The following is a 54,958-nucleotide window of genomic DNA, read 5'->3' as shown; positions in this document are numbered from 1 at the left end:
ACTCGGGGTCTTTGCGGAACGCATCCATGTACTGGCGGTAGACGGGGTCCATCTTCATCGCCATGTCCGCGTCGGTCATGATCGGGTTATGGCGGATGGACGGGTCCGTGGCGTCGACCGGCTTGTCCTCCTCCTGCATATCCACCGGCTCCCACTGCCAGGCCCCGGCCGGGCTCTTCTTGAGCTCCCATTCGTGGTCGAGCAGGGCCTCGAAGTACCCCATGTCGAACTGCGTCGGGTTCTTGGTCCAGGCCCCCTCGATGCCGGAGGTGATGGCGTTGGCGGCCTTGCCCTGCATGTTGGGGTTCTTCCAGCCGAAGCCCTGTTCCTCGACATCGGCCCCTTCGGGTTCCGGCCCCAGCGCGCCGGCATCGCCGTTGCCGTGGCACTTGCCCACGGTGTGGCCACCGGCGGTCAGCGCCGCGGTCTCTTCGTCGTTCATCGCCATGCGGGCGAAGGTCTCGCGCACCTGCTCACCGGTCTTCAGCGGATCGGGCTTGCCGTTGACGCCTTCCGGGTTCACGTAGATCAGGCCCATCTGGACGGCGGCCAGCGGGTTCTCCATCGTGTCGGGCTTGTCGACGTCGCCGTAGCGCTCGTCGGAAGGTGCCAGCCACTCCTTCTCGGCCCCCCAGTAGGTGTCCTTCTCGGGGTGCCAGATGTCCTCGCGGCCAAAGGAGAAGCCGAAGGTCTTCAGACCCATGTTCTCGTAGGCCACGTTGCCGGCCAGAATGATCAGATCCGCCCAGCTGATCTTGTTGCCGTATTTCTTCTTGATTGGCCACAGCAGGCGGCGTGCCTTGTCCAGGCTGGCGTTGTCCGGCCAGCTGTTGATCGGCGCGAAGCGCTGGTTGCCGGTGCCGCCGCCACCGCGGCCATCGGCAATCCGGTAGGTACCCGCCGCGTGCCAGGACATGCGGATCATCAGCCCGCCGTAATGACCCCAGTCGGCCGGCCACCACGCCTGGCTCTCGGTCAGCAGCGCGTGCATGTCCTTCTTCAGCGCTTCGAAGTCGAGCTTCTTCACCTCTTCCCGATAGTTGAAGTCCTCACCCATCGGGTTCGTCTTGCGGTCATGCTGGTGCAGGATGTCCATGTTGAGCGACTCCGGCCACCAGTCCATCACCGAGTGACCCGCGGCCGTCTCGCCGCCGTGCATGACCGGGCACTTGCCCATGTTCTGATGCTCACCCATATCGTTCTCCATGCTCGCTGCGCAGAGCGTATTCGTGTTCGGGAAGCCGCCATCCTTTCTGGGTCGCCGGCTTCCGCAGGGGACCGCACGTCGTTTTCGTCTCGGCCCGGCTGCGACCGGAGAACGGCGTGCTGTTTACGTATTTCTGAAGGTAGGCTGCCAGAGTCATTGGTGCCAGTTGAGATTCACCATAATCGCGATAGTCCGACACTATCCCTCCACGGGCGAGTGCACGGCGCGGCGGCTACAGGATGCCCTCGATCGCACGGCGCAACTCGGCGGAGCCGGGGCCTGCCTGGCTGGGGAAATGCGCGACCACCCGACCCTCCCGATCCACCACGTACTTGTAGAAGTTCCAGCGCGGGGCATCGGCCTGGCGCGCCAGCTCGCGGAAGATCGGATGGGCATCCGCGCCACGCACGCCAATCGGCCTGAACATGTCGAAGGTGACGCCAAAGTTCTCGAAGCACACCCGGGCGGTCTCGGCCTCGTCGTCGGCCTCCTGGTTGAAGTCATGGGAAGGGAAGCCGACCACCTTCAACCCCCGGTCCCGGTAGTCCTGGTGCAACTGTTCCAGACCGCCGAACTGGTCGGTGTAACCGCAATGGCTGGCCGTGTTGATGATCAGCAGCGGATGCCCCTGGAAACGCTCCTGCAGGTTCACGACCTCCGAGGAATGCAGCCGCCCCAGCTCGTGCTGGAACAAGGCCGCCCGGTCCGGTTCGCCGGCGCTCGCGACGGCCACCGGCAGCACCAGCAAGAGGGAAACAAACAAACGCGCAAAACGGAACATGGCGGATCTCCACACGGGCGTGAGCTTCTGACCACTACCACAGCGCGGGGTTCTTTCTTCGTTCGGCCACGACGGATGCGCCCGCCCCCGCCGGGATCGCCCCGATCTGGCGGGGTTCAGCCCCGGAATGCCGCGCCCTGGCCTGGCGACTGCGTGACGCGTACCCTCGTGCCCGAATGCCAAGAAGGTCTTCTCCGATGCTTGCTCGTACCCGCCCCCTCCTGCTGCTCGCACTGATCCTGCCGCTGGCAACCGGCTGCACCGCCGTGAAGGTGGCGGGTGCCACCGGAAGCGCCGCCGTCAGCGCCACCACCGGAACCATGAAGGCAACCGGCAAGGCCGTGGGCGCGGCGGGGCGCGCCGTCACCCCCGGCGGCAAGCAGGATGACGACGCCGAATAAGTCAGGAACCGTCACCCGCGGACGACGACGATCGGACGTAACAGGCAGCGGGTAACCAGAAAGGCGCAGCCGCCAGGGCAACCCGGTTGTCGGATGCCGGTCCGCCTGCCAGGCCCGCATACGGCGGCCGAGGAACCCCGCCCCCGGCTTCTTGCGCCGCCCCGCCTACCCGGCCCCGTACGTACGGGAGGCATCCTCGCGCCTTCAACCGTCGGCACCGCTGCTGCCGTGCGCGCACGGCAGGCCCGCCCGCCACCAGGCCAGCATCCCACCACGAAGCTGAAGGGCCTCGTAGCCGTGGGCGCGCAGTTTGCGTACGGCGGGGATGCTGCGGTGTGCACTGAGACAGATCGCCACCACAGGGCGATCACGATCCAGTTCCAGGTCGGACAACGCCGCCTCGGAGAGCCGAGTGATCGGGAGGTGCCGGGCGCCCGGGATGCGACTCCTGCTGTGCTCGACCCCGGTGCGCACGTCCAGCACTTGCACCTCGGCCTTCTCCAGCGCCCGCGCCAGATCCTCCGGACGGATCTCCGGCACGCGCCCGAACGGCCACCACGGGTTCCAGCCCATCGCGATCACCTCCTGCCCGGCTGCCTGTACCCACCCCGAGGATACCGCCACCCACACCCGCGAAACGCCTTGGCCCCATCCCGCGAAAGCCGAAAAGGCAGAGTCCACCCCTTTGTAGCAGCCTGCTCGCAGGCGAAGCCCCCGCCAAGACTGGCCGCAGTCCGGGACCGGTCGTCACCCCGACGCCGGGGGTTCGCACGACCGATCGGGGTGTTGGCGGGAACGGGTCTGCAGCCTGTCGCGAGCCGCCTGCAGCGGGTCGATATCGAGCTTGCGGGCCAGCAGCAGGAGATAGATCTGGACGTCGGCGATCTCCTGGCACACCGCCTCGTGACTGTCGGAGGACAGGTGGCTGGACTGTTCCTGGGTCAGCCACTGGAAGTGTTCGATCAGCTCACCGACCTCGCCCGCCAGCGCCATGGAAAGATTCTTGGGCGAATTGAACCGTACTCGGTCGCGCGCCTCGACGAACGCTTCCAGTTGCCGGGCGAGTTGATCCAGTCCCTGTGCGCCATCCGATTCTCGTGTCATCGCGCCCCCTTGTTATTGATCACCGCCCGGCTCGCATCGTACCCGCAACCAACGCCAGGCGTGCCGCCCCCTACAGCGGTGGCCCCGCGATTCCAGGCGTTGTTCACGAGCGCTCGCCGGCTACCGGCATAATCGGCCTTCAGCAACCGGGACTGCCCGCGGAACAAGGAACATCGCCCGATGGCGAGTGTAAAAAGTACCTGTTACGAGTGCGATGCGAACTGCGCAATCGACGTGCACCTCGACACGAATGGCGAGCCGGTGAAGATCGACGGTCCCGACTGTCCGCGCTGTTACGTCCAGCTGGATCGCCGCAACCACCCGGAGCGCCTGCTCTACCCGCTGCGGCGAACGGGCCCGCGCGGCAGCGGCCAGTTCGAGCGCATCTCCTGGGACGAGGCGCTGGACACCATCGCCGAGCGCCTGCACGCCACCCGCGAGGAACACGGGGCCCCGGCGGCGGCCTTCTTCGCCGGCTATACCAAGGAGGCCCGGCCGCAGCTCCAGCGCCTGGCGCATGCCTTCGGCTCGCCCAACTACCTGACCGAGAGCGGCTGCTGCTTCTCCTCCACCAAGGTGGCGGAGGAGGTGACCTTCGGCACAAAGATCAAGACCTCGTCCACCGTGGCCTCGGATGCCACCCGCTGCCTGCTGGTGTGGTCCACCAATCCGCGCGGGTCCATCCCGCCGTTCCATCAGCATGCGCTGGCCGCGGCACGCCCCGGCTGCGCCACCGTGGTGGTGGACCCGCGGGTGACCCCGCTGGCGGAGCAGGCCGAGGTGCACCTGCAGATCCGCCCGGGCACCGATGGCGCGCTGGCGCTGGGCATGCATTACCTGATCTTCGAGAACGGCTGGCAGGACCAGGCCTTCCTCGACGAATGGGGCAACGGGGTGGAGGCCTTTCGTGAATACGTGGCCGGATTCCCGCCGCAGCGGGTGGCGGCGATCTGCGGCATCGAAGAGGCCGACCTGCGGCGCGCCGCCGAGCTCTACGCGACCCGTAGCCCGGCGCAGATCATGCTCTCGCCCACCGCCACGGTGCAGCATTCCAACGGCTTCCAGAATCACCGCGCGGTGACCCTGCTGGCGGCGGTCACCGGCAACATCGACCGCGAGGGCGGCAACCGCTTCTTCAACGACAAGGTCACGCCGAAGCCGATCGACCTGTTCGAGCACTGCAAACAGAACCTGCCGCCACGCATCGGCGACGAGACCTTCCCGGTGTGGACGGCCCACTGGCCGGCGGCACAGAGCATGCTGCTGCCGGACGCGATCCTGGAAGGCCGGCCGCAGCGGGTGCGCGCGCTGCTGGCGATGGGCATCAACACCGCGATGTGGCCGAACTCCAAGCGCATGGAACAGGCGCTGGGCGCGCTGGATTTCTTCGCCGTGTCGGACTTCTTCCACAACCCGGCCACGCGCATGGCGGACATCGTGCTGCCGGCCGCCACCAGTCTGGAGCGCCCGGCGCTGATCGCCTATCCCGGCTGCAACTTCCGCGGCGAGCTGCGCTACCGCCATCAGGCGGTGGCCCCGCGCGGCGAGGCGCGCGCCGACGGTGAGGTGTTCCTGGAGCTGGGCGTGCGCCTCGGGATGGCGGACCAGTTCTGGAACGGCGACCTGGAGGCCAGCTGGGCCGAGGCCGCCGAGGGCATCCCCGAGACCATCCGCGAGCAGGTGTACAACGACCCGGACGGGGTCACCGTGTTCGCGAAGGCGCTGGACGACCTGGTCGAGCACGGCTTCGAGGAGGGCGATCGCCAGTACCGGCTGCATGGCTTCCGCACGGTCAGCGGCAAGGTGGAATTCGACGCCGCCGAGCTGCGCGAGGCCGGGCACGACGGCCTGCCGGTCTGGCGCGAACCCGCCGAGAGCCCGGTCTCCACGCCGGATCTCGCGCGCGACTATCCGCTGGTACTGACCAGCGGCGCGCGCCACAAGCACGCCACCCACTCGCAGCACCAGTACCTGGAGCGCATGCGCCGGGCGATGCCGGAGCCGCTGGTGGAACTGCACCCCGAGGACGCCGCGGCGCGCGGCATCGCCGACGGCGACACCGTGGAGGTGCGCTCGCCACGCGGGCGGGTCGCCTTCGTGGCGAAGGTCACCGACCGCATCAAGCCCGGCGTGGCGCACTGCCAGCACGGCTGGAACCACGCCAACGTGAACGAACTGACCGACGACCGCTCGCTGGACCCGATCAGCGGGTTTCCCGCGTTCAAGTCGCTGCTGTGCGAGGTGGAGCGCCTGGCGGCAGGCCACGCAAAACGCCAAGCGGAGGCCGGGTAGTGCCGTTCGTCGGTGTCCTCCCCGAACGCGAGCATATCTTCCGGCCCGAGCCGTGTCGGGAGGTGGCCGTGTCCGACGCCGCCGCCTGGCGGCTCAATCCGGACCACCGGCATATCTACGACAAACTGCATCTGGCCCTGGATGCCGGGCTGACCGCCGCACCCTGCGGCGTGGCACCCACGGACCTCGGCATCGCGGCGGACGCCGAGGTGTTCGTCAAGCCGATCACCAACCTCGCCGGCATGGGGCTGAACGCACGCACCATCCCGGCCGGCGACGTGCCGGCAGAGCCCGGCAGCTTCTGGTGCCAGCGCCTGCAAGGTACCCACACCAGCACCGACTGCCTGGTGGAGAACGGCGCGGCACGCTGGTTTGCCCACACCCGCGGTTCGGAGGCGAAGGACGCCGCCCGCCCGATCTACTGGGAGATCGGCGCCGCCGCGCCCGAGATCGAGCCCTGGATCGCCGACTGGGTTCGCCGCAACCTGGCCGGCTACAGCGGCCTCTGCAACCTCGAACTGATCGGCGGCCGGCCGATCGAGGCCCACCTGCGCGGCTCCAACGGCTTCTTCGACTTCTACGGCCCGGAGTTCATTTCAGCCTGGGTCGCGCTGGCCGACGGCGAGGCGTTCACCCCGCCCCCGCCCATCCCCGGTGGCTTCGTAATCTCGGTGTTCGGCGAGGCCGACCTGAGCAAGGCCAACCTGCAGGCCGCCGAAGCGGCAGGCGTCGACGTGCAACCCGACCCGTCAACACCGGGCCGCGCCGTCATCCTGCGCTGTCGTGACCGCAAGGCCAGCTTCGACATCTACCGACGACTCACCGGGCACACGCTGTAGCCAAGGTGCACCGCTTCCGGAGCTGGCGCACCAAGATCAAGCGTGACAGGTCTAGACAGAGCAAAGGTTTGGGACCGTCGCCATTCCGCGCCCCCACCTGCGTCATCCCGGACACCGCAAAACAGTGAGCCGGGATCTCCGCCGCCTCTCCAGCCCGAAGATCCCGGTTCTGCGCTCCGGGCCGGCGAGGCAGGAGGCCACACCGGGGCGCTGCCCGGCGGCTGGCTCAGCGCACGGAGAGCCGCATGGTCATGGCGTGGGTTGCGCCCGCGGCAAGCGGGTAGGCATCGTCCAGGACGTTGGCGACTTCGACGCAGACCGCCTTGCGGTACTGGTCGTCGGGCATGTCGGCGAACGACTGGACACCTTCCGGGCCGGGGTTCCAGAGCACGCTGCTGGCGCTGTTCTCGCGTTCGATGACGATCTCGCGCGCGTTGCCCCGATCCTCGATCACGAGCGTGCCCGGGTGGCCGACGAACACCTGCTCCATCGGGGTCATCATGGCGACGTCGCCGGATTGCGTCCCGCGTTCGCCGTCCGCCAGCTTGTCGATCCGCGTGGTCCCGTCCAACCCGCGCACCACCAGGCCCTCGGCCTCGCCCACGCCGAAGTAGGTGTGGAAGGCCTCCGACACACGCCACTCGCGATCGCTGCGGTTCTCGCCCTCCAGCGTCATCTCCAGGGCCTCGCCCAGGGTGACGTGCAGGCGCAGCGAGAACTCCAGCGGCCAGGCCTTGCGGATGTCGTCGTCCGGGGGCAGCACGAACACGACGTGCGTGGCATCGCCGACCGATTCCACGGACTCGACATCCCAGAACGCATAGCGGGCGATCCCGTGACCCTTCTTGTGTTCGTCGCTTGGGTCGGGCCCCAGCGCGGCCGGATCGTACGAGCCGAACCATGGCCAGCAGACGGGGACACCGCCGCGCACCGGTTTCTTGCCGTCGTAGAGTGCAGTATCGCTCACCCACAGCACATCGGCGCCACCCTTCGGGCGATAGCTCAGCAGTGTCGCGCCAAAGGTCGTGATCGTCGCGCTGCCGTGCGCGTTCTCGATATCGATCATCACCAGCGCATCCTGCTGGCGAAACCGCACATCCGGATGCGAAAACTGTTCCGTGAGCGCTTCAACCGTCATCTGATCTCTCCTGTCCGACATGGGCCGAAGCGTAGCAGACCCCGTGACGCACCGAGTGCCTCGCCCATGTGCGGGGGATCCCAGGCGCCGGATCCGGTCCAGGCCTTTGCACCAGCATTGCGACCGCCTGGTGCTTGAGCCCGCTCGACCGATTGCCGCGGCCTCTGCGAGGCCTCGAAATGACCGGTTCGGGTGCGAGTATCAGGCGGGGAGTGGCAGTTGGCCCTGGTAGTGGAACTGGGTCAGGGGGAAGTCGTGCAGGGCGCCGTCGCGGGGCTTGAGGAAGCGGACGTGGTCGGCGGTGAGCTGGCACAGCCAGGGATCGTGGCGTGCGGGATTGTTGCGGGTAAACGGGCGCGCGTTGAAGAGCCCGAGGTTCAGGCCGGCCTCGTGATCGCGGGCGGACGGGTATTCGAACAGGTCGATGCCGGCCTCGCGCAGCGCGGCGCCCAGGGCCTGGGTGGCCTGATAGTCGGCGGGATGACGCAACAGGTCCGCGTGTTCCGCGAACGGGGGCTGATGGAGCTGCAAGCCATTGGGGCTCTGGTAGCGTGCGGCGAACAACGTGTGCTGGGTATCGAGCTTGCGCGGTGGCGGGGTCGCCATGCCATGCCAGAACACGAACCGGTAGTAGGCCGCTTCGGCGAGGACCGTACGCTCGCGCAAGGCGCCGTAGAACAGGCTGGGTTCGTGACGACGGCCGAAGCGCGAGCCGTGGCGCAACGGCGGATAACGAAACGGGGTCGCGAGGAGATCATGCAGCCGTTCCGTGCCCGGAGGCCGGGGCGGCTTGGTCGCCTCCAGCATCGCCTCCAGCACCGCCTGGCGGTCGAGTGAGGAAACGAGCTGGTTGATGGCGACCGGCTCCTGGCTCTCCACCAGACGAAGGACCTCCCCTCTCAGCGTGACGCGCGGCGCGGCATCGACCAGGGCATTCCAGTCCGGCATATCCGTCTCGCTTCACAGCTTGCCGCGGATCGCATCGAGATACTCCAGCACACCCACCAGGCCCTGCACCGTGCGGATCTGCTCGGCGGGCACGCCACGGGTGTGATGATTCTGCGTGTGCATCCAGTGCTTCATGGCCGCAGCATCCCCGCCGGTCAGGACGTACAGGGCGCGATAGCAGCGGATCAACAGCAGCGCCAGTTCACCCGGCTTGCTGGCCGGGTCAACGTTGCCCCGGCTGATGTCCGTACGCCCGCGTCCGATCACCTCGCCCAGCTCCGCCTGGGTCAGGCCCAGCGCCTTGCCGGCATTGACCAGCGCCTCGCGCAGGACATCGGCGCGCTCCGGGGCCAGGGCTTCTGCAGTGCTCATGACGCCTCTCCACAAAGTCCCATATGGAACATCGTACTAACAAATGTGCATAATGAACATTCTTGAAGCATATCGGTTCAGACCATTCCGATGCGGACAAAGCCCCTTTCGCCGGCCCTGAATGGGCACGATGGAATCGCAAGCCGGGGCTGGAGTGCTACGATCGGCCCAGTCCATTGACCCACGGCCCGACTCCTTCGGGCCGATCCCGCCGGAGGGAGCGCCATGCTGATCTCGCTGCTGTTGATGATTGCGTTGCTGCTGGTCGCGGGCGCCCTGCTGATCTGGCAGGTCAGCATCATCTTCAGCATCGAGATCGAGGACGGTCATCCGCGGGTCCGCCGCGGCGATCCGCCGAAGTCGTTCCAGCACACGGTGCGGGATGTGGCACGGCGCTACGCTATCCAGAAGGGCCGTCTGACCGCGGTCCGCCGCCAGAAGGGGCTGCGCCTGCGCGGATCGTCCTCGATCCCGAAGGAGGCCCACGCTGAACTGCAGGCCGCGCTGCAGCGCATCAAGGTAGGCCAGAAGCGCCGCAAAAAACGCCGATGAGCCCGGCCCGCGCGGCACAAGCCGTGGTGCCGAATCCTGCCGCGTCCGGGCCGCGTGACGGGACCTGGTACGTCTATCTGCTGGAATGCCAGGGTGGGCGCATCTATACCGGAATCACGCCGTACCTCGCGGCGCGCATGGCTGCCCACGCCGCCGGGCGCGGGGCCCGGTTCACCCGCATGCACAAGCCCGTACAGCTACTGGCGGCCCGCGGCTTTGCCTCGCGCAATGAGGCCCTGCGCGAGGAACACCGGGTCAAACAGACCTCGCCGCGTGCCAAGCGTTCGCTGGCCCGCCAGTGGGCCCGCGAAGCCGTCGTTGACCGATGCTCCGCCGCGGTCAGTCCGCGGGGCGCCGCCGCGACGCCTGGAACCGGCGCTGCACCGACTCTTTCGGCCCACCCGTCAGCAGGCTGACAACGACGATGGCCACGGTGGCCAGGAGGAATCCGGGCAGGAGTTCGTAGACGTCGAACAGCCCGCCCCCGGCCAGGTTCCCGAGGATTACCGCGGCTGCGCCCACGATCCCGGCCAGCGCGCCGCGGCGCGTCATCCGCGACCAGTACAGCGCCAGAAATAGGATCGCTGTACCCGACCCGGGAGCCTTAGCCTGTCGAAGCGCAGACCCGGACGCAGGGCATCACAGGTGACCGGTCTTCACGTAGATCAGCGTCTCCTCCTCCACCCAGGGATCGTGCTGACTCGAATGCGGGCTGCGGATCCACGTGCCGGCGGGATAGCGCCCGTGCTCGTCAATGAACTCGCCGGACAGCACCAGGATCTCCTCCCCACCCCAGTGCCGGTGGGGCTGGAAGTGTTCGCCCGCCGGCCAGTGCACCAGTGCGGTGTGTTCGGTCCCGAATCTGTGCAGATGCAGCACGCGCAACCCGCCGATGCCCGGCTGGAAGGGCGCCGAGCGGGTATCCACCACCACCTTCTCGCGGTCCTCCGGCGCGAACTGCTCCAGCTTCACGAACAGCGTGCAGCCGGGATCCGAGTGCGGCGTATGGCGGGAACCCGGCGGATTGCGCAGGTAGGTGCCGGCGGGGTAGGCACCAGTTTCGTCGGAGAACACGCCGTCCAGCACCAGGATCTCCTCGCCCAGCGCATGCGTGTGCGGCGGGAAACGGGCTCCGGGCTGGAACTGCACGATGCTGGTGGCGCGGCCCGCTTCCGCCTGCTCGCGTTCCAGCGGCTTGCGCACCACGCCGTCGGCACGGCTGCCGCTCCACGACTGCGCCGCCGTCTCCACGACCACCGGCCGGTTCAGATCCAGGTTCAGGGCTCCCGTCATGCGCGCTCCGATCGTCTTTTCAATCGAACACAGCCCCGGCCGGTTAGTTCCTTGCCGGCAAGGGCACGGGCGTTCAGTGATGGTGACCGTCGTGGCCGTGAGGCTCAGCACCCGGGTGGTTTTCCGCCTCGCCGTGATAACCGCGGGCCTGCCGATAGCGCGCCTTCTGCTCGTCGCTGAGCAACGCATCCATCTTCAGATGGTAGGACAGATGCACGTGGCGCAGGCGGCCACGCAGCTCGCCGATCTCGACCGTGAGCGTCTCGATGGTATCGCTGGAGATCCCGCCCTCCGCGAAGCGCGCGTCCAGTTCCCTTTCGCGCTCCACGATCCGTCGGCCCAGTTCGCGCGCCTGCTCCTGCATGGTCTCGAACAGCCGCTCGGTCTCGCGGTGCTGGTCGGTCGTCAGGTCCAGCTCCCCGGACACCTCCAGCACATGCAGCGGGCCCGGATAGCCGTGCAACTCGGCCGGCAGCGCCATCCCCATGCCGCGTCCTTCCTGGAGGTCTTCGGTCTCCTGCGCGGAGAGCGCCTTGATTTTGCGCTCCTGCAACCCGGAATACGGATTGGCCGCGGCCGATGCGGACATCACCAGCGCAAGGCTCGCGCCCATCCACCCCGAAAAAGCAATAACACGATGCATGAAGGAATCCCCTGGCAAGAAATGGCGTCTGGATTGTAGCGCTCAGACCAGTCACGGGACACCGAACCGCTCACGGACGTCTAGACTCCGGATCGATACTTATAAAAAGGCAAAAGGACGCGACATGCTGATTATCGGCTTGATTGTGGTCGTCGCCGCGCTGGTGTTCGCCACTGCGAAATTGCGCGTGCATCCGTTCCTCGCCCTGCTCATCGCCGCCTTCGCGATGGCACTCATCGGCGGGATCGCGCCGCGCGAGGCGATCAGCGTCATCAATGACGGTTTCGGCAGCACCCTGGGCTACATCGGCATCGTGATCGCCCTGGGCACGATCATCGGGGTCATCCTCGACCGCACCGGAGCGGCCGTGGTGATGGCGGAGGCGATCATCCGCGCGCTGTCCGACCGCTTCCCCACCCTGACGGTCTCGATTATCGGCTACATCGTGTCCATCCCGGTGTTCTGCGACTCCGGCTACGTGATCCTGAACTCGCTGAAGAACGCGCTGGCCAGGACCGCCGGCATCTCGGTGGTCGCCATGAGTGTCGCGCTGGCCACCGGGCTGTTCGCCACGCATAACTTCGTGCCGCCCACCCCCGGACCGATCGCGGCGGCCAGCAACGTCGGCATCGCCGATGCGCTGGGCCTGGTGATCCTGGTCGGGCTGTTCGTCTCCGCGGTGGCGGCCGCCGTGGGCTGGCTGTGGGCCAGCCGCTACACGCATGCCAATGACGAAGAACTGCTGGAACCGGATCCGATCAGCGAGGCCACCGGACAGGAGGTCGAGAAGGAAGAGCTCAAGCTGGAGCACCGCCCGACGACCCTGGGCGCGTTCATGCCGATCCTGGCGCCCATCGTGCTGATCTCCATCGGCTCCGTTGCATCACTGGTAACCCGGGATGCCGACGCCGGCCTGTTCGCCGCCGCGCTGATCTTCCTCGGGACCCCGGTCGTGGCGCTGGCCATTGGCGTCATCTTCGCGCTGCTGCTGATCAAGGGAGCCGGCATCAAGGACCGCTTCCACCAGATGACGGTGGACGCCATCCTGCTCGCGGCCCCGATCATCCTGATCACCGGGGCCGGGGGCGCGTTTGGCAACGTGCTGCGCGAGACGCCGATCGGCGACCAACTGGGAGACCTGCTGAGCGGTCTGGGCCTGGGCCTGCTGGTGCCGTTCCTGATCGCGGCGGCGCTGAAGTCCGCCCAGGGGTCGTCCACCGTGGCGCTGGTCACCGCATCCAGCATGATCGCGCCGATGCTCGCCTCCCTGGGCCTGGATTCCACCATGGGCATGGTGCTGGCCGTGATGGCCGTGGGTGCCGGTGCGATGACCGTCTCGCACGCCAACGACAGCTTCTTCTGGGTGGTCACCCAGTTCAGCCGCATGAAGGTGTCCACCGCGTACAAGGCATTCACCACCGCCACGCTGCTGCAGGGCATCAGCGCGATGATCACCATCTACCTCTTGGGGCTGATCTTTGTCTGAACGATTCCGGGTCGTCGTCTGCCCGGACAGCTACAAGGGAAGCCTGGAGGCCGAGGACGTCGCCGCCGCCATGGCCCGCGGGGTGCACGCCGCGCGACCGGATGGCCGGGTGCGTTCCCTGCCCATGGCGGATGGCGGCGAGGGGACGGCACGGCTGGTCAGCCACACCCTCGGCTGGGCCTGGCACCTGTCGGATGTGACCGGCCCCACCGGCGCCCACCTGAGCGCCGGATGGGGCTGCGATCACCGCGAGCAGCGGGCCGTGATTGATGTCGCCTCCGCCTGCGGGCTGGACCGGATCCCCGGCGACCGGCACGACCCCTGGCAGCTCCACAGCTTCGGCGTCGGCGAACTGATGCGGGCGGCCCTGGACGCCGGCGCCGAACACCTGATGATCGGCCTCGGCGGCAGCGGCACGGTGGATGGCGGCGCGGGCATGCTGGCGGCCCTGGGCGTGCGCTTCCTGGATGCCAAGGGAGACGCGCTTGCGCCCCACCCGGCGGGCCTGGCCGATCTGGCACGGGCCGATTTCGACGCACTGGACCCGCGCCTGGCCCGCATCGACATCACCGTGCTCAACGACGTGGACAACCCCCTGACCGGGCCGCATGGCGCGGCGGCGGTATTCGGCCCGCAAAAAGGCCTGAAGGCGGCCGACATCGCGGCGATGGATGGGCACATGGAGCATCTGGCCCGTTGCATTGATGCCGCCGGGCACCTCCATCGTCCCACCGACACCCCGGGCGCCGGCGCCGCCGGCGGACTGGGCTTCGCGCTGGACTGCGTCCTCGGCGGTAGCGCGCGCATGGGCGCGGGCTACCTGGCCGAACTCATCGGGCTGGATGCCGCGATCCGCGAGGCCGATCTGGTCATCACCGGCGAGGGCCAGCTGGACGGCCAGACCTCGCACGGCAAGGTGGTGGCAGAAGTCGTGCGCCGCGCCCGGGAACTGCAGGTCCCGGTGGTGGCGATCGCCGGTTCCATCGCCTGCAACGAGGCCGAGATCGCCGCCTTCGGCCTGAGCGACGCCCGCGCCCTGTGCGACGGCAGCATTACCCTGGACCAGGCCATGGCCCGCCCGGCACACTACATCGCCGAGCGCAGCCGTGCGCTGATCGAGGCGACCGGGACCTGATCGGATCCTCCGGGTCAACCAGTGTCTGCGTCTCGCCCGGCCGGCAGCGGACCCAGCGACGACCTCACAACGCTACGGCCGGACGTAGGTAAATCCGGCTCGCTGCAACTCGTTGATACGCTCCACCCCGCTGTTGACGATCTTTACGCCTTCGGTCAGGTCCTCCTGCAAGACACCCATGGCGCGCATGGTGTTGGCGCAGGCCGAAAAGTGGATTCCCTGGCTGGCCATTTCTCGCACCCGGGAAGCCTGTTCGGCATCCGCCAGCATCATGCGCAGCCCCGGGCCATACGCGACCACTTCCACGTAGGCGTTGTCGTAACCGTAGGCGGCCATCGTGTTATTGGCGTTGTTCAGCGGCAGATTCAAACTCACGTCGTCGCCACGTGACACCTGGAACACCACGAAATGCTCCGCGAAGGGATCCGTCTGCGGCTTCACCTCTGGCTCCACCACGGTGGGCTCGGGGTGATAGAGATCACTCGATTGTTCGGGCTTGGAGGACTCCGCAGGCGTGTAATCCGGCGTTTGCGCTTGTGCGCCGCCAAGGGCGAGAGCCGTTGCCAGGGTCAGGACCGTCAGGGACGATTTCGTCATCATGTTCATCATGGGACTCCCATGTGATATTCGAGGAAGGCGTATGCCTTCGTGTCGCGGGGCCGCGGCATTGCGTGGAAACCCTGTTAAGAAGGCTACGCCGGGGTGGTCCGCGATCGTCAGGAGCGGCAGCCCACGTTTTATGTCCCATCGTCCGTTTGTCCCGTGGACGAGCGGCCCACGTTGCCCCATTTCCGCAACCGAGGAACGACTCGGTGCCGGTCCGGTCGGAAGGCCGCACGGAACCCAAATATCTACAAGGAACGCACCCCATGACCGATCACGACGACGCGCTTTTTCGCCCTTACACCCTGGGCCCACTGGAGTTGCCGAACCGGGTGCTGATGTCCCCGCTCACTCGCTCGCGCGCCGGACAGCCGGGCGACGTCCCCACCGATCTCAACGCCGAGTACTACGCGCAGCGCGCCGGGGCCGGGCTGATCATCAGCGAGGCGACGCAGGTCTCGCCGCAGGGCAAGGGCTACGCCTTTACGCCAGGGATCCACTCGGCCGAACAGGTGGACGGCTGGCGCAAGGTCACCGAGGCGGTGCATCACGCGGGTGGGCGCATCCAGGCACAGCTGTGGCACGTGGGCCGCATCTCGCGCCCGGAACTGCAGCCCGACGGTCAGAAGCCGGTCGCCCCCTCCCCCATCCAGCCGGAGGGCGCCTACACTTTCATCAGTGCCGAATCCGGCATGGTTGAAGTACAGGAGCCGCGCGCGCTGGAACTCGACGAGTTGCCGGGCATCGTGGAGCAGTATCGCCAGGGCGCGCAGAATGCCAAGGCAGCCGGCTTCGACGGCGTGCAGATCCATGCGGCCAACGGCTACCTGCTGGACCAGTTCATCCGCAGTGGCAGCAACCACCGCACCGACGCCTACGGCGGTTCGGTGGAGAACCGCATCCGCCTGCCGCTGGAGGTGGTGCGCGCGGTGATCGAGATCTGGGGGCCGGAGCGCGTGGGCATCCGCGTGAGCCCGACCGGCAGTTTCAACGGCATGCACGATGATGATCCGCTGGCAACGTACAGCGTCTTCGCCGAAGCCCTGGACGCCACCGGCATCGCCTACATCGAGGTGGTGGAGGACTCCTTTCAGGGCAACCACGAAACCGGCCGCCCGGAATCCATCATCGACGCCATCCGCTCGCGCTTCAGCCGAACCTACATCGGCAACGGCGCCTACACCGCCGACGAGGCCCGCCAGCGCATCGACGCCGGCTGCTGCGACCTGGTCACCTTTGGCCGCCCGTTCATCGCCAACCCGGACCTGCCCGAACGCTTCCGCCGCAGCGCCCCGCTCAACGAGTGGGACGAAGCCACCTTCTACGGCGGCGACGAACACGGCTATACCGACTACCCGGCGATGTCCGGCTGAAACCGCCCCGGAGCGCCGTTTGCACAACCCATGCACGCGTGGCGTCTTGCCCTCGTCCGGGTCCCGGCGTAGATTGCGCTGCCATGCGCACTGCCAACCGTCATACGTGGCTGCACGCCCTGCTGGTCCTGAGCCTGGTGCTGACCATGCCCCTGCTGCAGGGGGCGGGGCTGCACCTCCACGTGGGCGATGCGCACGACGCATCGCCTCATGCGGCGCACGATGCCGGGCACGCCCACCATCACGACGAGGCAGCCGAGGTCGACCTGACTCCGCAGGCCACCGGCAAGCCGGTAGCCGTTATCGATCTGCCCGGCGCGGCGCTGCCAACAACGGCCGGCGACCTGTCCGTGGCGACAACGCGCGCACCTCCTCGCATCGCGGACCGCACCTACCCCCTTCGCGCATCCCCTCCCTGGCTCGCTCCGCCTCTGCGCGGCCCGCCCGCCTGACCCATTGATTCGAACGTAGCGCGCTGACGCCTCCCTGGGGGCACAGCCTGGATCGTCATCAATGGGGAGTGTCTCCCATGCCTTATTCGGTTTTTGCCTGGTCGGTCGCTGGACTGATCGGACTGCTTTGCCTACCCCCTGCGCTCGCGGACACGGGCCGCTGGAGCCTGGACCGGGCGGTTACTCACGGGTTATCGGTGGCCCCCGAGGCCGAGGCCTTCGAACACCGCATTGACGCCCAGCGCGGCGCGCGGGATCAGGCGGGGCGCTGGCCCAACCCGACGCTGGAAGCCGAAGCCTCGGACCGCATGGGGCTGGAAGACCAGCGCGGCGGTTACGCGCTGAGCGGGATCGCCGTGACCCAGCCGCTCCCGCTATGGGGGCAGCTCGGGCATCGGCGTGACGCCGCCGCCGCCCGCCTCGCCGCAACCGAGGCACAGGCCCAGGCCGAGCGCCTGGAACTGGAAGGCCATATCGGCGCGGCGTTTCATGCCTGGCAACAGGCGGAGACAGGGCTTGAACGGGCGCGCGAGCGTCTGGAAGAGGCCCAGCGCCTGGGGCGCATCGCCCGACTGCGACAGGAACGCGGGGACCTGTCCGAGCGCGAGCGTCTGCGCATCGGCCTGTTCCGCTCCGAGGCCGTGCGCCAGTTGGAGGCCGCCGAGGGTGAGCGGACCGAGGCCCGCGCCACCCTGGCCGCCTGGCTCGACCGGCGCCCCACCACGCTGGGCACCGCCCCCGCCTTCGACGAGCCGCCCCCGCAACCCGCCGGGATCGAACCAGAGATGGTGGTGGACCAGCACCCCGCCCTGCGTGCAGCGTCCGAACAGCAACAGGCCGCACAGCTGGACATCGCCCGCGCACGTGCCGAAGGGCGCCCTGATATCGGCGTCCGGCTGTTTCAGGAGCGCGACGTCATCGACGGCCGCCGGGAGACCTCCACGGGCGTGGCGCTGCAGCTCGAACTGCCGCTATGGGATCGCAACCAGGGGCGCGTCCGCGAAGCCGTGGCGGATCACTACACACGCCAGACCGAGGTCCGGGCCCTGCGGCGCGACCTGACCCGCCAGGTCGAGGCCGGCCGCGTGCACCTGGCGCACCTGCTGGACGAACTGGACCGCCACCGCAACGAGACGCTGGTGCCCGCCCGGCGCGTGCGCGACCTGACCTACCGCGGCTACGAGAGCGGCGAGGCCTCTTTGCTGGAAGTGCTCGAGGCCTACAACACCCATTTCAACGCGATCGCGCAGGAACAGGATCTGCTCGCCCAGAGCTGGGCGGAGTGGCGCGAGCTGCGCATCGCAACGGGGCGCGGCCTCGTGGAGGACACCCAATGACATTCCGAATCACCCACCGGATTACGCGCATCGCCACCCTGCTGGCCCTGGCCATGGCGACCAGCCCCATCCTGGCCGAGGACCTCGAGATCACCCATTGGGATGCGGGACTGGAATGGTTCCTGGAGGCCGGGCCCCTAAAGGCCGGAGCCTCGGAGACCTTCCTGGTCCACGCTACCTGGCTGGATGACTTCCGTCCGGTCACCACGGGGGAACTGACCCTGCAGATGCATGACCGTTCCGGGAAGGTATTCAGCGAAGCCACCACCCATCTCGACCGCGAGGGCATCTTCACCGTCACCCTGCAACTGCCCGAAGCCGGGCGCTATTTCCTGACCGGGGTGCATGAAGATGCCGACGGCCTCCGCGAAAGTACCCTTGGGCAGGTGACGATCCCCGGCGGCCACCGCCATGGCCAGGAGGACGACCATGCACACCCTTCCGACGACGGGCATGCCCACGACGAGGAGCACGGGCACGACCATGGCACCGACGAGCAAGGTCATACCCCCGACACGGATGACCATGGGCACGAGCACGGTGACAACGAACACGGACTTGGCGACGAAGAACACGCTCAGGAGGCGGACAACGGGATCACCTTCCTCAAGGAGACGCAGTGGCGCATGCGGTTCGCCACGGCCCCGGCCCGTTACGAGCCGTTCGCCGAACGCATCGAGGTCCCCGGCACGATCCGCGAGGTGCCCGGCCAACGCACCCGACTGGTCGCCCCAGCCGATGGGGTCATTACGGCGGACGGGGACTGGCCGGCACCCGGCCGGGCGGTAAGCGCCGGTGACAGCCTGATGCGCCTGGCGGTGTTACCGGACAGCGGCACCTCCAGCGGCCTGGCCCTGGAACTTGCCCGAGCACAGGAACGCCTGACCGCGGCCGAGGCCGACCTGAAACGCGTGACAGCTCTTGCCGAGGAGGGCGTGATCGCCGACAGCCGGGTGGTGGAAGCCCGTCGCGAGCGCAACACCGCTCGGGCCGAACTGGACGACGCCCGTGACCGCCAGAAACGGCTCGACGGCAACACCGATTCCGGGACGCTCGCCCTGCGCGCCCCGGCTGGCGGCCGGGTGGAATCCCTGGATATCAGTCCCGGGGAGGTTGTACAGGCCGGCCAGCGCCTGGCCAGCGTGCTGGATGGCGGGCATCTGTGGTTGGTGGCGCACCTCTATCCGGCGGATCTGGCGCGGGTCACGTCGCTGACCGACCCGGCCGTGCGCCATCCGGGCAGTCGCGAGTGGCGGGCCGTCGGGGGCGAACCGGTGTGGGAAGGCGGGGCCTTCGACGGCCCGGGGCAGACGCTTCCGGTCGCCTTCACCCTGGAAGCCGCAGACACCCGTTACCGTCCCGGCATGCCGGTGACGGTCTCGCTCGCGGCCGGGACGCCCCGCCATGGCGTCACGGTCCCGGTCGGGGCGCTGATCGACGACGATGGCGTGCCGATCGTGGTCGTGCAGACCGGCGGCGAATCATTCGAGCGACGTCCAGTCCGTACCGGGGCCCGCTCCGCCGGGCGAGTGGAGATCCTCTCCGGCATCGAGGCGGACGAGCGCGTGGTCACCCGGGGCGCCTATGCGGTACTGCTGGCGGGCCGGGGTTCCGATGACAGTGGCCACGGCCACGCGCACTAAGGGGATGGCGACATGCTGGATCGACTGATTCGATGGTCCCTCGCCAACCGTCTGCTGGTGATGGCCGGGGCCCTGGGCATCCTGCTGCTGGGGGCCTGGCAGGCAAGCCAGGCCCCGATCGACGTGTTCCCCGACCTGACCGCGCCCACCGTGACCGTGATGACCGAGGCTCCCGGCCTGGCCGCAGAGGAAGTGGAACAGCAGGTCAGCTATCTGATCGAGTCCGCGGTGAGCGGCGCGGCCGGGGTGCGCCGCGTGCGCTCGCAGTCCGTGGCCGGATTCTCGCTGGTGTGGGTGGAGTTCGAGTGGGGCGAGGAGATCTACCAGGCCCGGCAGGTGGTCAACGAGCGTCTGGGCCGCGTGCAAACGCAACTGCCCGCAGGGGTCGCCGCCCCGCAACTGGGGCCGATCAGTTCGGTCATGGGCGAGATCGCCTATCTGGGCGTACGCGACGACGCCCGCGAGGACGGCATGCGCGCCCGGGAGGTCGCGGACTGGGCGGTTGCGCGCCAGCTGGAGGCCATCCCCGGCGTGGCCCAGGTGACCACGCTGGGCGGCCAGGTCCGCCAGTACCAGGTGCGGGTCGCCCCCGAGCGCCTCGCGGCGTTCAACCTGAATCTCGTGGAGGTCCGCGACGCTGTGGAGCAGGCCAGCCGCAATGCGGGCGGCGACCGGTTGAGCGACGGCGGGCAGGACTACCTGATCCGTTTTCTCGGTCGCGCCGAACGCCTGGATGAGATCGAGCGGGCCGTGGTCGCCGTGCGCGACGACATGCCGATCCTGGTGCGACATATCGCGGAGGTCGCGATGGGCCCGGGCATCCCGGTCGGCGATGGCGGCGTGAATGGGCACCCCGGCGTGGTCGTGGCCGTCTCCAAGCAACCGGATGCCGACACCCTCGAACTGACCCGGTCGATCAACACGACGCTCGCGCGGCTGGAAGCGGGGCTGCCCGAAGGCATCACCCTCGAACCCAATTTGTTCCGTCAGGCCGATTTCATCCAGACGGCCGTGGCCAACGTCGCCGAGGCCCTGCGCGACGGCGCGATCTTCGTGGTGCTGATCCTGCTGGTGTTCCTGTTGAGCGTACGGATCACACTGATCTCGGTCCTCGCCATTCCATTGTCGCTGACCATCGCCCTGCTGGCCCTGCAGGCACTGGGCATCACGATCAACACCATGACCCTGGGGGGCATGACCATCGCCATCGGCGCGTTGGTCGACGACGCCATCATCTTCGTGGAGAACATCTATCGCCGCCTGCGCGAGAATGGCAGCGACAACCACGATCGCGCCAGTCTGGACGAAACCGTGCGCCAGGCCTGCTCGGAGATGCGCTATCCGGTGGTCTTCTCCACCGTCATCATCATGCTGGTGTTCGCCCCGCTGTTCTTCCTGAGCGGGGTAGAGGGTCGTCTGTTGCAGCCGCTGGGGGTGGCCTACCTGATCGCGATCGCCGCATCACTGATGGTGGCCCTGACCGTGACGCCGGTGCTCGCCCGCTGGCTGCTGCCCGCGATCGCGCGCCGCAATTCCGGGCGCGAACCGCCGGTGGCCGCCCTGCTGCAACGCGGCTACCGCCCGCTGCTGCGCGCCACGCTCCGGTTCCGGCGCAGCATCCTGGCGATCTCCACCATCCTCGCTGTGGCCACGCTGGCGGCTACGCTGCTGCTGGGGCGATCGTTCCTGCCCGACTTCAACGAAGGCAGCCTGACCATCGAGATGGCCACGCCGCCCGGAACCAGCCTGGAAACCTCGGCGGAGATGGCCGGCCAGGTCGAGCGCTGGCTGTTGGAGCAGGATGCGATCCTGTCCGCCGCCCGACGCACCGGACGCGCCGAGGGGGCGGAGCATACCCAGCCGCCCCATCTGAGCGAACTGGATGTCCGTCTGGGCCCGCTACCACAGGGGAAGGAGGCGTTCCTCGAGGAGTTGCGCGCGGGACTGGCCGCCTTCCCCGGGCAGTTCAACATCGGCCAGCCGATCTCGCACCGTATTGACCATATGCTCACCGGTGTTCGCGCAAACCTGTCGGTGAAGGTGTTCGGCCCCGGGCTGGGCGAATTGCAGCGGCTGGCGAAGCAGGTCGAGGCGACCCTGGAAGGAATCGACGGCATCGTCGACCTGTCGGTCGAGCCCGTCGCGGCGGTGCCCCAGATCCGGCTGCATACCGACCGTACCGCCCTCGCCCGCTACGGCCTGACCGTAGCCGACGCCGCCGAGACCGTCGAGACCGCCTGGCGTGGCGCGCGCGTCGCGCAGATCTTCGAAGGCGAACGACGCTTCGACCTTGTCGTGCGCCTGCCGGCGGAACATCGGGTGATCGACGGCCTGGCGGACATCCCGATCCGCACGCCGACCGGACACCACATCCGTCTGGGTGAGGTCGCCGAACCCCGGATCGAACGCGGCCCCAACCAGATCAACCGGGAGAATGCCGAACGCCGCCTGGTGGTCAGTGCGAACGTGGCGGGTCGCGACCTGCATGGCGCGGCCAGCGAGGTCCGCACCGCCATCGACGAGCGGGTGGAGCTGCCGGAGGGTTATCGCGTGGAGCTGGGCGGCCAGTTCGAGGCCGAGGCGCAGGCCACCCGCACCATCGTCATCGTATCCGCCGGCGTCCTGGTCGCGATGCTGCTGGTGCTGCAGCTGGCCCTGCGCTCGCTGACTCTGGTCCTGCTGGTGATGGTCAACATCCCGCTGGCCCTGATCGGCGGGGTAATCGCGGTGTTCGCCATGGGCGGCGTGATGACCATCGCGGCCCTGGTCGGCTTCATCACTCTGTTCGGCATCGCCGTGCGCAATGGGTTGCTGCTGATCAGCCGCTACCAGAGCCTGGCGGCCGAAGGCGTGCCGCTGGACGAAGCCGTGGAACGCGGGGCGCTGGAGCGGCTGACCCCGATCCTGATGACCGCACTTACCGCCGCGCTGGCGCTGATCCCGCTGGCTCTGGGCCTGGGCGAAACCGGCACCGAGATCCAGGCCCCGATGGCCATCGTAATCCTCGGCGGCCTGCTCAGCTCCACCGCCCTCAACATGCTGGTGCTGCCAGCCATGTACCACTGGCTGCGCTCGCGCCCATCGGCGCGAGCCTGACCGAAGCTGCCCGTGCACGAGCATTACCATGTGCGGCAAGGCATCTACCGCATCCTCTACGTGATCAAGGACGATCAGCTGAGCGCCAGGGTGGTGAAGGTTAAGGAGACGCGAGGTCTATCGCTGAAGCGCTGACATCAGACGGCGACGTCGGCCAGGTGACCCTTGCCCTCCAGCCAGGACCGGCGTTCGGAAGCGCGCTTCTTGCCGAGCAGCATGTCCATCAGGTGCATGGTGTCGTCGGCGGCATCGAGGGTGAGCTGCACCAGGCGCCGGGTGTCCGGGTTCATGGTGGTCTCGCGCAACTGCAGCGGGTTCATCTCGCCCAGCCCCTTGAAGCGGGTCACGGAGACCTTGCCCTTCATCTTCTCCGCCTCGATGCGCTCCAGCACCCCGGCCTTCTCGTCGTCGTCCAGGGCGTAGAAGGTCTGTTTGCCGACATCCACGCGATAAAGCGGCGGCATCGCGATGTAGACGTGCCCTCGCTCCACCAGCGGGCGGAAGTGCTTCAGGAACAGTGCGCACAGGAGCGTGGCGATGTGCGCACCATCGGAGTCGGCATCCGCAAGGATGCAGACCTTGCCGTAGCGCAGCCCGTCCAGGCTGGCCTGGCCCGGGTCCACCCCCAGGGCGACGGAGATGTCATGGATCTCCTGCGACCCCAGCACCTGGTCGGGATCGACCTCCCAGGCATTCAGGATCTTGCCGCGCAGCGGCATGATCGCCTGGAAGTCACGATCGCGCGCCTGCTTGGCGGAGCCACCGGCGGAGTCGCCCTCGACCAGGAACAGCTCGGTGCGCTCCAGGTCCTGGCTGGCGCAGTCGGCCAGCTTGCCCGGCAGGGTCGGGCCCTGGGTGACCTTCTTGCGCACCACCTTGCGCCCGGCGCGGCTGCGCTTCTGGGCATTCTGGATCGACAGCTCGGCGATGCGCTCGCCCTGCTGCGGATGCTGGTTCAGCCACAGGCTGAAGGCGTCCTTGACCACGCCGGAGATGAACGGCGCAGCCTGACGCGAGGACAGCCGCTCCTTGGTCTGCCCGGCGAACTGCGGATCCTGCATCTTGAACGAGAGCACGCTGGAGACCCGCTCCCAGACGTCCTCCGGGGCCAGCTTGATCCCGCGCGGGAGCAGGCTGCGGAACTCGCAGAACTCGCGTACGGCATCGGTCAGGCCTGTGCGCAGGCCGTTCACGTGCGTCCCGCCCTGGGTGGTCGGGATCAGGTTCACGTAGCTCTCGCTGACCACCTCGCCGCCCTCCGGCAGCCAGGTCACGGCCCAGTCGGCGGCCTCGGTAGCGCCGGAGACCGAACCCATGAACGGCTCCTCCGGCACCCGCTCCAGGCCATCCAGAGCCTCCACCAGGTAGTCGCGCAGCCCGGCCTGGTAGCGCCATTCGCAGGCCTCGCCGGTGGTCTCGTCGCGAAACGTCACGGTCAGGCCCGGGCACAACACGGCCTTCGCGCGCAGGATGTGTTTAAGCCGGGGCACCGAGAATTTCGCGGAATCGAAATACTGCGGGTCCGGCCAGAAGTGCAGTGTCGTGCCGGTGTTGCGCTTGCCGACGTCGCCGACCGCTTCCAGGTCCCGGGTCTTGCGCCCGCCGGCGAAGGTCATGCGGTACTCGCGTCCGTCACGCTTGATCTGCACCTCGAGTTGCTTCGACAGCGCGTTGACGACCGAGACGCCAACCCCGTGCAGACCGCCGGAGAACTGGTAGTTCTTGTCCGAGAACTTCCCGCCCGCGTGGAGGGTGGAGAGGATCACCTCCACGCCCGGGCAGTTCTCGCGCGGATGGAGGTCCACCGGCATGCCGCGGCCGTCATCGGACACCGAGACCGAGTCGTCCTTGTGCAGGACCAGGTCGATGCGCCGAGCGTGGCCGCTGATCGCCTCGTCCACCGAGTTGTCGATGACCTCCTGCGCCAGGTGGTTCGGGCGGGTCGTGTCGGTGTACATGCCCGGGCGCTTGCGCACCGGGTCCAGCCCCTCGAGGACCTCGATATCGGATGCGGAATAGCTCACGTGATGATTCCTGTGTCGATCGCGCACTCGCGGATGCGCGAAGGGTAGCAAATCAGGGCTGCTTGCAATCGTCCCCATCATCCCAACAATGCACTGCAGATTCCGTATTCAAGTTTTTCAGGAGGGTTCCCATGGCAGAAGCCGCAAGCGCAACCGGCGAAGACATCCTCGACGTCACCCAAGAGAGCTTCCAGCAGGCCGTGCTGGACGAGTCCCACAAGCGCCCCGTCGTGGTGGATTTCTGGGCCGCCTGGTGCGGCCCCTGCCAGCAGTTGATGCCGCTGCTGCAGCAGCTGGCCGCGCAGTATGCGGGCAAGTTCCGCCTGGCCAAGGTCAACAGCGACGAGCAGCAGGCCCTGGCGCAGCAGTATGGCGTGCGCAGCCTGCCCACCGTGATGGTCTTTCGTCACGGCAAGCCGGCGGACCAGTTCATGGGCGTGCAGCCGGAGCCGAACATCCGTGCGATGATCGACAAGTACCTCGAGAAGCCATCGGACAAGCTGATCGAAAAGGCGCGCGAACAGGCCCAGGCTGGCGACACCGACGGGGCCGTGGCCACGCTACGCACGGCCTTGGAGGAAGACCCCGACAGCAGCGACTTGCGCATCGAACTGGCCCGCGCCCTGGCTCAGACCGGCGACACGGACGGGGCCGAGGCCGAACTCGGCAAGCTGCCGCTGGGCCAGAGCGAGAAGGAAGAGGCCAAGGCCCTGCGCGCCCGGCTGGTGTTCGCGAAGGCCGCCGCCGGCATCGATCCGCAGGCGGTGGCGCAGGAGCTGCAGGAAGGCGACCCGCGCCCCGAGGCACTCGAACAGATGGCGGCCTATGCGATGCTCTCCGGCCGCGCAGAGGAAGCGCTGGGACTGTACCTGCAGTTAATGAAGCAACACCGCTCCTACAACGACGGCGCCGGCCAGAAGGGCCTCCTGGCGGCCTTCGAGGTGCTCGGCAACGACCACCCGCTGGTCGGGCAATACCGCCGGCAGATGGCCTCGTTGCTGTATTGACCGGGTTCCGGTTGCCGGCACAGCATCTTTTCAGCAGGCTACGGCTTCGAACCCGCCCCTTCGGCCAGAGGGCTGGCCTCCTACAGCACGCGCCAAGCCCTTACCTGTAGGAGCCGAGCCCTCTCGGCGATCAGGCGTTGACCAACACCATCGACACGAGAACCTCCCCTGCAACAGGATCCGCGGGGTGCAGGTTTGGCGTGGACGCAGGCTTCAGGCCCGGGCGACGACCTCGCCGGCGAGTTCGGTGCCCGCGGCCAGGGTCGCGTAGATCGTGCCCTTCTGCACGTTGCGATGCAGGATCTCGAGCATTTCCTCTTCGGCATCGGTGCCAACCTCGACACGGTACTCGATCCTTGCCATCGCTGGCGGGTCGTCCTGGCGCCAGCCACGTAGCTGGATGCCGATGCTGTCCACTTCGATGCGCAGCATCGGCACGGCACGCTGGATACCGCGCACCATGCACGCCCCCAGCGAGGCCAGCAGCAGTTCCGGCGGACTGAGGGCATCGTCACGCCCGTCCATGTCGGTGTCCAGCGTAACCTCCGCCTGTTTGCCGCGCGCCAGACTCCCGTGCGTATCCACCCGTTCGACGGTCAGTTGATATTCGAGCATTCGATTTCCTCGCGGTCACGGCGCCCGGTACGAACCGGGCGCCGATGCGTCAGTTGCTGCCGAGGATGCGCTCGATCACAGCCTCCGGTTCCTGATAGCCGGACATCTGCTGGCCACCCTCGGTAATCAGCGCCGGGGTCCCGCGCAGACCGAGCTGCTGGCCCATGGCCATGTGCTGATCCTGCGGCGTGGAACAGCTGCCGTCGATGTCGTCCAGCTTATCGCCCTCCTTGGCCCGGTCCATCGCCTCCTGGCGGTCATCCGCGCACCAGATCCGGTCCATGATCTCGGGGGAATCGCGACCAAGTACCGGGAACATCAGGTAGCGCACCTTGATGCCGGCGGCAAGGTATTCGGGCAGATCCTGGTGGACCTCGCGGCAGTAGGGGCAGTTCGGGTCGGTGAAGATGTTCAGGACGCCCCGGGTCTCCCCATCCGGCGCGTAGATCACCAGTTCACTGTCGTCGATGGCGGCGAACATGTCCGCACGCACGTCGCTGAGTGCGGACTGGGTCAGGTTCTCGCGGGTCTCCAGATCAACCATGTTGCCCTGCATCAGATAGCGGCCATCCTCGGACACATAGAGGATTTCGGTACCGTAGCGGACCTCGTAGACGCCCTCCATCGGCGTTTCCCGGATGCTGTCGATCTCGGCGTCCGGGATAACCCCGGCCATGGTTTCCTCGATGGCCTCGGTGGCCATGAGCGGGGTGCTGAACACGGCCAGGGCCGTGGCAAGGGGAAAAACACGTTTCAGGAACATGGATTCTCTCTGTCAATATAGAAAAACGAAGCCAGTCTACCAGCCGGGGCTTTGCCCCCGGGGCATCCGGCGAGATCGGGTAGTAGACGTCAGCCGCGGGGATGATGTTCCGCATGCAGGCCTTGCAGACGGGCGCGTGCGACATGAGTATAGATTTGCGTGGTCGACAAGCTGCTGTGGCCCAGCAGCATCTGCACCACGCGCAGGTCCGCCCCGTGGTCCAGCAAGTGGGTGGCAAACGCATGGCGCAGGGTGTGCGGCGACAGCGGCGACCCGATGCCGGCACGGCGGGCGTGGGCCTTGATACGGTACCAGAAGGCCTGGCGGGTGAGCGCGCCTCCGCGCCGGGTGACGAACACCGACTCGCAGGGCGGATGACCGTCCATCAGATCCGGCCGTGCCTCGCGCTGATAGCGGGCCAGCCAGTGGGCCGCCTCCTCGCCCAGCGGGACCAGGCGTTCCTTGTCACCCTTGCCGGTAATGCGCACCACCCCCTGGCGGCTGTTGACCTCCGACTGCTCCAGCCCCACCAGTTCGGAGACCCGCAACCCGGTGGCATACATCAGTTCCAGCATCGCGCGGTCCCGCAGGCCGACCGCATCCGCGAGATCCGGGGCCCGCAGCAGGGCCTCCACCTGGACCTCGGACAGGCTGTCCGGCAACGGCCGCCCGGCCCGGGGGGATTCGATGCCGGCGCTGGGGTCGTCCTCGCGCTCGCCCTGATGAACCAGGTAGCGATAGAAACGGCGAATGCTGGACAGTGCCCGGGTGATCGACTTCGGCCGCGCCCCGGCCTGCATCCGTGCACTGACATAGCCCAGAAGGTCGGCCGCACCGGCGGTCTCCAGGCTTGCACCCCTGGGTTCCAGCCAGTGCTTCAGGCTCTCCAGATCGCGGCGGTAGGCCGCCAGGGTGTGGTCGGACAGGCCCTCGACCGCCCAGAGCTCGTCCAGGAAACGGTCGAGGGCCGGCGGGCTCGTCGCGGCGACGGCCACGCGTCAGGGCTGGCCGCCACCCGGGTTGCCCGGATCGCCCGGTGTCCCCGGGGTTTCCGCCCGGAATTTGCCGGCCAGGCTCTCGAACACCTTGGTCAGCTCCAGCGGCAGCGGGAAGAAGATGCTGTTGGCGGTGCCGTTGGTCGACATGTCGGCCATGGTCTGCAGGTAGCGCAGCTGGAGCGCGGCCGGGCTCGCCTCCATCTTCTGCGCCGCCTGCACCAGCTTCTCGGCGGCCTGCAGCTCGCCTTCCGCATGAATGACCTTGGCGCGGCGTTCGCGCTCGGCCTCGGCCTGGCGGGCGATCGCGCGGATCATGGAGTCGTCCAGGTCGACATGCTTGATCTCCACGTTGGTGACCTTGATGCCCCAAGCGTCGGTCTGCGCGTCGAGGATCTCCTGGATGTCGTTGTTCAGCTTGTCGCGCTCGGAGAGCATCTCGTCGAGGTCATGCTTGCCGAGCACCGAACGCAGCGTGGTCTGCGCCAGCTGGCTGGTCGCGGCGTAGTAGTCCTCCACCTGGATTACGGACTTGGCCGAATCCACCACGCGGAAGTACAGCACCGCGTTGACCCGTACCGTCACGTTGTCCTGCGAGATCACATCCTGACTGGGCACATCGAGGGTGATGATGCGCAGGTCGATCCGCACGATCTGCTGGATGCCCGGGATGACGATGATCAGGCCCGGACCCTTGACCGCCTGGAACCGCCCCAGGAAGAAGATGACGCCACGCTCGTACTCGCGCAGCACCTTGATCGACATCACAATGATGGCAACCAGGATGACCAGCGGGACGACAAAGAAACCGAGATCGTTCATGTCCTGCTCCTTCTATGTTGTGAACACCGAACGGCTGGCTATTCGGCCGATGCGGTGCCCGGATTGCCCTCTTCGGTCACGGGTTCGACCCGAAGCTTGAGCCCTTCGATCGCGGTCACGCGGACCTTCTGGCCCTCGCGAACCGGCGCCGGGGTCTCGGCGGCCCACTGCTCGCTGTGGATCCAGACCCGGCCGCTGCGCTCGAAGTCCTCGCGCGCCTCGCCAATCATGCCGATCATCTCTTCGTAGCCGGTCGCGGGTTTCTTGCCGCGCAGGCTGAACAGGCGCCCCAGCACCCAGACCGACAGGATGCCGATTGCGATGGCCGTGCCGATTACCAGCGGCAGGGCCACGTTCAGGTTGGGATCGTCCCACAGAATGATCGAACCGGTCGTGAATGCCACAATGCCTCCTATGCCCAGCGCCCCGAAACTGGGCACAAAGGCCTCCGCGATCATGAAGATCATGCCCAGCAGCATCAGCGCCAGGCCCGCATAGTTCACCGGCATCACCTGCAGGGCGAAGAACGCCAGGATCAGTGCGATCGAACCGATCACGCCGGGGTAGATCGCACCCGGGTTGGCGAGCTCGAAGATGATGCCGTAGATCCCCAGCAGCATCAGGATATAGGCAATGTTCGGATTGGTGATCACGGACAGCAGCTGGGTGCGCCAGTCGGGGTCCATGCGCACGATCTCCAGCCCCTCGGTGGCGAGGGTGCGTTCACCGTCCTGCATGCGCACGGTATGCCCGTCGATCTGGGCGAGCAGGTCGTCCAGATTGTCCGCCACGAAGTCGATGACGTTCTGCTCCAGCGCTGCGGTCGCGGTCAGGTTGGAACCCTCGCGCACGGTCTCCTCTCCCCAGTCGGCATTGCGCCCATAGCGATCAGCGAGGCCGCGGATATAGGACACCGCATCCTCCAGCACCTTGCGCCCCATCGCGTCGTCGCCGCGCCGCGGCTCCGGGTCGTCCTCCAGCAATTCCTCCTCGCCGGCCGGCTCGACCTCGCCGTTGGGCGACTCATTGTCGTCCGCGGGCTCCTCGGCCGCCGCGTCCGTCTCCTCGTCGCGCGCGGCGCCATCGGCCTCGTCGGCATCCCCGTCGTCACGCGCGTCCTCGTCGGGCTCCGGCGAGTCCATGCCGGGCAGCCCGCCTCCGCCCATCTGCACCGGCGTGGCCGAACCCAGATTGGTTGCCGGGCTCATGGCCGCGACATGCGACCCGTAGAGCATGTAGGTGCCGGCGCTGGCCGCGCGCGAGCCGGACGGGTGGACATAGGTCACCACCGGCACGCCGGATTGCAGGATGTTCTTGATGATGCTGCGCATACTGGAATCCAGCCCGCCCGGGGTATCCAGCATGAGGATCATGATCTCGGCGTCCTCGGCCTCGGCGCGTTCGATGCCGCGACGGATGTAATCGCCGGTGGCCGGGCCGATCGCGTCCTCCACCGTGAGCATCAGGGCATGGCGTCCACCGGTATCCGCCAGGCTCGCGGCGGCGAGCCAGCCCGCACCGAGCATCAGCAAGGCCAGCCACAGCAGGTGGCGCCAGCGGCGCCCTGCGACCGATCCCGCCTTGCGTCCACATGAAACCCGCATGGGCTTCCTCTCCCGTCAGGGTGGATTCGTCGTACACTGCGTGCGCACACGCGACAGCCGACACCACCACGATAAACCAAAGGTCGGACCGGCGCCGAACCCGCAGACCCGCATGGAAACGCAGGCAATGCAGACCCCGCCCGAAACCCTCGCCGCCGTGATCCTGGCCGGCGGCCAGGGCCGGCGCATGGGCGGGCGCAACAAGGGCTGGGTCGAGTACCGCGGGCGCCCCCTGATCGAATACGCGATCGAGCGCCTGCGTCCCCAGACCGCGCAGCTGGCCATCAGCAGCAATACCGATATCGACCGCTATCGGGCGCTGGGGTTTCCCGTGCTGACCGATCCGCACCGCGATTACCGCGGCCCGCTGGCCGGGATCGCCGCTGCATTCAACGCCTTCCCCGGTCACGAGATCCTGTGTGCACCGGTCGATGCTCCCGAGTTGCCCCGGGATCTGGAACGGCGCCTGCGCCAGGCACTGGAAGCCAGCACGGCTCCTGCCGCCATTGCCCACGACGGCGAGCGCCTGCAGCCCCTGTTCGCCCTGCTGCGCCCGGTCCTGGCGGACCGCCTGGACCGGGAACTGGCCCGCGGCGCCCTGGCGGTCGGTCGCTGGTTCCGCGAGGTCGGCGCGCTCACGGTGGACTTCTCCGATCAGCCCCGGGCCTTCGCCAACATCAACACGCCAGAGGACCTCCAGCCATCGCCACCCGGGCCGTGACCGCTATACTGACCCGCCCGAGCCCTGGGGAGAGACGCCCATGATCGAACCAACAAGCCCCACGTCCCTGCCCCGCATCGCCTTCGCCGCCTGGAGCGGCAGCGGCAAGACCACGCTGCTCAAGGGCGTGATCCCGGCCCTGCGCGCCCGCGGCCTGCGCCCGGCGATGATCAAGCACGCGCACCACGAGTTCGACGTGGACAAGCCCGGCAAGGACAGCTTTGAGCTGCGCCACTCCGGGGCGGACCAGATGCTGGTCGCCTCCGGGCGGCGTTACGCCCTGATGGTAGAGACCCCGGAGACCGACGACGGTCGTGTGCCGGACCTGGACATGCTGTGCGCGCGGCTGGACCCGCGACGCGCCGACCTGATCCTGGTCGAAGGATTCAAGCAGTGGGACCTGCCCAAGATCGAGGTACACCGCCCGTCGGTCGGCAAGCCGCCGCTGTACCGCGAGGTCGCCGGGGTGGTCGCGGTGGCCACCGACGCCGCCAGCCTCGACTTCGACGGGCCGCTGCTGCCGGTCAACGACCCGGATGCGCTGGCCGCCTTCATCATCGACTATCTGGACATCCATCCCTGAACCCGAAGCGGAGACACCCCATGCCCGAGGCCGCACTCGGCTGCGACGAATTCGACCCCAACGCCAAGACCCTGGAACAGGCCCGCGCCGCCATCCTCGAGGTCTGCCGGACGATCACGCAAAGCGAACAGGTCACGATCGAAGACGCCCTCGGGCGCACCCTGGCCCAGCCCGTTCACGCGCGCATCGACGTGCCCCCGGCCGCGGTCTCGGCCATGGACGGCTACGCCCTGCGGGCCGCGGACGCAACGCAGGGCGCCCGCCTCGCCCTGGTGGGCATATCGGCGGCCGGACATCCCTGGGATGGCGAGATGCAGCCCGGCCAGTGCGTGCGCATCCTGACCGGCGCGGTCGTCCCGGCAGGCGCCGACGTGGTAATCATGCAGGAGCAGGTGGAGCGCGGGGACGATGCCATCACCCTGCAAAAAGGCGGCCTGGCCCCGGGCCACAACATCCGTGGCACGGGCGACGACACCGCCGCCGGCTCACCGCTGTACGCCGCCGGACAACGCATCGGCGCCGCCGAGATCGGAGTCCTGGCCAGCCAGGGTATTGCCCGGGTGAGCGTGCTGCGCCGCCCGCGCGTGGCCTTCTTCTCGACCGGGGATGAACTGGTCTCGGTCGATCAACCGCTGGGCCCGGGGCAGATCCACGACAGCAACCGCCACACCCTCCGGGCCCTGCTCGCGGCCTATCCGGTCGATGCCATGGACTACGGCGTCGTCCGCGACACCGAGGAGGAGGTCTCGCGCGCCCTGACGCGCGCCGGAGAGGAGGCCGACCTGATCATCACGACCGGGGGCGTATCGGTCGGCGACGCCGACCACGTGACCCGCGTGCTGCAGGCCTCGGGCCAGGTCGGCTTCTGGAAACTGGCGATGAAGCCCGGACGCCCCCTGGCCTTCGGCCGCTTCGGACAGGCGCATTTCTTCGGCCTGCCGGGCAACCCGGTGGCGGTGATGACCACCTTTGCCCTGCTGGTTCGCCCGGCGCTGCTGCAACTGGCCGGGCGCGACGCGACCGAACCGCAGACTCTGAACGCGCGACTGCTGGAGGACCTGTACAAGTCCCCGGGGCGCAAGGATTTCCAGCGCGGGCTACTGGAGACCGACGACCGCGGCTGGGTGGTTCGCGCCGCCGGCGGCCAGGGCTCGCACCAGCTGCGCGCAATGAGCGAGGCGAATGCCTACGTGGTGCTGCCGCGCGAATCCGCCGGGGCACGGGCGGGCGACTGGGTGGAGGTGCTGCCGTTCCGCGAGGTCTTTCCGGAGGTGTAAATCAGACCCGGCTCAATGCGACGCGATCAGTGCAGCGAACTCCCGCTCCAGCAGGGCCTCGTCACCGAGGTTAAGTTCCACCAGGCGGCGCAGGTGGGAAGCGGATTCCAGGGGCATGGCCTCGATCTCCACGCCCACCCACAGGCCCTCGTGCCAGCGCACCCGGCCCTCGAAGGTGATGCGTGCCTCGTCGCTCAGCGGGATGTCCACACTGACCTCGTCACCATCGGCCATGGCCGGCAGGTCGGCTGCCTCCAGCAGCACACCTTTCAGGGAGATATCCTCCACGCGAACCGGACCGCCCCCGCCATCCGTCAACAGGGTAGCCGGAAATTCCAGGGGGATACGTTGAAAGCGTCGCTCCATGCGGCAAGACTACGCCCACTCCGCGCCTGCGGCCAAATCGAGAACCATCCGGGAACCCCATGACCGAAACCGCCCCGTCCATCGACGGCCAGCCGTCCAGCCTGCTCCGCCGCTTGGCCGCCATCGTCTACGATGCCCTGCTGCTGGTGGCGATCTGGATGGTTCTCGGCCTGCTGGTGATCGTCATCGGCAACACTACGGGGCTGTATTCCCCGCGCGCGCATTTCGTGCTCAACCTGGTCGTGGCCTGGGGCTTCTTCTATTGGTTCTGGACCCGCACCGGGCAGACCCTCGGCATGCAGGCCTGGAACATCCAGCTGCGCACCGAGGGCGGCCATGCCGTTAACGCCTGGCAGGCCACCCTGCGCTACCTGGTCGCGGTTGCCCAGTGGCTGGTGATCCTGATGGCGATCTGGGCGGTGCGCGAATACGGCGCGGTCGCCATCACGGTGGTCACCGCCGCCGCGCTTTTCGCACTCGGGCTGTCACAGTTCCACCCGCGCCGCTGGATGCTGCACGACTGGCTCACCGGCACCGAGCTGGTGCGCATCCCCGGCCTCGCCAAGCCCCGCTGGAAGCAGAACCGCAAGACCTGACGCTCCTCGAATCCAACCACGACGCGCCCGACCGAAGGTCAAAAGCGGCTAACAGGAAGGCGCGAAGATGGGAAGGCTTTTTGGGCAGGCGCTCGGGCTGCCCGGACGTGCAGCGCCACCATCGCCGTTCGTTTTTGTCCTGACGCCCCAACACCAGAACCTTCCCGTCTTCGCGCCTTCCGGTAGATGCTTTTCGTCCTTGAACTTCTTCCCGCCTTCCAACCTTCCTGTAAATCGCTTTTGACCTTTCGTGGTGAGCAATCATCCGGGGGCGAGCCAGAGGCCGAGGTCGTCCAGGGCTGCGGCAATCTCGGAGGCGATGCGGCGGTAGCCGCGGGCGTTGGGGTGGACCGGGTCGGCGCGCAACTCACGTTCGGACAGGACGCCGGAGAGCACGCCCTCGATCAGGGCCACCTGCTCCTCGCGGGCCAGTTCGCGATAGATCGGGTCGTCCTGCAGCCGACCAGTGGCGGCCCCCAGGGCGGAGGCCCGTGGCACGCCCAGCAGGACCGGCCGGGCCCCGTGGTCGCGGACGATGCCCACAAGGACGCGCAGATCCTCCTTGACCGAGGCCGGCTCGCGCTGGCTCAGGAAATCGTTGCCGCCCAGCCAGATCAGTACCAGGTCGGGTTCATGTTCGCGCAGGCCCGGGGCCAGACGCTCGCGAGCGCTGTTCGCGTCATCGCCCGGCACCCCGTCGTTGATGATCGTCCACCCGGTGATCGCCCCCAGGCGTGCCGGAAAATCCTCGCCGTCCCCGGCCCCGGTCCCATGCGTCACGCTGTCGCCGAAGGCGAGCACCGTCGCCTGCCGCGGGAGCGGATCGAAGTCACCAGGCCCGGAACCACCACAGGCGGCCACCAAGGCCACCAGCACGGTCAGGAACACCGCACGCAAACTGGCCCTCATGTCTAACGCCCCATGCGCTGCAGCGCCGCCAGGGCTAGGATCAGAAACAGCACCACCGGCAGGCTCGCGGCAACCACCGGCGGCAGGTTGTAGACCAGCCCCAGATGGGTCATCGCGCGCATCACGATGGCGAACGACACGCCGATAGCGATCCCGATAAAGAGGCGCTGGCCAGCGCCGCCCTCGCGCTGCGAGCCGAACAGAAAAGGAATCGCCAGGAGCAGCATCACGAAGGTGCTGGCCGGCAGGGTCAGGCGCTGCCAGAACGCGACCTCGTAGGGCGCCGAATCCAGCCGGTTTTCCTGCAGGTAGTCGATATAGCGCGCCAGGGCCCGGGCCGCCATCTGGCTGGGCTCGACCACCAGCACGTCGAAATACTCCGGCTCGATCAGGCGGTCGATGGTCTCCGTCTCCAGCCGCTCGGACTCTACGCGCTCCAGTGACAGCCGCGAACGCTCCACGTCTTCCAGCCGCCAGGCCCCGCCCTCGTACTGGGCGCTCTGCGCCCGCGTGATCTCCCGCGGCTCGCGGTTCTCGTCCACCTCGATGATCCGGACGCCGATCAGGCGATTCCCCGGCAGGACCGTATCCGCCTGCACCATGCGCCGCCCGTCGCGCGCCCACAGGCCAATCGAACTCACGCTCAGTTGTTCGTCGAAGGCCGTGGCCTTGAGATTCTGGGCCCGGCTTTCGGCGGCCGGGGCGAAGAACTCGCCGACCACCACCATCGCCACCACGACCACCAGGCCGGCCTGCATCACCCAGGCGATGAAGCGCCCCAGCGTCATCCCGGCGGCGCGCATCGCGATCAGCTCGCTGTTCGCGGCCAGGTTGCCCAGCCACAGGAGTCCGCCCAGCAGCGCCGCCGATGGCAGCATGTCGTACATCCGCCGCGGCAGCGTCAGCGCCACGTACAGCAGGGCCTCGCTGAGCCCGTAGTCGCCGCGTCCGGTATCGCGCAACTCCTCAATCAGCGCGAACACCGCATCCAGCGCCACCAGCAGGACCACGGCCAGCGCGGTCCCGATCAGGACCTGGCGCATGATGTAGCGCCCCAGAACGGTCGTCACGGTGTCACCTCGTCCGTGCCCGACTCACGCGCGCCACGGGCGGTTCCCCGTCCGAGTCGCAACATGCCCTTGCGCCAGGCCAGGACCAACCACAGCACCAGCATCCCGCCATGCGTCCACCACAGCCCCAGGGCCAGTGGCGTACGCCCGTCGGCCAGCTGTCCCTGACCCAGGATCAGCAGGTTGGCGTACAGCACATAGACCCCGATCGCCGCCGGAATGCGGGCATAGCGTCCGGTACGCGGCGGCACCTGCGCCAGCGGGAGCGCGATCAGGCTCAGCACCAGAATGGACAGTGGCATGGCGAGGCGCCATTCTAGTTCCGCACGGTACTCGGATCGATGCCGCTGTTCCCAGAGCTCCAGTGCCGACATCGCGTTCAACGAGGGCTTTCCGGCCCCGGCATCCGGTTCGGTGACCTGAATGCGCAGACGCTCGAACTCGAGCATCCGAAAGCGGCCCTCGCCCGGCACGCCGACGTGGCGATATCCGTTCTCGAGGATCAGGAAGCCGCTGTCCTCGGCACCGGGATCGGGTATCGCCCGCTCGGCCACGGTCACCTGCGCCTCGCCGTCGACCTCGCGGTAGATGAAGACCTCCAGCAGGGCCTCGCGGTCCTCACTCATGCGCTCGGCAAAGAAGACCTGCTCGCCCACCCGCGAGCGCAAGAAGCGCCCGGGCGTGATGCCGACCAGATCGGAGCGCTGCTCGGCCAGGTCGCGGAACTGGTCGATCTGAGCCTCGGCGCGCGGCAGCACCTGTGTCATCAGCACCAGTAGCAGCAGCGCGGCGGGCACGGCCACCCAGAACAGCGCGCGGTAGAGCGCAGCGAAGGACATCCCGCTGGCCTGCAGCGCAACCAGCTCGCTGTCGCGCTGCAACCGACCCAGCACCAGCATGAAGGCCAGGAACAGCGCCACCGGCCAGAGGAAGACGATACCCTTGAAGGCCCCAAAGGCAACCATGCCGGGCAGGAAATCCACCGGAATGGTCCCCTCGGCAACATCCCGCAGCACTCGCGCCAGCACGCCGCCGACGATCACCAGCAATAGCACGATGGTGACCGCGGTCTGCGTGACCAGCAGTTCGCGGGCGATGAAACGCTCGGCGCGGCGCAGGATCATGCGCGCATTACCCCGCGGTCCGCACGGCGCGTGGTCGCGCAGCGTGTGGCGCTGGTACCATGATCGAACTCATTTTCGGGAGGCATTTGATGCAATTCTCCGTCACCACCTCGACCCTCGACAAACCCCGCGCCGGCATCCGCGCCGCCGGAATCCATCACAAGCGCAAGCCGGCCGCCGGCGCCACGGTGCTGGATGCGGCGCGCGACGGCGAGATCACCGCCCTGCTGAAGGCCGGCGAGATGGATGGCGAGGCCGGCAGCCGACTGTTGCTGCCCGCCGGTGGGAGCAAGGGTAACGCACTCCTGATCGGTCTGGGCGCGAAGAAGGATTTTGACGCCCGCGCGGCGCGCAAGGCGGCACAGACCCTGGCGGCCGCGCTGGTCGAGCGCCCCGCCACCAGTGCGGTGATCGCGGTGGCGGACTTCCAGCCGCGTGGCAAGGACATCGCCTGGGTGGTGCATACCCTGGTCGCGGCGATCTCGGATGCCGCCTACCGCTTCACCCCGTTCAAGGGCAAGGAGAAGACCACGCCGGTCAAGCTGGACAAGATCCAGCTCGGCGTCGAGCGCACGGAGGCCGATGCGGCGAAGCGCGCCTGCTCCGAGGCCGCGGCGATTGCCACCGGCGTGAACCGCGCCAAGGACCTCGGCAATACCCCGCCGAACGTGTGCTACCCGGAGAGCCTGGCCGACACCGCGCGCGACATGGCGAAGCAGCACAAGAAGCTGAAGGCCACGGTGCTGGACGAGAAGGACCTGGAGAAACTCGGCGCCGGCGCGATCCTGGCCGTGGGCAAGGGCTCCGAGCGCCCGCCGCGCCTGATCGCGATGGAATACTCCGGCGGCAAGAAGGATGACGCCCCGGTGGTCCTGGTGGGCAAGGGCATCACCTTCGACACCGGGGGCATCTCGCTCAAGCCGGGTGCCGAGATGGACGAGATGAAGTACGACATGTGTGGCGCGGCCAGCGTGTTCGGCGTGATCGAGGCCTGCTGCGAACTGGAGCTGCCGATCAACTTGGTCGGCGTGGTGACCAGCGCCGAGAACATGCCCGACGGTCGCGCGACCCGCCCCGGCGACATCATCACCACCCTGTCCGGGCAGACGGTGGAGATCCTGAACACCGACGCCGAGGGCCGCCTGGTCCTGGCCGATGCCCTGACCTGGGTCGAGCGCTACAAGCCGAAGGCGGTGATCGACATCGCCACCCTGACCGGCGCCTGCATCATCGCGCTGGGGCACCAGGGCGCGGCCGTGCTCGGCAACAACGAGCGCCTGGCCAAGGGCCTGCTGGCCGCCGGCGAGGAGACCGGCGATCGCGCCTGGCAGCTGCCACTGTGGCCGGAGTACCAGGAACAACTGAAGAGCAACTTCGCCGACATGGCCAATATCGGCGGTCGCCCGGCCGGCACCATCACGGCCGCCTGCTTCCTGTCGCGCTACACCGAGGACTACACCTGGGCGCATGTCGACATCGCTGGCGTGGCCTGGAAGAGCGGCAAGGAAAAGGGCGCAACCGGGCGCCCAGTGCCGATGCTGATGCGCTACCTGCTCGACCAGGCCTGATCGCGGTCCGGCGGGCATGACCCACGTCAGCTTCTACCTGCTCGAGGACCCGGCCCCGGAGGCACGCCTGCGCTTCGCCTGCCGTCTGGCCCGCAAGGCCAGCGGCCAGGGCCGCCGGGTTCACATCCACACCGGCTCGCCGGAGCTGACGCGCACCCTGGACGAATGGCTGTGGACCTTCGAGGACACTGCCTTCCTGCCGCACAGCACCGATGTGCGCGACACGGACGTCCCGGTCTCCCTGCACGAGGCGCACGCCCCGTCGGATCGCTGCGACGTGCTGATCAACCTCGCCCCCGAGGTCCCGGAGTACTGTGGGCGTTTCGAACGGGTCGCCGACATCGTCGGCGGCGACGAGCCAGGCCGCGAGGCCGGCCGGGCCCGCTACCGCTTCTTCAAGGAACGCGGCTACCCGCTGGACCACCACAGCATCCAGTAAGGACTGCGGAAGACGCGGATCAGACGCGCGGCGGCGGGTCGGCGATCTCGCGCAGCCACTGCTCCAGTTCGAACAGGGGCAGGCCGACCACGTTGGTGTAGGAGCCATCGATCCACTCGACGAAGGCGGCGCCGCGGCCCTGGATGGCATAGGCGCCGGCCTTGCCGCGCGGCTCGCCGGTCGCCCAGTAGGCCTTGATATCGGCCGGGCTCAGCTCGCGCAGGCGTACCCGGGTCGTCACGTGACGGGCGCGCATGGCCTCGCCGGGGCGCCACAGGGCCATGCCGGAGACCACCCGATGCTCGCGCCCGGATAGCCGCCCGAGCATCGCCGCGGCGTCGGCGAAATCTGCGGGCTTGCCCAGTGCGTCGTCGTCCATGGTCACCACGGTGTCGGCCGCCAGCACCCACTGGCCGGGCGCCAAGCGCTCGCGCGCCGCCTCCGCCTTGGCGATGGCCAGGCGCTCGACCAGGGCCTCCGGGGTCTCGCCGGGCCGCGCGCTCTCGTCCACGTCCATCGGCGCCACCTCGAAGGCGAGCTGGATCTGCTCCAGCAGCTCCCGCCGACGCGGCGAGGCCGAGGCGAGCAACAGCGGCGGCGTCGGCCTCATGCGGGGCTCAGGCGCGGTGATAGGGGTGATTGTTGAGCAGCGACCAGGCGCGGTAGAGCTGCTCGGCGACCAGCACCCGCACCAGCATGTGCGGGAAGGTCAGCGGCGACAGCGACCAGGCCCACTCGGCACGGGCGCGCACGGCCTCGTCCAGCCCGGCGGCCCCGCCGATCACCAGCGCCACGTCGCGACCGTCCGTCTGCCAGGCCTCCAGGCGCTTGGCCACGCCCTTGGTGTCGACCGCCTTGCCGCGCTCATCCAGCAGGATCACGCGCGCACCCTCGGGGATCGCCTTCAGCAGGATCTCGCCCTCGCGGCGCAGCAGCGTGGTGGTGTCCATGGACTTGGCACCGGAGGGCCCCGGGAGGGCCTGCAGGTTCAGCTCCAGCTCGCGCGGCAGGCGCCCGGCATATTCGGCGAAGCCCTCCGCCACCCAGTCCGGCATGCGCTTGCCGATCGCGATCAGGTCCAGGCGCATCGAGTGAAGACTCGTGTGGCGCTCAGCCGCGCAGGCGGCGGACGCGTTCCAGGCTGGGGTCCTCGGGTGCGGCCTTTTCCGGGTCGGCCGCTTCCTCCGCCAGCCAGAGCTTTTCCAGGTTGTAGAAGTCGCGGGTCTCCGGGAGCATCACGTGGACGATGACGTCGTTCAGGTCCACCAGCACCCACTCCTGGCTCTCTTGGCCCTCGACACCCAGCGGCTGGATGCCGGCCTGCTTGGCCTCGGCCGCAACGGATTCGGCGGTGGACTGCACGTGACGCCCGGAGGTCCCGGAGGCAATCACCATGAAATCCGTCAGCGTGGTCTTGCCACGTACGTCGATGGTGCGGATGTTCTGTGCCTTCATGTCGTCCAGAGCGGTGGTCACCAGCTCCAGCAGTTGTTCGCTGTTCATTGTGTCGGTCATGTCCCGTGATTGCGGTTCGACCCGGCCCGGTACAGGCCGTGGTCCTGGATGTAACGATTAACGGCCCCGGGGAGCAGGAAGCGCGGGCTGCGTCCGGCCTGCAGCTCGTCCCGGATCGCGGTGGCAGAGATGTCGAGCTGGGTGACCGGCTGGAAGTAGACCAGCCCCCCGGGGGCCTCGCGCAACGCCGCCGGATCGTGCGTCGCGGCATTGCCCAGCCAGCCCCCCAGATCATGGGAGGCGGGGCTGCCGGGGCGGTGCGAGACCACGATATGCGCCAGCTCGAAGATCTGCTGCCAGCGGTTCCACGATGGCAGTCCGGCAAAGGCATCCATGCCCATGATCAGCACCAGCGGCGCGTCCGGCCCAAGCTCCTCGCGAAAGCTGAGCAGGGTATCCACGGTGTAGGACGGCCCCTGACGATCCAGTTCGCGACGGTCGGCGACAAATCCCGGCACATCCGCAATCGCCTGATCCACCATTGCCAGACGATCGCCGCTGCCGGTTCCGGGGCTCGCGCGATGCGGCGGTACGTGGCAGGGGATGAAATGCACGCGTTCCAGCCCCAGGTGCTGCTGGATCTCCAGCGCCGGGCGCAGGTGGCCAAAGTGGATCGGGTCAAATGTACCGCCGAGGATCCCGATCACGTGGGGATCGCCCCAGGGAAACGCTGATCAATATACACACTCGTGTTGGTCCCCCAGGTTTTCCGAGACAAGGCGCGCCGTGCCGCGGGTAGTGGTTCTACCCGCAAGCGGCGCAACGCAGGATCGGGGAACCTGGGAGACCAACCCCGAAGGGGCTCGGCCGCCCGTTGTTGACAAAAACGGGCGCGCGCACCGCGTCGCGGCTCCCTTGTGCAGCATGACTGCACGGCAGTCACCGCGCCTTGTTCGCACGCAAAAATGACTCGAGCGCGTGCGTGGACATTAATCAGTGTTTCCCTAGCCACGTACATGGCCGTCACCGAACACGACATACTTGAGCGTGGTCAGCCCGTGCAGGCCCACCGGACCCCGGGCATGCAGCTTGTCGGTGGAGATGCCGATCTCCGCGCCCAGGCCGTACTCGTAGCCGTCGGCGAAGCGGGTGGAGGCATTCACCATCACCGAGCTGGAGTCCACCGCGCGCAGGAAGCGACGGGCGCGGCTGTAGTCCTCGGTCACGATGCTGTCGGTGTGGTGCGAGCCGTAGGTGTTGATGTGGTCGATCGCCACGTCCAGGTCGTCGACCACGCGGATCGCGAGGATCGGCCCCAGGTACTCGGCCACCCAGTCGTCCTCGGTGGCCTCCGCGATGTCGGCCCCGCTGTCGGCGAGAATGGCCCGGGTACGCGCGCAGCCACGCAGGCTGACCTGGTGCTCGCCCAGCGCGGCCGCCAGGCGCGGCAGGAAGGCCTCGGCCTGGTCCGCATGTACCAGCAGCGTCTCCATGGTGTTGCAGGTGCCATAGCGCTGGGTCTTCGCGTTCACCGCGACGGCCAGCGCCTTGTCGGCGTGGGCCCCGCCGTCCACGTACACGTGGCATACGCCGTCCAGGTGCTTGATCACCGGGATCCGCGACTCGTTGCTGACCCGCTGGATCAGGCCCTTGCCGCCACGCGGGACGATCACGTCCACGTACTGCGGCATGCGCAACAGCGCGCCCACCGCCGCGCGGTCGGTGGTCGGTACCACCTGCACCGCCTCGCGCGGCAAGCCGGCCTGCTCCAGCCCGGCCTGGATGATCGCGGCCAGGGCCTGGTTGGAATGCAGCGCCTCGGAGCCGCCACGCAGGATCGCCGCATTGCCGGACTTCAGGCACAGCGCGGCGGCGTCGATGGTCACGTTCGGGCGCGACTCGTAGATGATCCCGATCACCCCCAGCGGCACACGCATCTGGCCGACCTGGATACCGCTCGGCTGGTAGGCCATGTCGGAGATCGTGCCCACCGGGTCGGGCAGCCCGGCCACCTGGCGACAGCCCTCGATCATGGTGTCGATACGGGCATCGGTCAGCGCCAGGCGATCCAGCATCGCGGCGTCCAGGCCGCGCTCGCGCCCGGCCTCCAGGTCGCGGCTGTTGGCATCACTCAACTCGGCGCGCCGCGCGGCGATGCCCTCGGCGATCGCGTGCAGAGCGGCGTTCTTCGCGCCCGGCTCGGCCTCGGCCATGCGCCGGGAAGCCGCGCGCGCGGCGCGCCCGAGCACCTCGACCTGGGCGATCACATCGTCGGCAGGGGATTCGGTGGGGTTCACGGCAGCGTTCATGCAGTCAGACTCGTTCCGGGTTCAGCGCGGGTTCGGCCACGGTCAGCGGACGCCCCGCCATACGGGCCACCAAGTCTAGCAACCCCTGCCGGGCATTGCCGTTTTCCTGACCCTTGATGACCCGATCCACACGCGCGGCCTCGCCCAGCAGACCCCGCGCCGCGCTCAGATCCAGCCGCGTCATCGCCTGGCGCAGGGCCTTCTGGCCGTCGCCAAAGCTGCCCTGGAACGCCTCGCGGTCGGATGCACCGGCGGCCTTGCGCTCCATCGCCTGCACCAGCAGCCGGCACTCGCGCGCCAGCGCCCAGAGAATCAGCGGCTCGGCCTGGCCCTCGTCCAGCAGCCCCTCCAGCATGCGCAGGGCGTGGCGGACATCACCGCGCAGCGCGGTTGGGGCCAGGGCAAACAGCTCGAAGCGGGCCGCATCCGTGGTGGCCTCCGCCAGCACGGTCTCGTCGATCTCGGTCACGCCGGCCAGCGCCAGCTTCTCGATCTCCTGACGCGCGGCCAGCAGGTTGCCCTCCACCCGCGCGACCAACAATGCCAGCGCCGGGTCGGTGATGCGCAGACCGTTCTTCTGCAGCCGCGTACGGATCCAGTCGCCCAGCCGGGCCGGCGGCACCGGACGCGCATGGATGACCACCGCACGGTTCTCAAGGGCCTTGAACCAGGCAGCCCGCCGCATGTCACGGTCCGGGCGCGGCAGGTGCAGCAGCAGGACCAGGTCGCTCTGCGGGTCACCGGCGTAGGCCTTCAGGTGGTCGCCACCGGTCTTTCCCGGCTTGCCGGTGGCCAGGCGCACGTCCAGCACCGCGCGTTCGGCGAACAGCGACCGGTCGCGGATCGCGGCCTCGAACGGACCCCAGTCGGATTGCGCGGTCAGGTCCAGCACCGTGCGTTCCAGGAAGCCCTGCTGACGGGCGGCGGCGCGGATCGCATCGGCCGCCTCGATCGCCTGCAGCGGTTCCTCGGCCAGCAGCAGGTAGATCGGCGCGAGCCCGCGCGCCAGCTCCTGTTCCAGGCGGGCACTATCCGGCACCATCAGGGGGCCGGGTCCTCCGCCGCTTCGCGCAGGCTGCCGTCCGGCTCGAGCAGCGCGGCGATCCGGCGCTGCAGCTGGCCAATGATGTCACGGTCCATCGCCTCGCGCAGGGTGGCCTCGCGCTCGCTCCGACTGAGCACCGACGTGCCGTCGAACAGGTAGATGCGCGCGGCACGCAGCGGCCCCAGGTCGACCGCCTCGCCCTCGACCGGGCGCAGACGGGCGTTGACCGTCCGGATCAGTTCATACTCGGAGACCCGGGCGGCCTCGGTCACCGACAGCGTGCGGCGCTGATCGTTGACCGAGCGGATCTCCAGGATCGCGCCCTGGCCCTCCGGACGTTGATTCACGACCTCCACGCCGGAGGAACCCAGGGTCACGGCCAGTTCCCGGTACAGCGAATCGCGGGCGTTGATGCCGGTGATCTGTACCGGCTGCAGCGCCTCCGGCCACTCGCCGCTCCCGCGCAGCTGAAAGCCGCAGGCGGCCAGCGAAACCGCCAGCAACAGCACCAGCCCCGCGCGCAGCAGGGCGGTCATTGCGGCTTCACCACGAAGTTGACCAGACGGCCGGGAACGACGATTACCTTGATCACATCCTGCCCCTCGATATAGCGCTTCACGTTTTCGTCGTTGCGCGCGACGGTCTCGATCGCGTCCTTATCGGCCCCGGCCGGGACCGCGATCTCGGCGCGGCGCTTGCCGTTCACCTGCACCGCCAGGGTCTCCTGCGCGGCCTGGCGCGCGGCGTCGTCGGCCTGTGGCCACGGGGTTGCCGCCACCAGGTCATCGTGACCCAGAGCCCGCCACAGCGTCTCGGTCACGTGCGGGATGATCGGCGCCAGCATGCGCACGATGCCCTCCAGCGCCTCCTGGCGCACGGCTGCGGCCCCGGCTGCGTCCTGCGGGAACTTGCCGAGGTCGTTCAGCAGTTCCATGTTCGCGGCCACCGCGGTGTTGAAGGTCTGGCGCCGGCCGATGTCGTCAGTGACCTTGGCGATGGTGTCGTGCAGCTTGCGCCGCAGTTCGCGCCCGGCATCGTCCAGCGCATCGACCTCCAGCGCCCCCGGCGCCGCGTCGCCCACGTGCTCGTGGACCGCCCGCCACAGGCGCTTGATGAAGCGATGCGCGCCCTCCACGCCGGAGTCGGACCACTCCAGCGACAGGTCCGGGGGGGCGGCGAACATGGTGAACAGTCGCGCGGTATCCGCGCCGAAGCGCTCGATCAGGGCCTGCGGGTCCACGCCATTGTTCTTCGACTTGGACATCTTCTCCATGCCACCGATCATGACCGGCTGGCCGTCCTCGCGGTGGCGCGCGGCCTTCACCGAGCCGTCCTCCGCACGTTCCAGTTCGACGTCCGCCGGATTGATCCAGTCCTTCCCGCCATCACTGCGCTCGCGGTAGAAAGTCGGCGCGATCACCATGCCCTGGGTCAGCAGCCGGGTGAACGGCTCGTCGGAGGCCAGCAGGCCCTCGTCACGCAGCAGCTTGTGGAAGAAGCGCGCGTACAACAGATGCAGCACGGCGTGCTCGATGCCGCCAACGTACTGATCCACCGGCAGCCAGTGGTCGGCGCGCGCATCCAGCATCGCCGTGTCGTTGTCGGCGCAGGCGTAGCGGGCGAAGTACCAGCTGGATTCGAAGAAGGTGTCGAAGGTATCGGTCTCGCGCCGGGCCGCCTGTCCGCATTCCGGACAGGTCGCCTCGAAGAACTCCGGCATGCGCGCCAGCGGCGAGCCGGCCCCGTCCGGGATCACGTCTTCCGGCAGGCGCACCGGCAGGTCGGCTTCCGGCACCGGGACTGCACCACAGGCCTCGCAGTGGATCACCGGGATCGGACAGCCCCAGTAGCGCTGGCGCGAGATGCCCCAGTCGCGCAGACGGTAGTTGCGCCGGCGCCGACCCAGACCGGCCTGCTCCAGGTGTTCGGCGATCGCGGCGATGGCCGCCTCCGAGTCCTGGGCGTCGAAATCGCCCGAGTTCACCAGCACGCCGGCCTCGGTGAACGCGGCCTGCTGTACGTCGACCGAGGCGCCGTCCGCCGGGGCGATGACCTGGCGGATCGGCAGGCCATATTTCGTCGCGAACTCGTGGTCGCGTTCGTCGTGCGCGGGCACGGCCATCACCGCGCCCGTGCCGTATTCCATCAGCACGAAGTTGGCGACCCAGACCGGGACATCCTCGCCGGTCAGCGGGTGGCGCGCGGTGAAGCCCAGCGAGCGGCCCTTCTTCTCCATGGTCGCCAGGTCCGCCTCGGCCACCCCACCCTGCGCGCAGTCGGCAACGAACGCGGCCAGATCGGCGTCCTGTTTCGCCAGCGCCTGCACCCGCGGGTGCTCCGGTGCCAGCGCCATGTAGGACACGCCGAACAGGGTATCCGGGCGCGTAGTGTAGACAGTCAGTGGATCGCCGCCGTCCACCGCGAACTCGAGCTCCACACCCTCGGAACGCCCGATCCAGTTGCGCTGCATCGTGCGCACCTGGTCCGGCCAGCCGTCCAGGTCATCCAGGGCCTCAAGCAGTTCGTCGGCGTAGTCAGTAATGCGCAGAAACCACTGCGGCATCTCGCGGCGCTCGACGACCGCCCCGGAGCGCCAGCCGCGGCCCTCGATCACCTGTTCGTTGGCGAGCACGGTCTGGTCCACCGGGTCCCAGTTCACGGTCGCCTTCTTGCGATAGACCAGGCCCTTCTTCAGCAGGCGCACGAACAGCCACTGTTCCCAGCGGTAGTACTCGGCGTCACAGGTGGCAAACTCGCGGGACCAGTCGTAGGCAAACCCCAGGCGCTTGAGCTGGGTGCGCATCTGCTCGATGTTCTGGCGCGTCCAGGCCGCCGGCGGCACGTGATTCTGCATCGCCGCGTTCTCGGCCGGCAGGCCGAAGGCGTCCCAGCCCATCGGCTGCAGCACGCTCCTGCCCTGCATGCGCTGGAAGCGCGCGATCACATCGCCGATCGTGTAGTTGCGCACATGGCCCATGTGCAGCTTGCCCGAGGGGTACGGGAACATCGACAGGCAGTAGAACGGCTCGCCGGCGGCGTCCTCGTGTGCGCGGAAGCAGTCGGCCTCCTCCCACTGACGCTGCACCTGCGCCTCGATCGCCTCGGGGGAATAGTGCTCCTGCATGCGCCTCACCTGTCCTGTCATCGCCGGAAACAAAGAACTGCGCAGAATACCAGCGCCCCCCACCCCCTCCAAGGGAAATGCCCTTCACCGACACCTCTGCGCCGCAAACCATGGTGCGCCGGACGGCCGCTCTCGTCGCCGGTGGGATGTGATACCCATCACAACGGATCAGGAACAGAAGCCCGTTCCGGACTGCCTTATGAGGTACATCAGCTGGAAACCTGGAATCGGACGTTCCAAGGAGGCTGGAGATGCACGAGAGCGACGCAATTCCCGTTGTACAGCGGGCCTACCCGGAAGATCTGGGCGAGACGCAGCCCGAGCACACCCCGGAGACCGAGTCCCCGACGATTCGCGAGGTCACGCCCGAGGATCTCGGTGCATGGCTCGGCAAGGGCTGGCGCGACCTCTGGCAGATGCCGGTCGCGCTCGTACACGGGCTGGTGATCGCCCTCGCTGGCCTGGTCCTGATGGGCCTGTCGTGGAACCAGCCTTGGATGGCGTTTTCGTTTCTGGCCGGGATCCTGCTGCTGGGTCCCGTGCTCGCCGTGGGCGTGAACTACCTCGCCCTGCAAAGGGAACGTGGCGAACCGGGCGGCGCCGGCCTTGGCTGGCTGGAGGCCCTGGGCGGTTCGGTCTGGGGCTTCGCGGCCCTGCTCGCCTTGCTGTTCGTAATCTGGGCCAGCTTTGTGTGGATGTGGATCGCGGTTCTCAATATCGGCGAACTCGCGGTGATGGGCCAGTTGCATCACCTGATCGGCGCGATGCTCGGCAGCGGCGCCGGCATCGTCTCGCTGGTCGGAGTCGTGGTGGCTGCCATCGTCTTCGGTCTGGTGGTATTCGCGCTGAGCCTGGCAACGATCCCGGCACTGCTGGATCACCGGGTACGCGACGAGGCCACGCAGAAGAGCCTGATCGAGTCCATCGGCGTCAGCCTGAAGGCGTTCAACCACAACCCGGGGACGCTGATCCTGTGGGGCCTGATCATCACGGCGCTTTTCATGGTCTCGGTCGCGACCGCGCTGCTCGCCCTGGTCGTGATCTTCCCCTGGCTGGGTTTCGCGATGTGGCACGGCTACCGGGATCTGGTTGCGACGACCTGATCCCGTCCACGCGCGATACCGGGCGCACGCTCCTCTATGCCAGGAATCCGGGGCTACGCTCTTTACGGTTCCGGCGCTCGTGCTAACGTTGGATCCTGCCGACCGGATCTGCGACCGCAATGGAGAGGCCGATGAGCGAAGAACAGAAGGATCAGGCCCATGATCAGGAGCGCGAATCGCGCCTGAGCGACGCCTATCACCGCATGCTGCAGGAGGTCACCGAGGACCTGGAAAATCTGGAGGACAAGACCAGCAAGGCCATCACCGAGGCTCTGGAGAACGCCCGGGATCGCGTGCAGAAGGCGAGCGACCTCACCCGCGAAGAGGCTCACGAGGTCATGGACTACCTGCGCCGGGACCTGCAGGACCTGGGCGCCTATCTCGACAGTCGCAGCTCCGACTGGCGCGACTGGCTGCAGATCGACCTGGGGCTGATCGAGGCCAGCATCAAGAATGCCCTGGAGCGCATCGCCGATCGCACCCGGATCGAGATCACCGAACTGACCGCGCGTGCCCAGGTGATGGGCGAATGGCATACCGGCGAGATCACGGGCCCCGGCGAGCTCTTGTGCAAGAAATGCGGCCACCCGCTGCACATGACCCGGGTCGGCCGCATCCCCCCGTGTTCCAACTGCCACAACACCACCTTCCGCCGCGGCCCCGGCGGTACCGAGGCAGAATAACCCGTCAGCGTCGGCGGCGAAGGCCGCCTGCGGCACCGGCAACTACCAGCACCAGCGCCGCCAGCACGGCTGGCCCCGCCCCGGTGGCGGTCGCCGGCGTAACGCCGCGGCTTGGCTGCAGCCGGCCCGTCACCACTTCGCGGGTGAAGGTCCCCGAACGCTCGAGTATCCGACCATCGCCATCGATTATGGCGGAGATGCCGGTATTGGTTGCCCGGATCATCGGGCGCCCGGTCTCCACCGCCCGCACCCGCGCAATCTGCAGGTGCTGGGCCGGCGCAAGACTGTCGCCGAACCAGGCATCGTTGGAGACATTGACCAGGAACCCGGCCTCCGGCAGCGCCGCGCGGATGTGACGTGAGTACGCCGCCTCGTAGCAGATGCTGACCCCGGCCGTCTGACCGGCCACTCGCATGCGCCCGTCGCCGGTGCCGGGAGAGAGGTCGGACATCGGGATGGCCAGCAACCGGTCCAGCCAGTCGAGCTGGCCGCGTAACGGGATGTACTCGCCGAAGGGCACCAGCTGGCGCTTGTTGTACCCCGCACCCGTGGTCACGTTGACCACCGAGTTGTACACATGGCGCCCGGCCGACGCATGGTCGAAGACCCCAGTCAGCAGTTCGCTATCATGCTCCGCCAGCGACTGCGCGAGCTGCCCGAGCGGGCGCTGCACCTCGACATAGAACGCCGGGATCGCGGTCTCCGGCCAGACCACCAGGTCCACCTCGTCCGCCTCGCGCGTCAGATCCTCGTAGATCTCCAGCGAATACTCGATGCCGTCGGCATCCCACTTGCGCGCCTGGTCGATATTGCCCTGCACCATGGCCACCGAGATCGCCTCACCGCCGGGCTCCACCCAGCGGGCGAGTCCCAACGCCAGCGAGGCCAGCACCAGAACCCCCGCCAGACCCGCTCCGAGCCCGCGTTGTCCGGGCCGGAACACGCTGACCAGCGCCACCGCCAACAGCGCGACCACCAGCCCCGCGCCCAGCTCGCCGGCCAGCGGCAGCCAGGGCTGCAGCGGCGTATCCAGCACGGTGTGGCCGAACAGCAGCCAGGGGAACCCGGAGAACAGCCAGGAGCGTGCCAGCTCCATCAACACCAGGCCAGCCGCCAGCGCCAGCATCCCGGCCGGACGCTCCAGCGGCAGAAAGCGTGCCGCCAATCCGGCCAGCAGTGCCGGATAGGCCGCCATGGCCAGCACGAACAGCACGGTAATCAGCGAAGCGATCACCAGCGGCGCCTGGCCGAACACCAGCAGGCTGTTGAAGATCCAGGTGACCCCGGTCCCGAAGAACCCGAGGCCGAAGGCATAGCCGATCCAGGCGGCCCGGCGCGGGGCAACCCCGGGCAGAAGGGCGAACCATGCCGCCAGCCCCAGCGGGGCCGCCAGGAACCAGCTGACCGGGGCAAAGGCCAGGGTCGCGGCCGCCCCGGCCATCAGGGCCGCGAACCCCGCGGTCCAGGGCGGCAACTGTGCGACGCGAACCGGCATGAGGCTCAGCGGGTGCGGCGGCCGTCGGGCTCGGGGGCCGGGCCATCGAACGGCTGCGATCCCGCGCCGGTGGCGGCCTCGGTATCCGCTTCGGGCAGGCGCATCTCCAGCAGGTGCAGGCGCCGGTTGTCGGCGCGCAGGACGCGGAACTGCATGCCGTCCACGACGATCTGCTCGCCGCGGCGCGGTACATGCCCGAAATGCGACAGCACCAGCCCACCGATGGTGTCGAAGTCGTCCTCCCTATAGGCGGTCTGGAAGTAGGCGTTGAACTCCTCCATCGGGGTCAGCGCCTTGATGGTGTAGCGCCCGCCCGGGTGCTGCATGATCTGGGTCAGGTAATCCTCGACATCGTGCTCGTCCTCAATCTCGCCGACGATCTGCTCCAGTACGTCCTCGATCGTCACCAGTCCAGCCACGCCGCCATACTCGTCCACCACGATCGCCATGTGGTTGCGGCTCAGGCGGAATTCCTTCAGCAACACATTCAGGCGCTTGCTCTCCGGGACGAACACCGCCGGGCGCAGGATCTCCTGCATGTCAAAGGCGGCATCGTCCGGCTCGCCAAAGAAGCGCAGCAGGTCCTTGGCCAGCAGGACACCGACGACCTCGTCGCGATGATCCCCCACCACCGGCAGGCGCGAGTGCGCGGAGGCGACCACGTCGGGGAGGAACGCGGAAAGCCCGGCATCGCGGCGCACCACTTCCATCTGTGCCCGCGGGATCATGATGTCGCGCACCTGCATGTCGGCGACGTTGAGCACGCCCTCGAGCATGGTCAGGGCCTCGGGATCGACCAGCTCGCGGTCCTGGGCGTCCCGCAGGGTCTCGACCAGTTCGCGGCGGGTGGCCGGCTCGCGGCGCGGGCGCAGGATCTCCCCGGCACGGCTCAGCCAGCGCCGCCAGATCGGTTGCTCGTCGGGTTCGGGTTCAGGCATCGGGGGCGTTTCCGGCTGTGTCCGACAACTGGACGCGAGCCGGATGCTCGGCGTAGGGATCCGGGTAGCCTAACCCGGCCAGGATCGAGGACTCAATTGCCTCCATCCGCGCGGCCTCGTCCGGCGTCTGGTGGTCCATACCCTGCAGGTGCAGCATCCCGTGTACCACCATGTGATGGTAATGCGCCGCCAGGGCCTTGCCCTGCTCCATCGCCTCGCGCGCCAGCACCGGCGCGCACAGCACCACGTCGCCGAGATAGGCGTTCGCCTCCGGGGGCAGACCGGGCGGCAGAGCGGGTGCGGGAAAGGACAGCACGTTGGTTGCGTAATCGCGTTCGCGGAAGGCGTGATTCAGTGACTGCCCCTCGGCGGCGTCGACCACCCGCAGCGTGACCGCGGCCTCGCCATCCCGGCGCCAGGCCGCCCGGGCCGCGCGATGCAGGGTAGTGGCGGCCGGCAGGCCGGCCCGCGGCACGGCGTACTGCACCGCGACTTCAAGCGCCATCGGCGTCCTGCCCGTCCGCGACGGCCCAGCCGGCATCGGACTCGGGCGCCGCTCCCGGTTTCCCGGAGGCGATGTCATGGGCATCATAGGCCTCCACAATGCGCTGCACCAACGGATGCCGTACCACGTCCCCAGCCTGGAAGCGGGTGATATGCACCCCCTCCACGTCGTTCAGGATCTGCATCGCGTGCTTGAGCCCCGACCGCTGGCCACGCGGCAGATCGACCTGGGTAATGTCGCCATTGACCACGGCGGTGGAGCCGAAGCCGATGCGGGTCAGGAACATCTTCATCTGCTCGACCGTGGTGTTCTGCGCCTCGTCGAGGATGATGAAGGCCTCGTTCAGGGTGCGTCCGCGCATGTAGGCCAGCGGGGCGACCTCGATCACCTGGCGCTCCATCAGGCGCGCCGTCTGGTCGAACCCCATCAGCTCGTACAGGGCGTCGTACATCGGCCGCAGGTAGGGGTCGATCTTCTGCGCCAGATCGCCGGGGAGAAAGCCCAGGCGCTCGCCGGCCTCCACCGCCGGGCGCACGAGGACCAGGCGCTGGACGCGGTCCTGCTCCAGCGCGGCCACCGCCGCCGCCACCGCGAGGAAGGTCTTGCCCGTTCCCGCCGGACCGATGCCGAAACTGAGGTCATGCTGCGCGATCGCGGACAGGTACTTCGCCTGGCGCGGGCCACGCCCGCGGATCACCGCACGCTTGAGGCGCAGCGACGGGTCATCGCCGTTGTTGTCGGCTTCGGCCAGTCCCTCGACATGCGCCGTCTGCAGGGCCGTGTGCACCTGCTCCAGGCTGACCGGTTCCTCCTGCGCCATGCGGTGCAGATCGTGGATCAGGGCGCCGGCCGCCTGCACGGCGGACTTCGGGCCGGTCAGGTTGAAGCGCGGACCGCGATTGTGCACCGCTACGCCCAGGCGCGACTCGATCAGGCGCAGGTGGGCATCCAGCGGCCCGGAGATCCGCGCGAGCGTCTCCTGGTCACCGGGCTCCAGGGTGAAGTCCAGACGATTGGCCATGCGTCGGTTTCCCTAGGCGCCGACGGCGGCGGGCATCGCCCGCTCCACCGTGCGGCCACGGAGGGAATGCGCCAGTGCCTCGGTGATCTCGACCGGAACCAGCTGCCCGATCAGGCCGGAATCCCCGTCAAAGTTGACGATACGGTTGTTCGCCGTGCGCCCGGCCAGTTCGCCGGGGTTGCGCTTGGCCGGACCCTCCACCAGCACCGGCTCGATGTTGCCGACCATGGCCTGGTTGCGTGCGCGCCCGTGCTGCTCGATCAGGGCCTGGAGTTCGGCCAGGCGGGCCTTCTTGGTCGCCAGCGGTACGTCATCCGGCAGCGAGGCCGCGGGGGTGCCCGGACGCGCGCTGTAGATGAAGCTGAAGGAGAAATCGAAGTGCAGCTCCTCGATCAGCTTCATTGTGGCGGTGTGGTCGGCGTCGGTCTCGCCGGGGAAGCCGACGATGAAGTCCGATGAGAGATCCAGATCCGGGCGCGCCTCGCGCAGGCGGCGGATCTTGGACTTGTACTCCAGGATCGTGTGGCCACGCTTCATCTGCGCCAGGATGCGATCCGAACCGCTCTGCACCGGCAGGTGCAGGTGGCTGACCAGCTTCGGTTCGTCGGCGAAGGCCTGGATGAGCGAGTCGGAGAACTCCACCGGGTGCGAGGTGGTGAAGCGGATGCGCTCGATGCCCTCGACGGCCGCCACGTAGTGGATCAGCAACGCCAGGTCGGCGGTGTCGCCATCCTCCATCGGCCCCTGATAGGCGTTCACGTTCTGTCCCAACAGGTTGATCTCCTTGACCCCCTGCGCGGCGAGCGCGACCACCTCGGCGATCACATCGTCGAACGGGCGGCTGATCTCGTCGCCGCGGGTATAGGGCACCACGCAGAAGCTGCAGTACTTGGAGCAGCCCTCCATCACCGAGACGAATGCGGTCGGCCCTTCGGCCTTCGGCTCCGGAAGACGATCGAACTTCTCGATCTCGGGGAAGGAGATATCCACCACCGGGGCGCGCTCGCGGCGCACCGACTGGATCATGGCCGGCAGCCGGTGCAGGGTCTGCGGCCCGAATACCAGATCCACGTACGGGGCGCGCTCGCGCAGGGCGTCGCCCTCCTGGCTGGCGACACAACCGCCCACGCCGATGATCACCTCCGGCCGGCGCTCCTTGATCTGCCGCCAGCGGCCCAGCAGCGAAAAGACCTTCTCCTGCGCCTTCTCGCGGATGGAGCAGGTATTCATCAGCAGGACGTCGGCCTGCTCCGGATCATCGGTGCGCTCCGCCCCGTGCAGCTCGCGCAGCGCGTCGAGCATGCGATCGGAGTCGTACTCGTTCATCTGGCAACCGTGCGTCTGGATGTAGACCTTGCGGATCATGCTATGGGTACTTCGCTGGTTGGGGAGCTCAGGAATCGCCGGACTCAGAACGGGACGTCATCATCGTCGAAGCCGCCACCGGAGGCCGGCGCGCTGCTGCGATTACCGCCCTGCTGGCCGCTACCTCCGTAGGCATTGCCGCCGCCGTAGCCCGAGTCCTGGTCGAACCCGCCTCCGCCGCTGCCACCGCGACCGCCGATCAACTGCATGTCGTTGGCGACCACCTCGGTGCTGTAGCGGTCATTGCCGGACTGGTCCTGCCACTTGCGGGTCTGGATCTTGCCTTCGATGTAGACCTGCGAGCCCTTGGACAGGTACTGCGCAGCGATATCCGCCAGGCGCCCGAACATCACCACCCGGTGCCATTCGGTGTTCTCGCGCTTCTCGCCGGAGTTCTTGTCGGTCCACTGCTCCGAGGTCGCCAGACGCAGATTGGTGACGGTAACCCCATTCGGGGTCTCGCGCTTTTCCGGGTCGGCCCCGAGGTTTCCGAGCAGGATGACTTTGTTGACGCCGCGGGCCATGGGGCCTCCTTCAGTCGGGCATAGAGAGACAGACCCGATAGTGTAGCAGCCCGCCCCCGCCGCGACAGTGCACCGGTCCGCGATGAGGATGCGGGTCCGGTACGAGGGCCCTAGGTGTGGAGTCTCACAAGGTTGTCCTCAGGTAGACCGAGGACGCTGATGGGTGGCTGTTGGCTCAGGCTACCGTGTGGGCGGTGCCAGTTGTAGTCGTGG

At 68.1% G+C, this 54,958-nt stretch carries 54 protein-coding genes and 2 pseudogenes (1 of these 56 cut by a window edge); 21 read left to right on the top strand and 35 right to left on the bottom strand.

Going from position 1 to position 54,958, the window contains the following annotated elements; genetic code table 11:
- Together katG and ACESLR_RS04165 are read right to left on the bottom strand one after the other, a co-directional pair.
- The coding region annotated (katG, locus tag ACESLR_RS04170) for a catalase/peroxidase HPI (RefSeq protein WP_373066696.1) crosses the window boundary (this coding region is incomplete at its 3' end): on the bottom strand, positions 1–1,207 show 1,207 of its 2,112 nt. Its footprint begins 905 nt before the window's first position.
- A 232-nt stretch (positions 1,208–1,439) separates the two neighbouring features.
- The gene (locus ACESLR_RS04165) at positions 1,440–1,988 is read right to left on the bottom strand and encodes a glutathione peroxidase (RefSeq protein WP_373023806.1); all 549 of its coding nucleotides are present in this window, start codon (positions 1,986–1,988) and stop codon (positions 1,440–1,442) included.
- A gap of 197 nt (positions 1,989–2,185) precedes the next feature.
- On the opposite strand from ACESLR_RS04165, the gene ACESLR_RS04160 reads away from it, so the two are divergent.
- On the top strand, positions 2,186–2,389 hold the full coding sequence (locus ACESLR_RS04160) for a hypothetical protein (RefSeq protein WP_373023805.1): 204 nt from the start codon (positions 2,186–2,188) through the stop codon (positions 2,387–2,389).
- Positions 2,390–2,593: 204 nt separating this feature from the next.
- On the opposite strand, the gene ACESLR_RS04155 is transcribed toward ACESLR_RS04160, so the two are convergent.
- Both ACESLR_RS04155 and ACESLR_RS04150 read right to left on the bottom strand, forming a co-directional pair.
- On the bottom strand, positions 2,594–2,962 hold the full coding sequence (locus tag ACESLR_RS04155; RefSeq protein WP_373023804.1) for a rhodanese-like domain-containing protein: 369 nt from the start codon (positions 2,960–2,962) through the stop codon (positions 2,594–2,596).
- Between the two features lie 174 nt (positions 2,963–3,136).
- Entirely contained in the window at positions 3,137–3,493 is a 357-nt protein-coding gene (locus tag ACESLR_RS04150; protein ID WP_373023803.1) for a nucleotide pyrophosphohydrolase, read from the bottom strand.
- 180 nt (positions 3,494–3,673) lie between these two features.
- Between ACESLR_RS04150 and ACESLR_RS04145 the strand changes: the two genes are divergently transcribed.
- A complete protein-coding gene (locus ACESLR_RS04145) occupies positions 3,674–5,785 on the top strand; it encodes a molybdopterin-dependent oxidoreductase (protein ID WP_373023802.1) in 2,112 nt (703 codons plus the stop codon).
- A complete protein-coding gene (locus tag ACESLR_RS04140) occupies positions 5,785–6,624 on the top strand; it encodes a hypothetical protein (RefSeq protein ID WP_373023801.1) in 840 nt (279 codons plus the stop codon). Before ACESLR_RS04145 ends, ACESLR_RS04140 begins: the two co-directional genes overlap by 1 nt.
- Before the next feature lie 226 nt (positions 6,625–6,850).
- Here ACESLR_RS04140 and ACESLR_RS04135 read toward each other — a convergent pair whose 3' ends face one another.
- The 3 genes from ACESLR_RS04135 to ACESLR_RS04125 all read right to left on the bottom strand — a co-directional run bounded on the left by ACESLR_RS04135 (position 6,851) and on the right by ACESLR_RS04125 (position 9,082).
- Positions 6,851–7,762, bottom strand: coding sequence for a D-hexose-6-phosphate mutarotase (locus tag ACESLR_RS04135; protein WP_373023800.1), 912 nt, complete (start codon positions 7,760–7,762; stop codon positions 6,851–6,853).
- A 201-nt stretch (positions 7,763–7,963) separates the two neighbouring features.
- Positions 7,964–8,710: an RES family NAD+ phosphorylase gene (locus ACESLR_RS04130; protein WP_373023799.1), complete on the bottom strand. Its 747-nt coding sequence runs from the start codon at positions 8,708–8,710 to the stop codon at positions 7,964–7,966.
- A gap of 12 nt (positions 8,711–8,722) precedes the next feature.
- Positions 8,723–9,082 carry an antitoxin Xre/MbcA/ParS toxin-binding domain-containing protein gene (locus ACESLR_RS04125; protein WP_373023798.1) on the bottom strand — a complete coding sequence of 120 codons (360 nt, stop codon included), beginning with the start codon at positions 9,080–9,082 and terminating at the stop codon, positions 8,723–8,725.
- A gap of 225 nt (positions 9,083–9,307) precedes the next feature.
- Between ACESLR_RS04125 and ACESLR_RS04120 the strand changes: the two genes are divergently transcribed.
- Both ACESLR_RS04120 and ACESLR_RS04115 read left to right on the top strand, forming a co-directional pair.
- The gene (locus tag ACESLR_RS04120) at positions 9,308–9,634 is read left to right on the top strand and encodes a DUF3634 family protein (protein WP_373023797.1); all 327 of its coding nucleotides are present in this window, start codon (positions 9,308–9,310) and stop codon (positions 9,632–9,634) included.
- Positions 9,631–9,957: pseudogene (locus ACESLR_RS04115) on the top strand (GIY-YIG nuclease family protein); the annotation flags it as partial. The gene ACESLR_RS04120 and the pseudogene ACESLR_RS04115, both read left to right, overlap by 4 nt.
- A 316-nt stretch (positions 9,958–10,273) precedes the next feature.
- On the opposite strand, the gene ACESLR_RS04110 reads toward ACESLR_RS04115, so the two are convergent.
- Both ACESLR_RS04110 and ACESLR_RS04105 read right to left on the bottom strand, forming a co-directional pair.
- Positions 10,274–10,927, bottom strand: a complete 654-nt coding sequence (locus tag ACESLR_RS04110) for a cupin domain-containing protein (RefSeq protein ID WP_373054181.1) — start codon at positions 10,925–10,927, stop codon at positions 10,274–10,276.
- A 73-nt stretch (positions 10,928–11,000) separates the two neighbouring features.
- Positions 11,001–11,570 (bottom strand): Spy/CpxP family protein refolding chaperone, encoded by a 570-nt coding sequence (locus tag ACESLR_RS04105; protein ID WP_373023795.1) that lies wholly within the window; start codon positions 11,568–11,570, stop codon positions 11,001–11,003.
- A gap of 124 nt (positions 11,571–11,694) precedes the next feature.
- On the opposite strand from ACESLR_RS04105, the gene ACESLR_RS04100 reads away from it, so the two are divergent.
- Together ACESLR_RS04100 and ACESLR_RS04095 are read left to right on the top strand one after the other, a co-directional pair.
- Positions 11,695–13,056, top strand: coding sequence for a GntP family permease (locus ACESLR_RS04100; RefSeq protein WP_373023794.1), 1,362 nt, complete (start codon positions 11,695–11,697; stop codon positions 13,054–13,056).
- Entirely contained in the window at positions 13,049–14,191 is a 1,143-nt protein-coding gene (locus ACESLR_RS04095; protein ID WP_373023793.1) for a glycerate kinase, read from the top strand. The genes ACESLR_RS04100 and ACESLR_RS04095 overlap by 8 nt, the downstream gene beginning before the upstream one ends.
- 72 nt (positions 14,192–14,263) lie before the next feature.
- Here ACESLR_RS04095 and ACESLR_RS04090 read toward each other — a convergent pair whose 3' ends face one another.
- Positions 14,264–14,797, bottom strand: a complete 534-nt coding sequence (locus tag ACESLR_RS04090) for a DsrE family protein (protein WP_373066692.1) — start codon at positions 14,795–14,797, stop codon at positions 14,264–14,266.
- A 263-nt stretch (positions 14,798–15,060) separates the two neighbouring features.
- Here ACESLR_RS04090 and ACESLR_RS04085 point away from each other — a divergent pair, with 263 nt between their 5' ends.
- The 5 genes from ACESLR_RS04085 to ACESLR_RS04065 all read left to right on the top strand — a co-directional run bounded on the left by ACESLR_RS04085 (position 15,061) and on the right by ACESLR_RS04065 (position 22,695).
- Positions 15,061–16,167, top strand: coding sequence for an alkene reductase (locus ACESLR_RS04085; protein WP_373023791.1), 1,107 nt, complete (start codon positions 15,061–15,063; stop codon positions 16,165–16,167).
- Positions 16,168–16,250: 83 nt separating this feature from the next.
- Entirely contained in the window at positions 16,251–16,619 is a 369-nt protein-coding gene (locus ACESLR_RS04080) for a hypothetical protein (protein WP_373023790.1), read from the top strand.
- 77 nt (positions 16,620–16,696) lie between these two features.
- Positions 16,697–17,956 carry a TolC family protein gene (locus ACESLR_RS04075; protein WP_373023789.1) on the top strand — a complete coding sequence of 420 codons (1,260 nt, stop codon included), beginning with the start codon at positions 16,697–16,699 and terminating at the stop codon, positions 17,954–17,956.
- Positions 17,953–19,599, top strand: a complete 1,647-nt coding sequence (locus tag ACESLR_RS04070) for an efflux RND transporter periplasmic adaptor subunit (RefSeq protein WP_373023788.1) — start codon at positions 17,953–17,955, stop codon at positions 19,597–19,599. The genes ACESLR_RS04075 and ACESLR_RS04070 overlap by 4 nt, the downstream gene beginning before the upstream one ends.
- Positions 19,600–19,611: 12 nt before the next feature.
- Positions 19,612–22,695, top strand: coding sequence for an efflux RND transporter permease subunit (locus ACESLR_RS04065; protein WP_373066688.1), 3,084 nt, complete (start codon positions 19,612–19,614; stop codon positions 22,693–22,695).
- A 137-nt stretch (positions 22,696–22,832) separates the two neighbouring features.
- On the opposite strand, the gene parE is transcribed toward ACESLR_RS04065, so the two are convergent.
- Positions 22,833–24,719 (bottom strand): DNA topoisomerase IV subunit B, encoded by a 1,887-nt coding sequence (parE, locus tag ACESLR_RS04060; RefSeq protein ID WP_373023783.1) that lies wholly within the window; start codon positions 24,717–24,719, stop codon positions 22,833–22,835.
- A gap of 131 nt (positions 24,720–24,850) precedes the next feature.
- Here parE and trxA point away from each other — a divergent pair, with 131 nt between their 5' ends.
- Complete coding sequence (trxA, locus tag ACESLR_RS04055) at positions 24,851–25,726, top strand: thioredoxin (protein ID WP_373023782.1); 876 nt, start codon at positions 24,851–24,853, stop codon at positions 25,724–25,726.
- 213 nt (positions 25,727–25,939) lie between these two features.
- Here the strand turns inward: trxA and ACESLR_RS04050 are convergent, their stop codons facing one another.
- The 5 genes from ACESLR_RS04050 to ACESLR_RS04030 all read right to left on the bottom strand — a co-directional run bounded on the left by ACESLR_RS04050 (position 25,940) and on the right by ACESLR_RS04030 (position 30,525).
- Positions 25,940–26,341 (bottom strand): OsmC family protein, encoded by a 402-nt coding sequence (locus ACESLR_RS04050; RefSeq protein ID WP_373023781.1) that lies wholly within the window; start codon positions 26,339–26,341, stop codon positions 25,940–25,942.
- 49 nt (positions 26,342–26,390) lie between these two features.
- Positions 26,391–27,104 (bottom strand): DsbC family protein, encoded by a 714-nt coding sequence (locus ACESLR_RS04045; RefSeq protein ID WP_373023780.1) that lies wholly within the window; start codon positions 27,102–27,104, stop codon positions 26,391–26,393.
- Between the two features lie 89 nt (positions 27,105–27,193).
- Positions 27,194–28,099 carry a site-specific tyrosine recombinase XerD gene (gene xerD, locus ACESLR_RS04040; protein WP_373023779.1) on the bottom strand — a complete coding sequence of 302 codons (906 nt, stop codon included), beginning with the start codon at positions 28,097–28,099 and terminating at the stop codon, positions 27,194–27,196.
- 3 nt (positions 28,100–28,102) lie between these two features.
- On the bottom strand, positions 28,103–28,921 hold the full coding sequence (locus tag ACESLR_RS04035; RefSeq protein WP_373023778.1) for a slipin family protein: 819 nt from the start codon (positions 28,919–28,921) through the stop codon (positions 28,103–28,105).
- 38 nt (positions 28,922–28,959) lie between these two features.
- Positions 28,960–30,525, bottom strand: a complete 1,566-nt coding sequence (locus tag ACESLR_RS04030) for an NfeD family protein (RefSeq protein ID WP_373023777.1) — start codon at positions 30,523–30,525, stop codon at positions 28,960–28,962.
- Here ACESLR_RS04030 and mobA point away from each other — a divergent pair.
- The 3 genes from mobA to glp are packed head-to-tail and all read left to right on the top strand — an operon-like array spanning position 30,524 to position 33,106.
- On the top strand, positions 30,524–31,246 hold the full coding sequence (gene mobA, locus ACESLR_RS04025; protein ID WP_373023776.1) for a molybdenum cofactor guanylyltransferase MobA: 723 nt from the start codon (positions 30,524–30,526) through the stop codon (positions 31,244–31,246). The two genes, ACESLR_RS04030 and mobA, sit on opposite strands and share 2 nt — an antisense overlap.
- A gap of 40 nt (positions 31,247–31,286) precedes the next feature.
- Positions 31,287–31,829 (top strand): molybdopterin-guanine dinucleotide biosynthesis protein B, encoded by a 543-nt coding sequence (gene mobB, locus ACESLR_RS04020; protein ID WP_373023775.1) that lies wholly within the window; start codon positions 31,287–31,289, stop codon positions 31,827–31,829.
- 20 nt (positions 31,830–31,849) lie between these two features.
- Positions 31,850–33,106, top strand: coding sequence for a gephyrin-like molybdotransferase Glp (glp, locus tag ACESLR_RS04015; protein ID WP_373023774.1), 1,257 nt, complete (start codon positions 31,850–31,852; stop codon positions 33,104–33,106).
- Between the two features lie 12 nt (positions 33,107–33,118).
- Here glp and ACESLR_RS04010 read toward each other — a convergent pair whose 3' ends face one another.
- Positions 33,119–33,472, bottom strand: a complete 354-nt coding sequence (locus ACESLR_RS04010; protein WP_373023773.1) for a PilZ domain-containing protein — start codon at positions 33,470–33,472, stop codon at positions 33,119–33,121.
- Positions 33,473–33,531: 59 nt separating this feature from the next.
- On the opposite strand from ACESLR_RS04010, the gene ACESLR_RS04005 reads away from it, so the two are divergent.
- Positions 33,532–34,068 carry an RDD family protein gene (locus tag ACESLR_RS04005; RefSeq protein WP_373023772.1) on the top strand — a complete coding sequence of 179 codons (537 nt, stop codon included), beginning with the start codon at positions 33,532–33,534 and terminating at the stop codon, positions 34,066–34,068.
- A gap of 261 nt (positions 34,069–34,329) precedes the next feature.
- On the opposite strand, the gene ACESLR_RS04000 is transcribed toward ACESLR_RS04005, so the two are convergent.
- Genes ACESLR_RS04000 through lptF form a run of 3 tightly spaced genes read right to left on the bottom strand, consistent with a single transcriptional unit; the run spans position 34,330 to position 37,171 of the window.
- Entirely contained in the window at positions 34,330–34,977 is a 648-nt protein-coding gene (locus tag ACESLR_RS04000) for a GDSL-type esterase/lipase family protein (RefSeq protein WP_373023771.1), read from the bottom strand.
- A gap of 2 nt (positions 34,978–34,979) precedes the next feature.
- Entirely contained in the window at positions 34,980–36,047 is a 1,068-nt protein-coding gene (gene lptG / locus ACESLR_RS03995) for an LPS export ABC transporter permease LptG (RefSeq protein WP_373023770.1), read from the bottom strand.
- The gene (lptF, locus tag ACESLR_RS03990) at positions 36,044–37,171 is read right to left on the bottom strand and encodes an LPS export ABC transporter permease LptF (RefSeq protein WP_373023769.1); all 1,128 of its coding nucleotides are present in this window, start codon (positions 37,169–37,171) and stop codon (positions 36,044–36,046) included. Before lptF ends, lptG begins: the two co-directional genes overlap by 4 nt.
- A gap of 89 nt (positions 37,172–37,260) precedes the next feature.
- On the opposite strand from lptF, the gene ACESLR_RS03985 reads away from it, so the two are divergent.
- Both ACESLR_RS03985 and ACESLR_RS03980 read left to right on the top strand, forming a co-directional pair.
- Entirely contained in the window at positions 37,261–38,739 is a 1,479-nt protein-coding gene (locus ACESLR_RS03985) for a leucyl aminopeptidase (RefSeq protein WP_373023768.1), read from the top strand.
- A gap of 16 nt (positions 38,740–38,755) precedes the next feature.
- The gene (locus ACESLR_RS03980; RefSeq protein WP_373023767.1) at positions 38,756–39,178 is read left to right on the top strand and encodes a DNA polymerase III subunit chi; all 423 of its coding nucleotides are present in this window, start codon (positions 38,756–38,758) and stop codon (positions 39,176–39,178) included.
- A 19-nt stretch (positions 39,179–39,197) separates the two neighbouring features.
- On the opposite strand, the gene ACESLR_RS03975 is transcribed toward ACESLR_RS03980, so the two are convergent.
- From ACESLR_RS03975 to leuS, 8 genes are all read right to left on the bottom strand, one after another.
- The gene (locus ACESLR_RS03975) at positions 39,198–39,788 is read right to left on the bottom strand and encodes a Maf family protein (protein ID WP_373023766.1); all 591 of its coding nucleotides are present in this window, start codon (positions 39,786–39,788) and stop codon (positions 39,198–39,200) included.
- A 7-nt stretch (positions 39,789–39,795) separates the two neighbouring features.
- Complete coding sequence (gene rlmH / locus ACESLR_RS03970) at positions 39,796–40,266, bottom strand: 23S rRNA (pseudouridine(1915)-N(3))-methyltransferase RlmH (RefSeq protein WP_373023765.1); 471 nt, start codon at positions 40,264–40,266, stop codon at positions 39,796–39,798.
- A 22-nt stretch (positions 40,267–40,288) separates the two neighbouring features.
- On the bottom strand, positions 40,289–40,681 hold the full coding sequence (gene rsfS / locus ACESLR_RS03965; RefSeq protein WP_373023854.1) for a ribosome silencing factor: 393 nt from the start codon (positions 40,679–40,681) through the stop codon (positions 40,289–40,291).
- A gap of 8 nt (positions 40,682–40,689) precedes the next feature.
- Positions 40,690–41,340 carry a nicotinate-nucleotide adenylyltransferase gene (nadD, locus tag ACESLR_RS03960; protein WP_373023764.1) on the bottom strand — a complete coding sequence of 217 codons (651 nt, stop codon included), beginning with the start codon at positions 41,338–41,340 and terminating at the stop codon, positions 40,690–40,692.
- Positions 41,341–41,637: 297 nt separating this feature from the next.
- Positions 41,638–42,942, bottom strand: coding sequence for a glutamate-5-semialdehyde dehydrogenase (locus tag ACESLR_RS03955; RefSeq protein WP_373023763.1), 1,305 nt, complete (start codon positions 42,940–42,942; stop codon positions 41,638–41,640).
- Between the two features lie 4 nt (positions 42,943–42,946).
- Positions 42,947–43,984: a DNA polymerase III subunit delta gene (gene holA / locus ACESLR_RS03950; protein WP_373023762.1), complete on the bottom strand. Its 1,038-nt coding sequence runs from the start codon at positions 43,982–43,984 to the stop codon at positions 42,947–42,949.
- Positions 43,984–44,523, bottom strand: a complete 540-nt coding sequence (gene lptE / locus ACESLR_RS03945) for an LPS assembly lipoprotein LptE (RefSeq protein WP_373023761.1) — start codon at positions 44,521–44,523, stop codon at positions 43,984–43,986. The genes holA and lptE overlap by 1 nt, the downstream gene beginning before the upstream one ends.
- A complete protein-coding gene (gene leuS, locus ACESLR_RS03940; RefSeq protein ID WP_373023760.1) occupies positions 44,520–47,111 on the bottom strand; it encodes a leucine--tRNA ligase in 2,592 nt (863 codons plus the stop codon). The genes lptE and leuS overlap by 4 nt, the downstream gene beginning before the upstream one ends.
- 251 nt (positions 47,112–47,362) lie before the next feature.
- Here leuS and ACESLR_RS03935 point away from each other — a divergent pair, with 251 nt between their 5' ends.
- Together ACESLR_RS03935 and ACESLR_RS03930 are read left to right on the top strand one after the other, a co-directional pair.
- Entirely contained in the window at positions 47,363–48,214 is an 852-nt protein-coding gene (locus ACESLR_RS03935) for a DUF2189 domain-containing protein (protein WP_373023759.1), read from the top strand.
- Positions 48,215–48,345: 131 nt separating this feature from the next.
- Positions 48,346–48,897: a zinc ribbon-containing protein gene (locus ACESLR_RS03930; protein WP_373023758.1), complete on the top strand. Its 552-nt coding sequence runs from the start codon at positions 48,346–48,348 to the stop codon at positions 48,895–48,897.
- Positions 48,898–48,901: 4 nt separating this feature from the next.
- Here the strand turns inward: ACESLR_RS03930 and lnt are convergent, their stop codons facing one another.
- From lnt to ACESLR_RS03895, 7 genes and pseudogenes are all read right to left on the bottom strand, one after another.
- The gene (lnt, locus tag ACESLR_RS03925; RefSeq protein ID WP_373023757.1) at positions 48,902–50,392 is read right to left on the bottom strand and encodes an apolipoprotein N-acyltransferase; all 1,491 of its coding nucleotides are present in this window, start codon (positions 50,390–50,392) and stop codon (positions 48,902–48,904) included.
- Between the two features lie 5 nt (positions 50,393–50,397).
- On the bottom strand, positions 50,398–51,330 hold the full coding sequence (locus ACESLR_RS03920; RefSeq protein ID WP_373023756.1) for an HlyC/CorC family transporter: 933 nt from the start codon (positions 51,328–51,330) through the stop codon (positions 50,398–50,400).
- Positions 51,323–51,835, bottom strand: coding sequence for an rRNA maturation RNase YbeY (gene ybeY / locus ACESLR_RS03915; protein ID WP_373023755.1), 513 nt, complete (start codon positions 51,833–51,835; stop codon positions 51,323–51,325). The genes ACESLR_RS03920 and ybeY overlap by 8 nt, the downstream gene beginning before the upstream one ends.
- Positions 51,825–52,856 carry a PhoH family protein gene (locus tag ACESLR_RS03910; protein WP_373023754.1) on the bottom strand — a complete coding sequence of 344 codons (1,032 nt, stop codon included), beginning with the start codon at positions 52,854–52,856 and terminating at the stop codon, positions 51,825–51,827. Before ACESLR_RS03910 ends, ybeY begins: the two co-directional genes overlap by 11 nt.
- Positions 52,857–52,868: 12 nt before the next feature.
- Positions 52,869–54,221, bottom strand: coding sequence for a tRNA (N6-isopentenyl adenosine(37)-C2)-methylthiotransferase MiaB (gene miaB / locus ACESLR_RS03905; protein ID WP_373023753.1), 1,353 nt, complete (start codon positions 54,219–54,221; stop codon positions 52,869–52,871).
- A gap of 44 nt (positions 54,222–54,265) precedes the next feature.
- Positions 54,266–54,745, bottom strand: coding sequence for a single-stranded DNA-binding protein (gene ssb, locus ACESLR_RS03900; protein ID WP_373023752.1), 480 nt, complete (start codon positions 54,743–54,745; stop codon positions 54,266–54,268).
- A 110-nt stretch (positions 54,746–54,855) separates the two neighbouring features.
- Positions 54,856–54,958: pseudogene (locus ACESLR_RS03895) on the bottom strand (IS481 family transposase); the annotation flags it as partial.

It is taken from the genome of Thioalkalivibrio sp. (genome assembly GCF_041685615.1).
In the GTDB taxonomy this organism is placed as follows: domain Bacteria; phylum Pseudomonadota; class Gammaproteobacteria; order Ectothiorhodospirales; family Ectothiorhodospiraceae; genus Thioalkalivibrio.
This window is presented reverse-complemented; position numbering and strand designations above follow the sequence as displayed.

What these genes read in the sequence shown, in the direction of transcription:
- lnt (WP_373023757.1), bottom strand. Translation starts at nt 50,392, where the DNA reads ATGCCGGTTCGCGTCGCACAGTTGCCGCCCTGGACCGCGGGGTTCGCG.
- lptF (WP_373023769.1), bottom strand. Translation starts at nt 37,171, where the DNA reads ATGATCCTGCGCCGCGCCGAGCGTTTCATCGCCCGCGAACTGCTGGTC.
- mobA (WP_373023776.1), top strand. Translation starts at nt 30,524, where the DNA reads ATGGGCTTCCTCTCCCGTCAGGGTGGATTCGTCGTACACTGCGTGCGC.
- ACESLR_RS04080 (WP_373023790.1), top strand. Translation starts at nt 16,251, where the DNA reads ATGCGCACTGCCAACCGTCATACGTGGCTGCACGCCCTGCTGGTCCTG.
- ACESLR_RS04005 (WP_373023772.1), top strand. Translation starts at nt 33,532, where the DNA reads ATGACCGAAACCGCCCCGTCCATCGACGGCCAGCCGTCCAGCCTGCTC.
- ACESLR_RS04090 (WP_373066692.1), bottom strand. Translation starts at nt 14,797, where the DNA reads ATGAACATGATGACGAAATCGTCCCTGACGGTCCTGACCCTGGCAACG.
- ACESLR_RS04050 (WP_373023781.1), bottom strand. Translation starts at nt 26,341, where the DNA reads ATGCTCGAATATCAACTGACCGTCGAACGGGTGGATACGCACGGGAGT.
- leuS (WP_373023760.1), bottom strand. Translation starts at nt 47,111, where the DNA reads ATGCAGGAGCACTATTCCCCCGAGGCGATCGAGGCGCAGGTGCAGCGT.
- ACESLR_RS03985 (WP_373023768.1), top strand. Translation starts at nt 37,261, where the DNA reads ATGCAATTCTCCGTCACCACCTCGACCCTCGACAAACCCCGCGCCGGC.
- ACESLR_RS03930 (WP_373023758.1), top strand. Translation starts at nt 48,346, where the DNA reads ATGAGCGAAGAACAGAAGGATCAGGCCCATGATCAGGAGCGCGAATCG.
- ACESLR_RS03920 (WP_373023756.1), bottom strand. Translation starts at nt 51,330, where the DNA reads ATGCCTGAACCCGAACCCGACGAGCAACCGATCTGGCGGCGCTGGCTG.
- ACESLR_RS04000 (WP_373023771.1), bottom strand. Translation starts at nt 34,977, where the DNA reads ATGAGGGCCAGTTTGCGTGCGGTGTTCCTGACCGTGCTGGTGGCCTTG.
- holA (WP_373023762.1), bottom strand. Translation starts at nt 43,984, where the DNA reads ATGGTGCCGGATAGTGCCCGCCTGGAACAGGAGCTGGCGCGCGGGCTC.
- ACESLR_RS04030 (WP_373023777.1), bottom strand. Translation starts at nt 30,525, where the DNA reads ATGCGGGTTTCATGTGGACGCAAGGCGGGATCGGTCGCAGGGCGCCGC.
- ACESLR_RS04135 (WP_373023800.1), bottom strand. Translation starts at nt 7,762, where the DNA reads ATGACGGTTGAAGCGCTCACGGAACAGTTTTCGCATCCGGATGTGCGG.
- ACESLR_RS04010 (WP_373023773.1), bottom strand. Translation starts at nt 33,472, where the DNA reads ATGGAGCGACGCTTTCAACGTATCCCCCTGGAATTTCCGGCTACCCTG.
- ACESLR_RS04045 (WP_373023780.1), bottom strand. Translation starts at nt 27,104, where the DNA reads ATGTTCCTGAAACGTGTTTTTCCCCTTGCCACGGCCCTGGCCGTGTTC.
- ACESLR_RS04035 (WP_373023778.1), bottom strand. Translation starts at nt 28,921, where the DNA reads ATGAACGATCTCGGTTTCTTTGTCGTCCCGCTGGTCATCCTGGTTGCC.
- ssb (WP_373023752.1), bottom strand. Translation starts at nt 54,745, where the DNA reads ATGGCCCGCGGCGTCAACAAAGTCATCCTGCTCGGAAACCTCGGGGCC.
- mobB (WP_373023775.1), top strand. Translation starts at nt 31,287, where the DNA reads ATGATCGAACCAACAAGCCCCACGTCCCTGCCCCGCATCGCCTTCGCC.
- ACESLR_RS04150 (WP_373023803.1), bottom strand. Translation starts at nt 3,493, where the DNA reads ATGACACGAGAATCGGATGGCGCACAGGGACTGGATCAACTCGCCCGG.
- ACESLR_RS04160 (WP_373023805.1), top strand. Translation starts at nt 2,186, where the DNA reads ATGCTTGCTCGTACCCGCCCCCTCCTGCTGCTCGCACTGATCCTGCCG.
- ACESLR_RS04100 (WP_373023794.1), top strand. Translation starts at nt 11,695, where the DNA reads ATGCTGATTATCGGCTTGATTGTGGTCGTCGCCGCGCTGGTGTTCGCC.
- ACESLR_RS03975 (WP_373023766.1), bottom strand. Translation starts at nt 39,788, where the DNA reads ATGAGGCCGACGCCGCCGCTGTTGCTCGCCTCGGCCTCGCCGCGTCGG.
- ybeY (WP_373023755.1), bottom strand. Translation starts at nt 51,835, where the DNA reads ATGGCGCTTGAAGTCGCGGTGCAGTACGCCGTGCCGCGGGCCGGCCTG.
- ACESLR_RS04155 (WP_373023804.1), bottom strand. Translation starts at nt 2,962, where the DNA reads ATGGGCTGGAACCCGTGGTGGCCGTTCGGGCGCGTGCCGGAGATCCGT.
- ACESLR_RS03955 (WP_373023763.1), bottom strand. Translation starts at nt 42,942, where the DNA reads ATGAACGCTGCCGTGAACCCCACCGAATCCCCTGCCGACGATGTGATC.
- ACESLR_RS04145 (WP_373023802.1), top strand. Translation starts at nt 3,674, where the DNA reads ATGGCGAGTGTAAAAAGTACCTGTTACGAGTGCGATGCGAACTGCGCA.
- ACESLR_RS04075 (WP_373023789.1), top strand. Translation starts at nt 16,697, where the DNA reads ATGCCTTATTCGGTTTTTGCCTGGTCGGTCGCTGGACTGATCGGACTG.
- ACESLR_RS03935 (WP_373023759.1), top strand. Translation starts at nt 47,363, where the DNA reads ATGCACGAGAGCGACGCAATTCCCGTTGTACAGCGGGCCTACCCGGAA.
- ACESLR_RS04085 (WP_373023791.1), top strand. Translation starts at nt 15,061, where the DNA reads ATGACCGATCACGACGACGCGCTTTTTCGCCCTTACACCCTGGGCCCA.
- miaB (WP_373023753.1), bottom strand. Translation starts at nt 54,221, where the DNA reads ATGATCCGCAAGGTCTACATCCAGACGCACGGTTGCCAGATGAACGAG.
- ACESLR_RS04065 (WP_373066688.1), top strand. Translation starts at nt 19,612, where the DNA reads ATGCTGGATCGACTGATTCGATGGTCCCTCGCCAACCGTCTGCTGGTG.
- ACESLR_RS03910 (WP_373023754.1), bottom strand. Translation starts at nt 52,856, where the DNA reads ATGGCCAATCGTCTGGACTTCACCCTGGAGCCCGGTGACCAGGAGACG.
- ACESLR_RS04130 (WP_373023799.1), bottom strand. Translation starts at nt 8,710, where the DNA reads ATGCCGGACTGGAATGCCCTGGTCGATGCCGCGCCGCGCGTCACGCTG.
- ACESLR_RS04125 (WP_373023798.1), bottom strand. Translation starts at nt 9,082, where the DNA reads ATGAGCACTGCAGAAGCCCTGGCCCCGGAGCGCGCCGATGTCCTGCGC.
- lptE (WP_373023761.1), bottom strand. Translation starts at nt 44,523, where the DNA reads ATGACCGCCCTGCTGCGCGCGGGGCTGGTGCTGTTGCTGGCGGTTTCG.
- ACESLR_RS04165 (WP_373023806.1), bottom strand. Translation starts at nt 1,988, where the DNA reads ATGTTCCGTTTTGCGCGTTTGTTTGTTTCCCTCTTGCTGGTGCTGCCG.
- ACESLR_RS04110 (WP_373054181.1), bottom strand. Translation starts at nt 10,927, where the DNA reads ATGACGGGAGCCCTGAACCTGGATCTGAACCGGCCGGTGGTCGTGGAG.
- trxA (WP_373023782.1), top strand. Translation starts at nt 24,851, where the DNA reads ATGGCAGAAGCCGCAAGCGCAACCGGCGAAGACATCCTCGACGTCACC.
- ACESLR_RS03980 (WP_373023767.1), top strand. Translation starts at nt 38,756, where the DNA reads ATGACCCACGTCAGCTTCTACCTGCTCGAGGACCCGGCCCCGGAGGCA.
- ACESLR_RS04070 (WP_373023788.1), top strand. Translation starts at nt 17,953, where the DNA reads ATGACATTCCGAATCACCCACCGGATTACGCGCATCGCCACCCTGCTG.
- glp (WP_373023774.1), top strand. Translation starts at nt 31,850, where the DNA reads ATGCCCGAGGCCGCACTCGGCTGCGACGAATTCGACCCCAACGCCAAG.
- rsfS (WP_373023854.1), bottom strand. Translation starts at nt 40,681, where the DNA reads ATGAACAGCGAACAACTGCTGGAGCTGGTGACCACCGCTCTGGACGAC.
- ACESLR_RS04105 (WP_373023795.1), bottom strand. Translation starts at nt 11,570, where the DNA reads ATGCATCGTGTTATTGCTTTTTCGGGGTGGATGGGCGCGAGCCTTGCG.
- ACESLR_RS04120 (WP_373023797.1), top strand. Translation starts at nt 9,308, where the DNA reads ATGCTGATCTCGCTGCTGTTGATGATTGCGTTGCTGCTGGTCGCGGGC.
- rlmH (WP_373023765.1), bottom strand. Translation starts at nt 40,266, where the DNA reads ATGCGCCTGGACCTGATCGCGATCGGCAAGCGCATGCCGGACTGGGTG.